This window comes from Rhodococcus sp. IEGM1428 (genome assembly GCF_050321865.1).
Taxonomy (GTDB): Bacteria; Actinomycetota; Actinomycetes; order Mycobacteriales; family Mycobacteriaceae; genus Rhodococcoides.
Genome location: NZ_JBNQFW010000012.1, coordinates 2,266 through 53,228 on the forward strand (window position 1 = coordinate 2,266; position 50,963 = coordinate 53,228).

At 64.8% G+C, this 50,963-nt stretch carries 49 protein-coding genes and 1 pseudogene; 33 read left to right on the top strand and 17 right to left on the bottom strand.

Annotated elements, in window-relative coordinates; all coding sequences use genetic code 11:
- Positions 1 to 295: pseudogene (locus ACQR3T_RS28075) on the bottom strand (ATP-binding protein); the annotation flags it as partial.
- A 174-nt stretch (positions 296 to 469) separates the two neighbouring features.
- Between ACQR3T_RS28075 and ACQR3T_RS28080 the strand changes: the two are divergent.
- From ACQR3T_RS28080 to ACQR3T_RS28100, 5 genes are all read left to right on the top strand, one after another.
- Positions 470 to 1,870 carry a cation:dicarboxylate symporter family transporter gene (locus tag ACQR3T_RS28080; protein WP_094608457.1) on the top strand — a complete coding sequence of 467 codons (1,401 nt, stop codon included), beginning with the start codon at positions 470 to 472 and terminating at the stop codon, positions 1,868 to 1,870.
- A 133-nt stretch (positions 1,871 to 2,003) separates the two neighbouring features.
- Positions 2,004 to 2,510, top strand: a complete 507-nt coding sequence (locus tag ACQR3T_RS28085; RefSeq protein WP_032376363.1) for a glutathione peroxidase — start codon at positions 2,004 to 2,006, stop codon at positions 2,508 to 2,510.
- 55 nt (positions 2,511 to 2,565) lie between these two features.
- Complete coding sequence (locus tag ACQR3T_RS28090; protein ID WP_428695741.1) at positions 2,566 to 3,267, top strand: DUF2334 domain-containing protein; 702 nt, start codon at positions 2,566 to 2,568, stop codon at positions 3,265 to 3,267.
- Positions 3,268 to 3,440: 173 nt separating this feature from the next.
- Positions 3,441 to 4,244 carry a hydroxyethylthiazole kinase gene (gene thiM, locus ACQR3T_RS28095; protein ID WP_428695742.1) on the top strand — a complete coding sequence of 268 codons (804 nt, stop codon included), beginning with the start codon at positions 3,441 to 3,443 and terminating at the stop codon, positions 4,242 to 4,244.
- A 180-nt stretch (positions 4,245 to 4,424) separates the two neighbouring features.
- Complete coding sequence (locus ACQR3T_RS28100) at positions 4,425 to 5,072, top strand: LppP/LprE family lipoprotein (RefSeq protein ID WP_428695743.1); 648 nt, start codon at positions 4,425 to 4,427, stop codon at positions 5,070 to 5,072.
- Here the strand turns inward: ACQR3T_RS28100 and ACQR3T_RS28105 are convergent.
- Entirely contained in the window at positions 5,069 to 5,707 is a 639-nt protein-coding gene (locus ACQR3T_RS28105; RefSeq protein WP_428695744.1) for an MBL fold metallo-hydrolase, read from the bottom strand. The genes ACQR3T_RS28100 and ACQR3T_RS28105 overlap by 4 nt on opposite strands.
- A 100-nt stretch (positions 5,708 to 5,807) precedes the next feature.
- On the opposite strand from ACQR3T_RS28105, the gene purS reads away from it, so the two are divergent.
- The 4 genes from purS (at position 5,808) to ACQR3T_RS28125 (ending at position 7,462) form a co-directional block, all read left to right on the top strand.
- The gene (purS, locus tag ACQR3T_RS28110) at positions 5,808 to 6,059 is read left to right on the top strand and encodes a phosphoribosylformylglycinamidine synthase subunit PurS (protein WP_032376367.1); all 252 of its coding nucleotides are present in this window, start codon (positions 5,808 to 5,810) and stop codon (positions 6,057 to 6,059) included.
- Positions 6,056 to 6,733 carry a phosphoribosylformylglycinamidine synthase subunit PurQ gene (gene purQ / locus ACQR3T_RS28115; RefSeq protein WP_037171119.1) on the top strand — a complete coding sequence of 226 codons (678 nt, stop codon included), beginning with the start codon at positions 6,056 to 6,058 and terminating at the stop codon, positions 6,731 to 6,733. The genes purS and purQ overlap by 4 nt, the downstream gene beginning before the upstream one ends.
- Positions 6,734 to 6,769: 36 nt before the next feature.
- Positions 6,770 to 7,120, top strand: a complete 351-nt coding sequence (locus tag ACQR3T_RS28120; RefSeq protein WP_032376369.1) for a VOC family protein — start codon at positions 6,770 to 6,772, stop codon at positions 7,118 to 7,120.
- Positions 7,121 to 7,240: 120 nt separating this feature from the next.
- Complete coding sequence (locus tag ACQR3T_RS28125) at positions 7,241 to 7,462, top strand: hypothetical protein (protein ID WP_428695745.1); 222 nt, start codon at positions 7,241 to 7,243, stop codon at positions 7,460 to 7,462.
- On the opposite strand, the gene ACQR3T_RS28130 is transcribed toward ACQR3T_RS28125, so the two are convergent.
- Complete coding sequence (locus ACQR3T_RS28130) at positions 7,428 to 8,318, bottom strand: hypothetical protein (RefSeq protein WP_428695746.1); 891 nt, start codon at positions 8,316 to 8,318, stop codon at positions 7,428 to 7,430. The genes ACQR3T_RS28125 and ACQR3T_RS28130 overlap by 35 nt on opposite strands.
- A 66-nt stretch (positions 8,319 to 8,384) precedes the next feature.
- Between ACQR3T_RS28130 and ACQR3T_RS28135 the strand changes: the two genes are divergently transcribed.
- A complete protein-coding gene (locus ACQR3T_RS28135; RefSeq protein ID WP_428695747.1) occupies positions 8,385 to 9,680 on the top strand; it encodes a M18 family aminopeptidase in 1,296 nt (431 codons plus the stop codon).
- A gap of 132 nt (positions 9,681 to 9,812) precedes the next feature.
- Here the strand turns inward: ACQR3T_RS28135 and ACQR3T_RS28140 are convergent, their stop codons facing one another.
- Positions 9,813 to 10,577: a nucleoside phosphorylase gene (locus tag ACQR3T_RS28140; RefSeq protein ID WP_428695748.1), complete on the bottom strand. Its 765-nt coding sequence runs from the start codon at positions 10,575 to 10,577 to the stop codon at positions 9,813 to 9,815.
- 103 nt (positions 10,578 to 10,680) lie between these two features.
- Between ACQR3T_RS28140 and purL the strand changes: the two genes are divergently transcribed.
- From purL to purM, 10 genes are all read left to right on the top strand, one after another.
- A complete protein-coding gene (gene purL, locus ACQR3T_RS28145) occupies positions 10,681 to 12,972 on the top strand; it encodes a phosphoribosylformylglycinamidine synthase subunit PurL (RefSeq protein WP_428695749.1) in 2,292 nt (763 codons plus the stop codon).
- A gap of 101 nt (positions 12,973 to 13,073) precedes the next feature.
- The gene (locus ACQR3T_RS28150) at positions 13,074 to 14,801 is read left to right on the top strand and encodes an alpha/beta hydrolase (protein ID WP_428695764.1); all 1,728 of its coding nucleotides are present in this window, start codon (positions 13,074 to 13,076) and stop codon (positions 14,799 to 14,801) included.
- On the top strand, positions 14,798 to 15,391 hold the full coding sequence (locus ACQR3T_RS28155; protein WP_428695750.1) for a CPBP family intramembrane glutamic endopeptidase: 594 nt from the start codon (positions 14,798 to 14,800) through the stop codon (positions 15,389 to 15,391). The genes ACQR3T_RS28150 and ACQR3T_RS28155 overlap by 4 nt, the downstream gene beginning before the upstream one ends.
- Positions 15,392 to 15,393: 2 nt before the next feature.
- Entirely contained in the window at positions 15,394 to 15,780 is a 387-nt protein-coding gene (locus tag ACQR3T_RS28160) for a sterol carrier family protein (protein WP_032376375.1), read from the top strand.
- Positions 15,781 to 15,918: 138 nt separating this feature from the next.
- Positions 15,919 to 17,481: an amidophosphoribosyltransferase gene (gene purF, locus ACQR3T_RS28165; RefSeq protein WP_032376538.1), complete on the top strand. Its 1,563-nt coding sequence runs from the start codon at positions 15,919 to 15,921 to the stop codon at positions 17,479 to 17,481.
- A gap of 141 nt (positions 17,482 to 17,622) precedes the next feature.
- A complete protein-coding gene (locus tag ACQR3T_RS28170) occupies positions 17,623 to 19,269 on the top strand; it encodes an ABC transporter substrate-binding protein (protein WP_428695765.1) in 1,647 nt (548 codons plus the stop codon).
- A 109-nt stretch (positions 19,270 to 19,378) separates the two neighbouring features.
- Positions 19,379 to 20,365 carry an ABC transporter permease gene (locus ACQR3T_RS28175; RefSeq protein ID WP_165712949.1) on the top strand — a complete coding sequence of 329 codons (987 nt, stop codon included), beginning with the start codon at positions 19,379 to 19,381 and terminating at the stop codon, positions 20,363 to 20,365.
- Entirely contained in the window at positions 20,365 to 21,333 is a 969-nt protein-coding gene (locus tag ACQR3T_RS28180) for an ABC transporter permease (RefSeq protein WP_032376376.1), read from the top strand. Before ACQR3T_RS28175 ends, ACQR3T_RS28180 begins: the two co-directional genes overlap by 1 nt.
- Complete coding sequence (locus ACQR3T_RS28185; RefSeq protein ID WP_428695751.1) at positions 21,330 to 23,000, top strand: ABC transporter ATP-binding protein; 1,671 nt, start codon at positions 21,330 to 21,332, stop codon at positions 22,998 to 23,000. The genes ACQR3T_RS28180 and ACQR3T_RS28185 overlap by 4 nt, the downstream gene beginning before the upstream one ends.
- A 93-nt stretch (positions 23,001 to 23,093) precedes the next feature.
- Positions 23,094 to 24,194, top strand: a complete 1,101-nt coding sequence (gene purM / locus ACQR3T_RS28190; RefSeq protein WP_032376541.1) for a phosphoribosylformylglycinamidine cyclo-ligase — start codon at positions 23,094 to 23,096, stop codon at positions 24,192 to 24,194.
- Between the two features lie 73 nt (positions 24,195 to 24,267).
- Here the strand turns inward: purM and ACQR3T_RS28195 are convergent, their stop codons facing one another.
- The 3 genes from ACQR3T_RS28195 to ACQR3T_RS28205 all read right to left on the bottom strand — a co-directional run bounded on the left by ACQR3T_RS28195 (position 24,268) and on the right by ACQR3T_RS28205 (position 26,466).
- Entirely contained in the window at positions 24,268 to 24,462 is a 195-nt protein-coding gene (locus ACQR3T_RS28195) for a DUF3073 domain-containing protein (protein WP_008719426.1), read from the bottom strand.
- 247 nt (positions 24,463 to 24,709) lie between these two features.
- On the bottom strand, positions 24,710 to 25,348 hold the full coding sequence (locus ACQR3T_RS28200; protein ID WP_428695752.1) for an MOSC domain-containing protein: 639 nt from the start codon (positions 25,346 to 25,348) through the stop codon (positions 24,710 to 24,712).
- On the bottom strand, positions 25,345 to 26,466 hold the full coding sequence (locus tag ACQR3T_RS28205) for a YgfZ/GcvT domain-containing protein (protein WP_032376542.1): 1,122 nt from the start codon (positions 26,464 to 26,466) through the stop codon (positions 25,345 to 25,347). The genes ACQR3T_RS28200 and ACQR3T_RS28205 overlap by 4 nt, the downstream gene beginning before the upstream one ends.
- A 94-nt stretch (positions 26,467 to 26,560) precedes the next feature.
- Between ACQR3T_RS28205 and ACQR3T_RS28210 the strand changes: the two genes are divergently transcribed.
- The 6 genes from ACQR3T_RS28210 to ACQR3T_RS28235 all read left to right on the top strand — a co-directional run bounded on the left by ACQR3T_RS28210 (position 26,561) and on the right by ACQR3T_RS28235 (position 34,742).
- A complete protein-coding gene (locus ACQR3T_RS28210; RefSeq protein ID WP_428695753.1) occupies positions 26,561 to 27,859 on the top strand; it encodes a dicarboxylate/amino acid:cation symporter in 1,299 nt (432 codons plus the stop codon).
- A gap of 23 nt (positions 27,860 to 27,882) precedes the next feature.
- On the top strand, positions 27,883 to 28,749 hold the full coding sequence (locus tag ACQR3T_RS28215; protein ID WP_428695754.1) for an aminodeoxychorismate lyase: 867 nt from the start codon (positions 27,883 to 27,885) through the stop codon (positions 28,747 to 28,749).
- A 131-nt stretch (positions 28,750 to 28,880) separates the two neighbouring features.
- Positions 28,881 to 30,416 carry a cytochrome ubiquinol oxidase subunit I gene (locus ACQR3T_RS28220; RefSeq protein WP_428695755.1) on the top strand — a complete coding sequence of 512 codons (1,536 nt, stop codon included), beginning with the start codon at positions 28,881 to 28,883 and terminating at the stop codon, positions 30,414 to 30,416.
- A 9-nt stretch (positions 30,417 to 30,425) separates the two neighbouring features.
- Positions 30,426 to 31,463 carry a cytochrome d ubiquinol oxidase subunit II gene (cydB, locus tag ACQR3T_RS28225; protein WP_428695756.1) on the top strand — a complete coding sequence of 346 codons (1,038 nt, stop codon included), beginning with the start codon at positions 30,426 to 30,428 and terminating at the stop codon, positions 31,461 to 31,463.
- Positions 31,460 to 33,148 carry a thiol reductant ABC exporter subunit CydD gene (cydD, locus tag ACQR3T_RS28230; RefSeq protein WP_428695757.1) on the top strand — a complete coding sequence of 563 codons (1,689 nt, stop codon included), beginning with the start codon at positions 31,460 to 31,462 and terminating at the stop codon, positions 33,146 to 33,148. The genes cydB and cydD overlap by 4 nt, the downstream gene beginning before the upstream one ends.
- Entirely contained in the window at positions 33,141 to 34,742 is a 1,602-nt protein-coding gene (locus ACQR3T_RS28235; RefSeq protein ID WP_428695758.1) for an ATP-binding cassette domain-containing protein, read from the top strand. Before cydD ends, ACQR3T_RS28235 begins: the two co-directional genes overlap by 8 nt.
- Before the next feature lie 179 nt (positions 34,743 to 34,921).
- On the opposite strand, the gene ACQR3T_RS28240 is transcribed toward ACQR3T_RS28235, so the two are convergent.
- Positions 34,922 to 35,563 (bottom strand): FABP family protein, encoded by a 642-nt coding sequence (locus tag ACQR3T_RS28240; RefSeq protein WP_052064779.1) that lies wholly within the window; start codon positions 35,561 to 35,563, stop codon positions 34,922 to 34,924.
- 384 nt (positions 35,564 to 35,947) lie between these two features.
- On the opposite strand from ACQR3T_RS28240, the gene ACQR3T_RS28245 reads away from it, so the two are divergent.
- Positions 35,948 to 37,465 carry a cutinase family protein gene (locus ACQR3T_RS28245; protein ID WP_428695759.1) on the top strand — a complete coding sequence of 506 codons (1,518 nt, stop codon included), beginning with the start codon at positions 35,948 to 35,950 and terminating at the stop codon, positions 37,463 to 37,465.
- 80 nt (positions 37,466 to 37,545) lie between these two features.
- Here ACQR3T_RS28245 and ACQR3T_RS28250 read toward each other — a convergent pair whose 3' ends face one another.
- From ACQR3T_RS28250 to ACQR3T_RS28270, 5 genes are all read right to left on the bottom strand, one after another.
- Positions 37,546 to 37,851: a DUF1416 domain-containing protein gene (locus tag ACQR3T_RS28250; protein WP_032376387.1), complete on the bottom strand. Its 306-nt coding sequence runs from the start codon at positions 37,849 to 37,851 to the stop codon at positions 37,546 to 37,548.
- Between the two features lies 1 nt (position 37,852).
- Positions 37,853 to 38,689: a sulfurtransferase gene (locus ACQR3T_RS28255; RefSeq protein WP_032405779.1), complete on the bottom strand. Its 837-nt coding sequence runs from the start codon at positions 38,687 to 38,689 to the stop codon at positions 37,853 to 37,855.
- Positions 38,690 to 38,738: 49 nt separating this feature from the next.
- Positions 38,739 to 39,200 carry a DUF4395 domain-containing protein gene (locus ACQR3T_RS28260; RefSeq protein WP_428695760.1) on the bottom strand — a complete coding sequence of 154 codons (462 nt, stop codon included), beginning with the start codon at positions 39,198 to 39,200 and terminating at the stop codon, positions 38,739 to 38,741.
- A 251-nt stretch (positions 39,201 to 39,451) separates the two neighbouring features.
- Entirely contained in the window at positions 39,452 to 39,871 is a 420-nt protein-coding gene (locus ACQR3T_RS28265; RefSeq protein WP_428695761.1) for a thioredoxin family protein, read from the bottom strand.
- Entirely contained in the window at positions 39,868 to 40,647 is a 780-nt protein-coding gene (locus ACQR3T_RS28270) for an LmeA family phospholipid-binding protein (protein WP_032376391.1), read from the bottom strand. The genes ACQR3T_RS28265 and ACQR3T_RS28270 overlap by 4 nt, the downstream gene beginning before the upstream one ends.
- A gap of 130 nt (positions 40,648 to 40,777) precedes the next feature.
- On the opposite strand from ACQR3T_RS28270, the gene ACQR3T_RS28275 reads away from it, so the two are divergent.
- From ACQR3T_RS28275 to pstB, 6 genes are all read left to right on the top strand, one after another.
- Positions 40,778 to 41,539, top strand: a complete 762-nt coding sequence (locus ACQR3T_RS28275; RefSeq protein WP_032376392.1) for a winged helix-turn-helix transcriptional regulator — start codon at positions 40,778 to 40,780, stop codon at positions 41,537 to 41,539.
- Positions 41,540 to 42,445 carry a mycothiol synthase gene (gene mshD / locus ACQR3T_RS28280; RefSeq protein WP_428695762.1) on the top strand — a complete coding sequence of 302 codons (906 nt, stop codon included), beginning with the start codon at positions 41,540 to 41,542 and terminating at the stop codon, positions 42,443 to 42,445.
- Positions 42,446 to 42,645: 200 nt separating this feature from the next.
- Positions 42,646 to 43,746 carry a phosphate ABC transporter substrate-binding protein PstS gene (gene pstS / locus ACQR3T_RS28285; RefSeq protein ID WP_032376394.1) on the top strand — a complete coding sequence of 367 codons (1,101 nt, stop codon included), beginning with the start codon at positions 42,646 to 42,648 and terminating at the stop codon, positions 43,744 to 43,746.
- An 87-nt stretch (positions 43,747 to 43,833) separates the two neighbouring features.
- A complete protein-coding gene (gene pstC / locus ACQR3T_RS28290) occupies positions 43,834 to 44,871 on the top strand; it encodes a phosphate ABC transporter permease subunit PstC (protein ID WP_032376395.1) in 1,038 nt (345 codons plus the stop codon).
- 3 nt (positions 44,872 to 44,874) lie between these two features.
- Entirely contained in the window at positions 44,875 to 45,783 is a 909-nt protein-coding gene (gene pstA / locus ACQR3T_RS28295; RefSeq protein WP_032376396.1) for a phosphate ABC transporter permease PstA, read from the top strand.
- Positions 45,784 to 45,820: 37 nt separating this feature from the next.
- Complete coding sequence (gene pstB / locus ACQR3T_RS28300; protein ID WP_032376397.1) at positions 45,821 to 46,597, top strand: phosphate ABC transporter ATP-binding protein PstB; 777 nt, start codon at positions 45,821 to 45,823, stop codon at positions 46,595 to 46,597.
- A 123-nt stretch (positions 46,598 to 46,720) separates the two neighbouring features.
- Here pstB and phoU read toward each other — a convergent pair whose 3' ends face one another.
- From phoU to ACQR3T_RS28320, 4 genes are all read right to left on the bottom strand, one after another.
- Complete coding sequence (gene phoU / locus ACQR3T_RS28305; RefSeq protein ID WP_032376398.1) at positions 46,721 to 47,395, bottom strand: phosphate signaling complex protein PhoU; 675 nt, start codon at positions 47,393 to 47,395, stop codon at positions 46,721 to 46,723.
- A gap of 66 nt (positions 47,396 to 47,461) precedes the next feature.
- The gene (locus ACQR3T_RS28310; RefSeq protein ID WP_428695763.1) at positions 47,462 to 49,381 is read right to left on the bottom strand and encodes an LCP family protein; all 1,920 of its coding nucleotides are present in this window, start codon (positions 49,379 to 49,381) and stop codon (positions 47,462 to 47,464) included.
- Positions 49,382 to 49,499: 118 nt separating this feature from the next.
- Positions 49,500 to 50,639 (bottom strand): tRNA dihydrouridine synthase DusB, encoded by a 1,140-nt coding sequence (gene dusB / locus ACQR3T_RS28315; RefSeq protein WP_032376400.1) that lies wholly within the window; start codon positions 50,637 to 50,639, stop codon positions 49,500 to 49,502.
- Between the two features lie 92 nt (positions 50,640 to 50,731).
- Positions 50,732 to 50,963 (bottom strand): acyl-ACP desaturase (locus ACQR3T_RS28320; RefSeq protein ID WP_428693934.1); only part of this gene is annotated, 232 nt, incomplete at its 5' end.

The window sequence follows — 50,963 nt, forward strand, 5'->3', positions numbered from 1 at the left end:
GGGTGCGATCGGGAGCCATGACGACGATGAAGTCGACGCCCGTCACCTGCCTGATCTTCTCCGTCTCCGGTTGCAGACGCGAGGTCGGATCGTCGGACTCGATGGCCAGCGGCGTCGACGGTTCGTTGGCGATGCTCACCGCGATCGCCGTGACTTCGCGTCGGGTCGCGTCGTCGCTGTTGGAACGTTCGTTGAGCACCGTCAGGATGCCGCCGGCGAACACGACGACCGCCATGACGACGAGCTGCAGCACCAGCACCTGGCCGGCGACGCTCAGCGGACGTTTGGTGGACAACGGATTCCTTTCGCGCAAGAACAATCGGTGTGAACGAAATGAACGTATAGGTGACTCCTGTCACTGCGTGCAGCAACATCATCTCTCAGCAGGGGTGATGCACCTCACTCCACTCCCAGTAGTTACGAAGTCCGCAGTTCGACTCGCGCTTCACTTGAACCAGAAGGAACACTCATGAGTATCAGCACCGATGCTGAGCGGTTCGACAACCCGCCCACCGAGCCCAAGAAGAAGCGCGACAAGACTCATTGGCTCTACATCGCGGTGATCATCGCCGTGATCGCCGGAGTCGTCGTCGGATTGCTGTGGAAGGACTTCGGTGTCGAGCTGGCAGTGCTCGGCACGCTGTTCGTCAGCCTGATCAAGATGATGATCAGCCCGGTCATCTTCTGCACCATCGTGCTCGGCATCGGTTCGGTCCGTGCCGCAGCCAGCGTCGGCAAGGTCGGCGGCCTTGCTCTGGCGTACTTCCTCAGCATGTCGACCATCGCGCTCGGTATCGGCATGGTCGTCGGCAACCTGATCCAGCCCGGTGACGGTCTGGACATCCCGGCCAGCGGCGGAGCCGATGACCTCGTCAAGACCGCCGAGGCGGCCGGCGGCACGATGGACTTCATCGCCGGAATCATTCCGACATCGCTGCTGTCCTCGCTCACCGCAGGCTCGGTGCTGCAGACGCTGTTCGTCGCCATCCTTGTCGGCTTCGCCTTGCAAGCCATGGGCAAGAGCGGCGAAGGCATCCTCAAGGGCATCGGCGCAGTGCAGAAGCTCGTCTTCCGCATCCTGACCATGATCCTGTGGCTTGCCCCGATCGGTGCTTTCGGCGCCATCGCCGGTGTCGTCGGCAAGACCGGGTTCGACGCAGTCCTGCAGCTCGGCACCCTGATGCTCGCCTTCTACATCACCTGCTTCATCTTCGTCTTCTTCTTCCTCGGACTGATCCTGCGCTTCGTCACCGGCTTCTCGATCTTCAAGCTGGTCAAGTACCTGGCCCGTGAGTACCTGCTCATCGTCGCCACCAGCTCCTCCGAGTCGGCCCTGCCGCGTCTGATCGCCAAGATGGAACACGTCGGTGTCGAGCGCACCACCGTCGGCATCGTCGTCCCCACCGGCTACTCCTTCAACCTCGACGGCACCGCGATCTACCTGACGATGGCCTCGATCTTCATCGCCGACGCCATGAACCTGCCGCTGTCGATCCCCGAGCAGTTCTCGCTGCTGCTGTTCATGATCATCGCTTCCAAGGGTGCAGCCGGAGTGTCCGGAGCCGGCCTGGCCACACTGGCCGGCGGTCTCGAAAGCCATGCTCCGCAGCTGCTCGACGGAGTGCCGATCATCGTCGGAATCGACCGCTTCATGTCCGAGGCTCGTGCAGTCACGAACTTCTCCGGAAACGCTGTCGCCACCCTGCTCATCGGCACCTGGACCAAGACGCTCGACAAGGATCGGGTCAACACGGTCCTCGACGGCAACCTGCCGTTCGACGAGGAGACCATGGTCGACGATCACCTCCCCGAGGACGAGCGACCTGCAGACAAGCAGGTCATCATCGAAAAGCACGCCGCCAAGGCGTAAGGCCTGCCGGGCGCCGCGCATCCCCCCGTCGCCCGGTTCGGAAAAACGCAAGTACGACCCCGCCACCAGCGGGGTCGTACTTGCTTTTGTACGTCGGTTCCATTCTGTCGGTACTCACAGGTAAGTTCGGGTGATGACTGAAGTTCAGAACATCGGCATCAACACGCTGGGTGGTGCGCCCACCTCGCTCGACGAGTACGCCGGAAGGGCCGTTCTCGTGGTCAATGTCGCCTCCAAGTGTGGACTGACCCCGCAGTACGAGAAGCTCGAGAAGCTCGCCAACGAATACTCGGCCCGTGGCCTCTCGGTCGTCGGAGTGCCCTGCAACCAATTCGGTGGCCAAGAGCCCGGCACCGCCGAAGAGATCGAGACGTTCTGCTCCACCACGTACGGCGTCACGTTCGCAATGACCGAGAAGGTCGACGTCAACGGTGACAACCAGCACCCGTTGTATGCCGAACTGACCAAGACCGAGGACGCCGAAGGCAAGGCCGGAGATGTTCAGTGGAACTTCGAGAAGTTCCTGATCTCGCCCGAGGGCGTCGTCACCGATCGCTTCCGTCCGCGCACCGAGCCGGACGCTCCTGAGGTGCTCGCCGCGATCGACAAGATCCTGCCGAAGGAAACGATCGCCGTTTAGCTTCTGTCTGCATCGACTTCGAGCCTCGTTCACGCTGGTGTGCGAGGCTCGAGTCATGTCTGGACGCCTGATCGTGTCGGTGAGCGGAATCAAGAACGACACCTACGAGCATGCCGCCGAGTTCGCGCGAATTCTCGACGGACGAGGCGTCCCGTTGTCGCTGCTCGTCGCGCCGCGATTGAAAGACAAATACCGTCTCGCTGCGGACGTGCCCACCCAGGAGTGGTTGCGGGCCCGACGCGACGGCGGCGACGCGATCGTTCTGCACGGCTACGACCAGGCCGCGACGAAGCGTCGACGCTCCGAGTTCGCCGCACTGCCTCGTCACGAAGCTCGACTGCGCCTGATGGCAGCAGACCGGGTGATGGAACAGACCGGACTGCGCACCCGAATCTTCGCCGCTCCGCGCTGGATCGCGTCGCCCGGAGCCGTCGAAGCGCTACCCGACGCAGGCTTCCGAATGCTCGCCGCGCTGAATGGTATTCACGACCTCGACCGGGACGGCGTCATCCGTGCCCGGGTCTGGGGAATCGGTGAAGGATTCAAAGCCGAACCCTGGTGGTTCAAAGCTCTGGTACTCGGGGCCGGCCGCACCGCCCGCCGCGAGGGAGTGGTGCGCCTGGCGATCAGTGCCAAACAACTCGGTCGACCGGGGCCGCGACAGGCAATCCTCGATGCCATCGACCTCTCCCTCCACCACGGAGCCGAAGCCGGCATCTACGAGTGGATCCCGCGCACCAAAGCCCGCGTGGCGTAGCTCCTCGCTGCACCCCACCCCAACCCCCGCCCCGCCCCCGGCTTGCTCTGTACCTCCAATTGGGATCAATGTGGCTTTCAGTCACTCAGATTGCAAGAAAGGCGCATTGATCCGAAGGGGGTGGGGTGGTCCATTGACGCGAACGGGGTGGGTGCGGTCGTAGACTCGCAACAATGAGTGCCTCGACTGTGACCCTGGACGACATCGTTGCCGCACATCGACAAATGCGTGAACGCAATCCGCTGGTGCAGTGCCTGACCAACACCGTCTCGGTTCAGTTCGTGGCGAATGCACTGTTGGCCGCGGGTGCCGCTCCGGCGATGGTCGACAACCCCGAGGAAGCGGCCGGTTTTGCGGGTATCGCCGACGCGGTTCTCGTGAACCTGGGGACCCCGACGGCAGCGCAGGTGGAGAGTTCTCGGCTGGCGTCGGCCGCTGCGAGGGACGCGGGTAAGCCATGGGTACTCGATCCGGTGGGGGCTGGCGGCCTGCCGTGGCGTACCCAGGTGGCCGTCGAGCTACTTGCCAACCACCCCAGCGTCATTCGCGCGAATGCGTCCGAGGTCATGGGTCTGGCGGGTGCTGGCGGTGGATCGAGAGGGGTGGATTCGTCTGCGCGCGTTGCGGATTCCGTCGATGCGGCGCGATCGCTATTGGACAGGGCCGAGATCGTGGCGGCCTCGGGGGAAGTCGACCACATCGTCGGGCAAGGATCTCTGGTGAAGCTCGGCGGCGGAAGTGCACTGCTGCAACGGGTTACGGCTACCGGGTGTGCGTTGGGTGCGCTGACGGCGGCGTACTGTTCCGTGTCACCGAATGCGCTGATCGGTGCTGTCGCCGCGCATGCGCATGTTGCGGTGGCGTCGGAGACAGCGGCGCAGTCGACCTCGCGGCCGGGATCTTTCGCTGCCGCGTTCCTCGATGGCCTGGACACGGTGGACGAGTCGGCACTGCGGGAACTGGTTCGGCTCGACTGACGGGTGCAACAGTTGCTCCGCTGTGAGGCGACATCCGCGGAAACACTGCGGAGCGTACGACGAGTGGAGCAAAAACTGCCTGCGCCGCGAAGGTAACGGCCCTTGATCGAAATGTGATGTAACAGAACACGTTTGCGAGCAGACATACCTGGCGTCCCATAAATCGAACCAGGTGGTCTTATGAAGCGACTTGTTCTCGTCACCATCACTGCGCTCAGCCTCGTCGCGTGCGGCAACTCGGACGAACCGGTCGCAGCGACGGCCACCGGTGCGCCCACCTCGAACGCCCAGTCCCAGCCCGTGCAGCCACAGGATCTGCCCGAGGCCACCCAGCCGGTAGTCGCGGGCGAGGATACGCAGCCCAACGGTCCGGTCGACTCGAACACCGAAGAGCTTCCCGAGAACAACTCCATTCCCGACGCGACCGCGCCTGTGACCTGCCTCGACGTGTCGTCGAGCTCGGTGACCGAAGCCGTGAACTCGCTGCCGCTGGTCTTCGCCGATTCACCGTGGGTCGCGACGCGGATGGGCGACCCGTGTGCGTCGTTCACCTGGGTCGAAGCGCTCCCGTCCGGGGCAACGGTGAGCTCGCCGACACATCTGCTCTTCTTTCACAACACCGAGTACCTCGGCACCGCGACGCTGGAGCCGTACGGTTTCACGTCGGTGGCGGCCCAGTCCGCCGACACGATCACAGTGAACTACCGCTGGCCACTCGCCGGTGACGCGAACGCGAATCCGACCGGCGGCCCGGTGACGGTCGACTATCGGTGGGACGGGACGCAGGTGACCATGATCGGCACCCTTCCGCCCGAGGTCACCGGCTAGACCGAGACGGACGATTCTTCGGGAAGCTCGCGGAATTCGGCGTCGGACATGTCCTTGAAGCGGCCGTAGTACGCGGCGGTCGCCTGGTCGGCAATCACTGCCTGATGAATGGGGAACGCCATCTTCGGAGCCACCGCACGCAGGAACTCGACCGTCTCGGACAGCTTCGACCACGGTGCGGCCGCGGGGAGCGCGAGCACGTCGACCTGCTGCTCGGGGACGAAGAGCGAGTCGCCGGGATGGAACAGCTGGCCCGGGTTCTCCGGGGTGCCGAGCAGATAGCCGGTGTTGTCGATCTCGGGCAGTTCGGGATGGATGACGGCGTGGGTTCCGCCGACGCCGGTGACCGTGATGCCGCCGACCGCGAAGGCCTTGCCTGCGGGAGCCGCCGCCCACTGGCCGCCCAATTGGCCTGCCGTCATCGGATCGGCATGCAATGCCGCCCGCGGATTTGCCTCGACCAGAGCCGGAAGTCGTTGCAGATCGACGTGATCCGGGTGCTGATGGGTGACGAGGATGGCATCGAGTCCGGTGATGCCCTCGAACCCGTGGGAGAACGTGCCAGGATCGAACAGCACGGTGGTGCCGTTGAGTTCGACGAGAACGCAGGAATGTCCGAAGTGTGTCAGCCGCATGGACTCCACAGTAAGCGCGGTTTCGCGCGTCCCGCCAGGGCTGCGTAGACTCCCACCTGCCGGTAACAGTCTTGCTGTACGTATTTCAAGGAGCGCTTTCGTGGCCCGAGTCGTTGTCGATGTCATGCCCAAGGCCGAGATTCTCGATCCGCAGGGTCAAGCGATCGCGGGCGCGCTGGGCCGTCTGGGTATCTCCGGTGTATCCGACGTGCGACAGGGCAAGCGTTTCGAGCTCGAGGTCGACGACTCCGTCGACGACGCCGAGCTGGAGAAGATCGCAGAATCGCTGCTGGCCAACACGGTCATCGAAGACTGGACGGTCACTCGCGTGTCGGTAGAGCCCGCCGCATGAGCGCCCGTATCGGAGTCATCACCTTCCCCGGGACCCTCGACGACGTCGACGCCTCCCGCGCTGTCACCCTGGCCGGCGGAGAAGCCGTCAGCCTGTGGCACGCCGATGCCGATCTGAAGAACGTCGACGCCATCGTCGTCCCCGGCGGATTCTCCTACGGCGACTACCTGCGGGCCGGCGCAATTGCCAGATTCGCCCCCGTGATGGAGTCCGTCGTCAAAGCAGCCGAGGGCGGTATGCCGGTTCTCGGCATCTGCAACGGCTTTCAGGTGCTCTGCGAAGTGGGACTGCTTCCCGGTGCGTTGACCCGCAACGAAGGGCTGCACTTCGTCTGCCGCGATCAGTGGCTGGCAGTGGAGAACACCGACACCGCGTGGTCGTCGCGCTACGAGCCCGGTGCCGAGATTCTGATTCCGGTCAAGAACGCCGAGGGTCGATTCCAGGCACCTCAGAACGTGCTCGACGAGCTCGAGGGCGACGGTCGCGTCGTGTTCCGCTACAGCGGCACCAACCCGAACGGATCGCAGCGGGGGATCGCCGGAATCTCGTCGGCCAACGGTCGAGTCGTCGGCTTGATGCCCCACCCAGAGCATGCGACCGAGCCGCTCACCGGTCCGAGCGACGACGGCTTGGGCATCTTCTATTCGGCACTGGACACGATCGTCAACGCCTGACTCCAACGTGTCGGTGATCGCGGTTACTGTGCTGCCATGACACTGACGTTGGGCATGATCACGTTCGACACCACCGATCCTGGGCCGCTCGCGCACTGGTGGGCGACGCAGGTCGACGGCACGATCGTGGAGGAGAACGACGGCTGGTTCTATGTCGTCGAGCTCGCCGCGGCCCCGCACCGGATGGCCTTTCAGAAGATCGACGATCCGACGCCCGGCAAGAACCGCATCCACCTCGACATGACGACGGAAAACCTCGACGCGGAGGTTGCGCGTCTGGTCGAGGCCGGTGCGAGCGAAGTTGCGCAACACACCATGGGCGACTTTCGCTGGGTGACGCTGAGCGACCCCGACGGCAACGTGTTCTGCGTGTCCGGGTCGCACTGAACATCGAATGCCGGCCCAGGCATGGGTGACTCTCGTTGCGGGCAGATCTGCACATCGCGCACTAACGCAACCGCACAAAACCGAGGACCTTGACGGCGAGAGCGGGCAGGAGGGCCAGCGATGACCAATACCGACGAACGCAACATCGAAGCACCACGGCCAACGGTCGCCGCTGCCGCTGCCCGCGCGTACATCACCATGGCCGAACGCGATCATCTACCCGTACCCGACTGGATTCGCGACGCTTCAGCGGGACGACCGACCACTCCGCCTCCCGAATACTGGGTCTACCGGCGCGTGATCGCGATCAGGCCGCGCACGCTCTCAACTCCGTCAAGGTAGAGGCGAAAATGCCCGTTGGGCCGTGGGATACGTCGCAATACTTGCCGTCTCGCCAGAAGAACACCGAGCGCGACAATGGGCTCGGTGTGTCACGACTGAACATGTCGGCCAGCTCGGCGAGTGCGGCCACTGCCCCGAGTGCACTATCGGCATCGCTCGGCCGGTGAACGGCCAGTTCGTAGGCGCTGGGGACGGCGAACAAAAGGCCGTACAGGCACTCGCCGAGGTGCGTCGATATCAACGTGGGCATGTCTGCGACCTTCGACGCGAGGTAGATCGAATCGCCGCTCAGCACATGGACGTCGATGCCGTCCCTGCTGAGGATCTGGGCGTCGTCGAACTGCACCGCAGCCGTGTTGTGTCGGCCGGCAGCCCAGGCGGCCTGCAGGCCCCGGCCGACGAGATGCCGATCGGCCAGTGTCAGCGCTCGATTGGGAGACGACAGATTCAGCACACGCACCGGGGATCCGGGTGCGTCGAACAGGGGAACCGCGTAATCGTATTCGGCCAGTGTCTCGAGGGCGGTCGGTGCGACGACGCGCTCGCGCAACCTCGCATGGAACTCGTTGTCCGACAACGAGGTGATGAACGTCGGGTCGGCTTCGCGCATCATCTCGATCATGACGTCGACATGGCTGTCGATGATGCTGTCCCACGCCGATCTGCCTGCCTTCGAGCAGCGGGCGAAAAGGTTCTCCAGCGGAAGGTGCGCGCCTGATCCCGTCGCCAGTGTTGTCGAATCCACGCGGTGAACCACTACCCCGCGCCTGCGGAACACCTCGATGGTCTTCATCCGCACGATTGCGAATGTGGTTGCGTGAACTGCACCGTAGTTCGGCAAAGACTGAAATTTCATGAAGATCCCCCCGGGTCTGTGTGTGCTCTCGATGCGTTCGACGCAGGGGCTGCCACAATGGTTCCCATGCCGTCCAACGCCTCCGCAACCGGTCTCTGCAACTTCGTCGACGTCTCGCCGTCCCCGTTTCACGTGTGTCGGACGGTGTCGGTGCAGCTCGAGGAGGCCGGTTTCGTTCGGCTCGAAGAGATCGACGCGTGGCCGACCGAACCGGGCCGCTACTACCTCATCCGCGGCGGTTCACTCGTCGCATGGAGTACCGAGCGTGATTCGGGTCGTTCCGCAGGCTCCACTCCCGATGGCCCCTTCCGTGTCGTCGGCGGGCACACCGACAGCCCCAACCTTCGCGTGAAGCAAAATCCGGATCTGCAATCCGCGGGCTGGCAGATGGTAGGCCTCGAGCCGTACGGCGGCGCCTGGCTCAACTCCTGGCTCGACCGCGATCTGGGTATCTCCGGCCGGTTGAGTGTGCGCGACGGCAGCACGGTACGCGAGGTCCTGGTGAAGGTCGACGAGCCCATCCTGCGGGTGCCGCAGCTCGCGATTCACCTCTCCGAGGATCGCAAGGGCGTCACCCTGGATCCGCAGCGACACGTCAATGCCATTTGGGGCGTGGGTAATTCGCCACAGTCGTTCATCGCATACGTCGCCGAGAGAGAAGGCGTCGACCCGCATTCGGTACTGGGTTGGGAACTGATGACACACGATCTCGCGCCCAGTGCCGTCGTGGGCGTCGAGTCCGAACTGGTCAGTGCGCCGCGTCTGGACAACCAAGGAACCTGCTACGCCGGAACTCAGGCTTTGCTTGCCGCAGTGGAGAATCCGACCGCTGTCACTCCGGTGCTGGCACTGTTCGACCACGAGGAAGTCGGCAGCATGTCCGACCGCGGCGCGTTCTCGGATCTGTTGAACACCGTGCTCGAGCGCATCGTGCTCGGACGCGGCGGTGGCCGTGAGGACTTCCTCCGCACGATGGCCGGATCCATCTGTGCCTCAGGCGATATGGCGCACGCTACGCACCCGAACTACCCGGATCGGCATGAGCCCGCACATCGCATCGAGCTCGGCGGGGGACCGGTGCTGAAGGTCAACCAGAACCTGCGCTACGCAACGGACTCCGCCGGAGCAGGTGCCTTCGCGCTCGCCTGCGATCAGGCCGGAGTTCCCTTGCAGCGCTATGTGCATCGCGCCGATCTACCCTGCGGATCGACTATCGGGCCGATCACCGCGTCGCGCACCGGGCTGTCGACGGTGGACGTCGGGGCAGCGCAGCTGGCCATGCATTCGTCGCGAGAGTTGATGGGTGCTAACGACGTGAAGTCCTACGCCGACGCGCTGGCGGCATTCCTCGCCCCTGCCTGAGCCTGAGCGGCGATCGCAAACGCGCGCGCATTCGTCAGGTGCGCGTGGATTCGTGCCCGATTCCGCTCGCGTTCGGCAAACGCGCGCGCGTTTGCGAGATCGGGGGGTGAGCCCCGAACCCCGACGACTCGGCTAGACCGGATCGAGTTGCAGGCACGCATCCGCCGCGAGCCAGAACAACTGTTCGCGCACTGTTGTTGCCTTGGTCCAGCCGCGGTGATCCCAGTCGGCGGCCAGGGAGTCGCCCGCGTACAGCAGTTGCGCGAATCGCACTCCGCGGAATCTGGCCACCGCGCAGAATGCCGATGCCTCCATGTCGACCGTTCGGCAACCTTCCTCGACGCGGCGCGAGACCCGGCCACGAGTTTCGCGGTAGAGCGCATCGGTGGTCCAGGAACGGCCGGTGACGAAGTCGATTCCGGCATCGGTGAGCACCGACTGGAGTACGGCCACACCTGCCGGGTCGGCGTCGACCACTCGGCCCGGCGGTAGGTAGTGGAACGAGGTGCCCTCGTCGCGGACGGCGCTGTCGATCACCATCACGTGTCCCATGCCCAGGTCGTCGGACAGTGCCCCCGCGCCGCCCACGGCCACGAACTGCGTGCATCCCATCGCGATGGCCTCTTCGAGGAACAGGGCGGCCAGCGGAGCGCCGACGCCGGGATGGAAGACGGCAAGTTTCTCCCCGTTCCGCTCGATCTCGTACACGGGGTGTTCGCCGTGCTCGGAGCGCATGACCGACACCACTCGGGCGTCGCCTTTCGCGCAGATGCTCTCGATCACCTCGGCGAAGAAGCAGACGACGGCCTTCGGCGGTACGTCGACTCCCTTGGCCACCATCGACGGGTCGATGACGCCCGTTTCGTCCAGATCGTCCTCGGTCAGTGCGATGTCCATCAGGTGATGTTCGCACGAGGCCGATACGTCCGATGCCGTAGATGTCGGTGGCACCTTATAGACTCGCCCTGGCATTTCGCTCCATCGAAGGGACCTATTCCTCGTGTCCGCTAGCTCTGTACCCACAGACACTGTCTCCAACGCCGTCGCCACCCCCGACGTTGCGCAGCCGTACAAGGAACTCGGACTCAAGGACGACGAATACGTCCGCATCAAGGAAATTCTCGGCCGTCGGCCCACCGACGCCGAATTGGCGATGTACTCCGTCATGTGGAGCGAGCACTGCTCGTACAAGTCCTCCAAGGTGCACCTGAAGTACTTCGGCGAGACCACCACCGACGAGATGCGCAAGCCGATGCTCGCCGGCATCGGTGAGAACGCGGGCGTCGTCGACGTCGGCGACGGCTGGGCCGTCACGTTCAAGGTCGAGAGCCACAATCACCCGTCGTACGTCGAGCCCTACCAGGGTGCGGCCACCGGCGTGGGCGGCATCGTCCGCGACATCATGGCCATGGGTGCGCGCCCGATCGCCGTCATGGACCAGCTGCGATTCGGTGCTGCCGATGCACCCGATACGCGGCGCGTCCTGAGTGGCATCGTCGCAGGCGTCGGCGGTTACGGAAACTCCCTCGGCCTGCCGAACATCGGCGGCGAGACCGTGTTCGACGCCTCCTACGCCGGAAACCCTCTGCTCAACGCCCTGTGTGCCGGCGTCATGCGCGTCGAGGACATGCACCTGGCGTTCGCGTCGGGGCTGGGTAACAAGATCATTCTGTTCGGTGCTCGAACCGGTCTCGATGGGATCGGCGGCGTGTCCGTCCTCGCGTCGGAGACGTTCGACGGGGACGAGACCGGTGGGGGCCGGAAGAAGCTTCCTGCAGTGCAGGTGGGCGACCCGTTCACCGAGAAGGTGCTCATCGAAGCCTGCCTCGAGCTGTACTCGAACAAGCTGGTCGTCGGTATCCAGGACCTCGGCGGTGCCGGATTGTCTTGTGCCACTTCGGAACTCGCATCGGCTGGTAGTGGTGGCATGCATATCGAGCTGGAGAAGGTGCCGATGCGCGCCACCGGCATGACGCCCGCCGAGGTGCTTTCGAGCGAATCCCAGGAGCGCATGTGCGCCGTGGTGACGCCCGACAACGTCGATGCGTTCATGGCTGTCTGCAAGAAGTGGGACGTACTGGCCACCGTCATCGGTGAGGTCACCGACGGTGAGCATCTGCAGATCACGTGGCACGGCGACACCGTCGTCGACGTTCCGCCGAAGACCGTTGCGCACGAGGGACCGGTGTACAACCGCCCGGTTCAGCGCCCGGACACCCAGGACGATCTGGTCGCGAACACCACAGCCTCGCTGCAGCGCCCGGAAACCGGGGACGAACTGAGGGCGACGCTGCTGAAGATGATCGGCTCACCGCAGTTGTGCAGCCGTCGATTCATCACCGAGCAGTACGACCGCTATGTGCGTGGCAACACCGTTCTCGCCGAGAACGCCGATGCCGGCGTGATCCGAATCGACGAGAAGACCGGGCGCGGAATCGCTTTGGCCACCGACGCGTCGGGCCGATACACCGCACTCGATCCCTACCAGGGTGCCCAGCTCGCACTCGCCGAGGCGTTCCGCAACGTCGCGGTCACCGGCGCGACACCCAAGGCCGTCACCAACTGCCTGAACTTCGGCTCGCCCGAGGATCCCGGTGTCATGTGGCAGTTCCAGCAGGCCGTGCGCGGACTGGCGGACGGCTGTGTGACCCTTGGCATCCCAGTCACCGGCGGCAACGTCAGCTTCTACAACCAGACCGGTGCCGAGCCGATCCTGCCGACCCCCGTCGTCGGTGTGCTCGGCGTGATCGACGACGTGCATCGCCGCATTCCCACCGGCCTGGGACTCGAGCCCGGCGAGACGCTGATCCTGCTGGGCGAGACCTACGACGAGTTCGACGGATCCATCTGGTCGCAGGTCGAGCACGATCACCTCGGCGGCGTTCCACCCAAGGTCGATCTGGCTCGCGAACAGCTGTTGGCCGACATTCTGCTGTCGTCCTCGCGCGACGGACTGGTTTCGGCGGCACACGACCTGTCCGAGGGTGGCCTTGCGCAGGCAGTGGTGGAAGCGGCCCTGGCCGGTGAAACCGGTTGCCGCATCATCGTTCCCGACGGTGCCGATCCGTTCGTCACGCTGTTCTCGGAGTCCTCGGGTCGCGTACTGGTCGCGGTGCCGCGCACGGAAGAGACCCGTTTCACCGGTATGTGCACTGCCCGCGGTCTGCCGTGGACGCGCATCGGTGTCGTCGACGAGGGTTCGGATTCCATCGAGGTGCAGGGGCAGTTCTCCGTCCCGATGGCGGAGCTGCGTGAGACGTTCGAGAGCACTCTCCCCAGACTTTTCGGCTGACCGAGGTGGGGGGACAGATATCGGTCGGGAAACAGGCATCGGAGCAGCACGACAGAGAACTCGACGCTGCACTCGAACCGGATCAGCATCATCGGTACCACCTGCCGACCCTGGAATTCTCGGTCCCCTCGCCCGACAAGCATCCGTTCGTCATGTGGGCGTGGGGTCTGCTGCGCCTCGACTTCACCGGGATCGCGTTCAGCGCGTTGTTCTTCTGCTGGTCGCTGACTCCGTCGCTGCTTCCTCGCGGCTGGCTGTTCCAGGGCATCATCGGCGGTATCAATGCGGCCATCGGCTACGCCTTCGGTGTGGCGGTCGGCTGGGCGGTGACGCGGTGGTGGTTGTCGTCCCGATCGTGGTGGCCGTTGCCGCGCGCGGTCGATCGCGCCGTCAAGATCGCTGTGCCGGTCGTGGCTGTCGCGGTGTCGATGATCATGCTGGCCATCTCGGCGGAATGGCAGCGTGAGCTCGCCGCACTGATGGACGCGGAGGGCACCACCACAACGGGTTACCTCCGAACCGGGGCACTCAGCCTCGCCATTGCGGCACTGCTGATTTCGCTGTGGCGGGTGTTGCGCGACGTCGTTCGACTGCTGGCCCGCCAGATCAACCGGTTGGTGAAGATGCCACGGGAAGTGGCCAATGCGCTCGGGGTCGTCCTCCTCGTCGTGCTCTCCGTCGCACTGGTTCAGGGCGTGCTGCTCCGTGCGGTCTCGGCGGTCACCAACTCGGCATTCAGTCTGCAGAACGACGAAACTCGGGACGGGGCAGAACAACCCGTCGCCGACGAGCGATCCGGCAGCCCGAACTCGTTGGCTCCCTGGGACACCCTTGGTTTCGAGGGTCGTAACTTCGTCTCCAGCGGTCTGCGCGCCGACGAGATGGAACGGGCCACGGGCCGCCCGAGTCTCGAGCCGATTCGGGCATACGCAGGATTGGAAACCGCAGAGACCCAGGACGAACGACTCGACATCGTGGTCGCCGAACTCGAACGCACCGGGGCCTTCCAGCGGCAGGCCCTGATCGTCGTTCCGACGACGGGCACCGGGTGGGTGAATCCCACCGCCATCGAAGCGGAAGAGCTCATGTTCGACGGCGATGTCGCCACCGTCGCATCTCAGTATTCGTATCTGCCCAGCTGGATCTCGTTCATCGCCGAGGGCGACAAGGCGGCTCAGGCCGGCAAGGCGCTCATCGACAAGGTTCACGATCGCTGGCTGCAGGAGCCGGAGGCCACCCGCCCCAAGTTCTACGTGTACGGCGAGAGCCTCGGTACCCAGGCCGGGGAGGGTGCCTTCGACGGTTTGGCGGACATCAGGGCCGTCACCGACGGAGTCCTGTGGGTGGGACCGCCGAACAACAACCGCATCTGGAGTCAGTTCGTCAGCCGACGCGACCCGGGAAGTCCCGAGGTTCGGCCGGTCTACTCCGAGGGGCTGACGGTTCGCTTCGCCGACAACTCGTCGGGCATCCCGCCGGAGGACCAACCGTGGTACGAGCCGCGGATCCTGTACGTCCAGCACGCCTCGGACCCGGTGGTCTGGTGGTCGCCCGATCTGCTGTTCGAGCGTCCCGACTGGCTTTCCGAACCACCGGGGCCCGACCGGCTGCCGAGTATGCGATGGTTCCCAGTCGTCACGTTCTGGCAGGTGGCCGCCGACCTGACCAACGCCGCGGGCGTCCCCGACGGACACGGCCACAACTACGGCACCCTGGTGCTCGACGGCTGGGTCGCCGTCGCCGCACCCGAGGGCTGGACCGACCGCGACACCGAACGAGTCCGCGGAGTCATGGAGCAGTTCGCCGGCCGAGACGGTCCCGAGAAGTGAGTACCGAAGCGCTGATGATCGGCACCGTGACGACGGCGTGGAGCACGGTCGCGCTGCCGTCGACAGGTCTCGATGCCCGTGGACGGGCGGTGGCCAATGCCTCGTTCGCCGTGGCCGTTGCGTCGGTCACGGGCCGCAGCGCCGCGCAACTGGGATTGCGCAACACTGCTGCCGGCCTGAAGTGGGGCGCTGCGGCGTCGGCGATTCCTGTCCTCGGATCTGCCGTCGTCGCCGCAATTCCAGCGCTGCGACGTCGGGTCCGGCCGTCCGAGGACGAGCTGGCCGAGTGGGTGCTGTTTCGCATTCCCGTGGGAACGGTGCTCACCGAGGAGTTGCTGTTCCGTGGTGTGCTCGACGCCGCGTCGCCGGCACTGTCGCCGGTTTTCTTCGGCCTGTGGCACATTCACCCGGCCCGCGCTGCCGGAGACACAGTGATCGGAACGGTGCTGGCGACGACTGTGGCCGGTGTTGTCTTCTCATGGCTCAGGGCCCGCAGTGGGAGCGTGCTCGCCCCGGCGCTGTTGCACTACTTCCTCAACACGAGTGGCGCTGTGCTGGCGCATCTCGCAGCGAACGACAGGAGTCAGTAGCAGTGCCACCGCACAAGGAAGTCAGCCCCGCCGAGGTGCGCGACGCAGTACTGGCGGTGGGGGACTGGATCAAGGGTGAGGCGGACAAACCGGCTCGCGCACAGATTGCCGCGGCAGTGCGCACCACCGCCAGAACTCTCGGCCAGAATGCGCCCGGATCCTCGGTGGAGGTACGCGTACCGCCGTTCGTCGCGGTGCAGTGCATCGTCGGGCCTCGTCATACTCGTGGAACTCCGCCGAACGTCGTCGAAACCGATGCTCTGACGTGGCTGCAGGTGGTGACCGGAACCCGGGATTTCGCCGAGGCCCTCGCCGACGGTTCCATCGATGCGTCCGGTAGCCGGGCGGCCGAAGTGGGCCGCTGGTTACCGCTGCTGTCCATCAAGTGAGCCTGCCTGATCCGAGGCGAATCGGACACTCGTTCACCTGTTGGGAATCTCCCGTCCACACGATGCGTTGACTCCGGCCGTGTGCCCGTAGACTTGGGCACGGCCCCCCGCCCCGTACCCCCAAAGGGAGCAATGCCCGTGACCAACGCCGATTTGTCGGTCGACAGTCCGAATCTTCTGCTAGGCAAACCCCTCGACGAACCGGAGAACGAGCCGCGCGAAGAGTGCGGAGTGTTCGGAGTATGGGCACCGGGCGAGGATGTGGCCAAGCTCTCCTATTACGGCCTCTATGCGCTGCAGCACCGTGGTCAGGAGGCTGCCGGCATCGCGGTGTCCGACGGTTCCCAGGTGCTGGTGTTCAAGGATCTCGGCCTCGTCAGCCAGGTGTTCGACGAGCAGACCCTGGGAGCTATGCCCGGGCATGTCGCCATCGGCCACTGCCGGTATTCCACCAGCGGGTCGGTGACGTGGGAGAACGCTCAGCCGATCTTCCGCACCACCACCGCGGGCACCGGGATTGCGCTCGGCCACAACGGAAATCTCGTGAATTTCGCCGAGCTCGCCTCCAAGGCTCGCGATGCGGGCCTGATCAACGATCGGTTGCAGGGCAACGGCACCTCGGATTCCGACGTGGTGACGGCGCTGCTGGCACACAAGGCCGCCGATTGCACCATCGAGCAGGCCGCGATGGAACTGCTGCCGCAGTTGAAAGGCGCGTTCTGCCTGACGTTCATGGACGAGCACACGCTCTACGCCGCCCGTGACCCGCACGGTGTTCGCCCGCTGTGTCTCGGCCGTCTCGATCGCGGCTGGGTGGTTGCCAGTGAGACGGCCGCGCTCGACATCGTCGGTGCCGCGTTCGTTCGCGACATCGAGCCCGGCGAGCTGCTCGCGATCGATGCCGACGGCGTCCGGTCGTCGCGTTTTGCCGCCCCCGAGCCCAAGGGCTGCGTGTTCGAGTACGTCTACCTCGCGCGACCCGACAGCGTGATCGGCGGCCGTTCGGTGCACTCGACCCGCGTCGAGATCGGACGACGGCTCGCCAAGGAGCATCCGGCCGAGGGCGATCTGGTGATTCCGGTGCCCGAGAGCGGAACTCCCGCTGCGGTCGGTTTCGCTCAGGGCTCCGGCATTCCCTACGGCCAGGGCCTGATGAAGAACGCCTACGTGGGCCGCACGTTCATTCAACCGTCGCAGACCATTCGTCAGCTCGGCATCCGGCTCAAACTCAATCCACTCAAAGAGGTCATTCGGGGCAAAAGGCTGGTGGTGGTGGACGATTCGATCGTCCGCGGCAATACCCAGCGTGCGCTGATCAGGATGCTGCGAGAAGCCGGTGCGCTCGAGATTCACGTCCGCATCGCGTCCCCACCGGTGCGGTGGCCCTGCTTCTACGGCATCGACTTCGCTTCTCCCGCAGAGCTGATCGCCAACGGCGTCGACTCCGAGGACGGGATTCTCGAAGGCGTCCGCCAGGCCATCGGTGCCGACTCGCTGGGGTACATCTCCATCGACGGCATGATCGCGGCGTCGGAGCAGCCCGAATCGCGGTTGTGCGCAGCATGTTTCACCGGTAAATACCCGATCGACCTGCCGGCCGACAATGCGCTCGGCAAGCACGTTCTCGAGGGTCTACTGGCGTCCGCGGCCGGGCAGCCCGTGGCCAACGACGCAAATGTGAGCGCTCTCAGTCGCCCTTGACCTGGTCTTTTCCTCCAGGGAACAGCAGGGTTTTCTCAATGCCACATATTGGAAACAGTCCATCGGTACTGTCCCGAGTTACATAGGACACACCGATTTGGATAGAGGCATCAGATGACCCTGTCGCCCGACGACGGACGCATGCTGCGCTACAGCGCCGCATCCAGGACAGCTGTGCGCAAGCACGGTAAGAAGACCGCTGCAGTGGCAGCACTGTCGGTACTTGCATTGACGGCCGCTGCGTGCGGCTCGGGACGCACCGACGCCGGCGGATCCGGTGACGGCGCCGGCGGCGGAGACACCATCACCGTCGGCACCACCGACCAGGTGACCTCGCTCGACCCGGCCGGCTCGTACGACAACGGCTCGTTCATGGTGATGAACCAGACGTACCCCTTCCTGATGAACTTCGCGCCCGGCAGCTCCGAGCTCGAGCCCGATGTCGCCGAAAGCTGCGATTTCGCCGAGCCGACCGTCTACAAGTGCACGCTCAAGGACGACCTGACGTTCGCGAACGGCAACCCGCTGACGAGCGAGAGCGTGAAGTACTCGTTCGACCGGATCGTCGCGATCAACGATCCCAACGGGCCTGCGTCGCTGCTGACCAACCTCGACAGCATCGCGACTCCGGACGAGAAGACCGTCGAGTTCACGCTGAAAGCAGCGAACGATCAGACGTTCCCACAGATCCTGGCGACCCCGGCAGGTCCGATCGTCGACCAGACGGTGTTCCCGGCGGACAAGATCCTCGACGACGACGCCATCGTGGCCGGTACCCCGTTCGCCGGTCCGTACTCGATCTCGAGCTACGCCAAGAACTCCCTCGTCAGCTTCACCGCGAACGGTGACTACAAGGGCATCCTCGGCACGCCGAAGACGTCGTCGATCAACACGAAGTACTACACCAGCTCCGACAACCTCAAGCTCGACGTGCAGAACAAGGCCATCGACGTCGCGTGGCGCTCGTTGACGCCGACGGACGTCGAATCTCTCGGCGGGGTGGACGGTCTCACCGTGCACGAGGGACCCGGCGGCGAATCGCGTTACATGGTCTTCAACATGAACACGATGCCCGGCGACACCCCCGATCAGAAGCTGGCCGTGCGCAAGGCAATTGCGGCCTCGGTCGATCGTCAGGCGCTGTCCGACGGCGTCTACAAGGGCACATACACTCCGCTGTACTCCGTCGTCCCCACCGGCTTGGCCGGCTCGAACACCGCGTACGGCGACGTCTACGGCACCACGCCCAACCGCGACGAGGCAGCCGGATTCCTTTCGGCCGCAGGCGTTGCCACCCCGGTGCAGCTCAACCTGCAGTACAACCCGGACCACTACGGTTCGTCCTCGAGCGAGGAATACGCCGCGATCAAGAGTCAGCTCGACGCGACGGGCCTGTTCAACGTGAACCTGCAGTCCACCGAGTGGAGCACGTACACCAAGGAACGCGTCGCCGACGCGTACCCGGTGTACCAGCTGGGTTGGTTCCCGGACTACCCCGACGCAGACAACTATCTGACGCCGTTCTTCGCGCCGGACAACTTCCTGCAGTCGCACTTCGAGAGCCCGGCCATCACGTCACTGCTCGATCTCGAGCGCACGACGGCCGACGAGAATGCTCGGATGCAGATCATCGGCCAGATTCAGACCGAGCTCGCGACGAACTACCTGCCGACGCTTCCGTTGTTGGAGGGCAAGCAGATTGCCGTCGCGACCAACGAGATCAGCGGCGTGGACGAGACGCTCGACGCCTCGTTCAAGTTCCGGTTCGTCACGCTCGCCAAGAGCTGACGGCGTGCCCACTACCGACAGCACGACGGTAGAGGGCGAGAAGCAAGCACAGCAGGCGAGCGCGCCGTCACGGTACGGCGCGCTCGCCCGTTATCTCGGGGTCAGATTTCTGCTGATCATTCCGACTGCCTGGATTCTCGTCACCGTCGTCTTCTTTCTGATGCGAGTGATCGGTGATCCGATCACGGCGGCCCTCGGTGGCCGCCTTCCTGCCGAACAGATCGCTCAGCGCAAGGCCGAGGCCGGCTACGACCGGCCCATTCTGACGCAGTACTGGGAGTACCTGACCGGCTTGCTGCGTGGCGATTTCGGCCGTTCCGCGACCGACAACCGCGCGATCAGCGACGTCCTGCTCGTCAACGGTGCAGCCACTCTGGAACTGGCCTTCTGGGCTCTGCTGGTGGCCTTCGCCGTCGGTATCCCGCTCGGGTTCTTCGCCGCTACCCATCGCGACCGGTTCGGGGACGCCTCGTTGCGGATCTTCGCCATCCTCGCGTACGCGGCACCGGTGTTCTTCGTCGGAATGCTGCTCAAGCTGCTGTTCGCAGTCAAGCTCGGTTGGCTCCCGGTGGCCGGACGAGCCAGCACCAATGTGGAACTGGCACTGCAGAACGTCTCGCCCAAGACCAACATTCTGATCGTCGATTCGTTCCTGTACGGCGAATCGAGTTACACCATCGACGTGCTCGAGCACGCTGTGCTGCCTGCTCTCGCTCTCGGCTTGTTGACGGCCGGCGTATTTCTGCGGCTGGTGCGCGTCAACCTGATTCAGACGCTGCAGGCACCGTTCGTCGATGCCGCTCGAGCTCGCGGGTTGAGCGAGGGGACGGTGACGAGACGGCATGCGTTTCGCAACGCGATGATCCCCATCGTCACCGTCATCGGCCTGCAGATCGCGGTGCTGCTCGGCGGCGCTGTGCTCACCGAAACCACCTTCGAGTGGCAGGGCCTGGGATACGAACTCGCCCGGTACCTGCAGGCCCGCGATTTTGTTGCGGTGCAGGGCATCGTGACGTTCCTGGCCGTGGTGGTCGCCGTCGTCAGCTTCGTCACCGACGCGATCGTTGCACTCATCGACCCGAGAGTGAGGTTCTGATGAGCACCGAAGTCGTGCTGTCCGACGTACCTCCCACCCGTCCACACCGCCGAGGATTTCCCGGCGTCGCGTTCGTCAAGTCCACCTCGGGATTGCAACGCGTCACGTTGATCGTCGGCTTGGCCCTGATGGTGGGGTTCGTCATCGCGGCGGTGTTCGCGCCGCTTCTCGCGCCGTACGGCTTCTCGCAGACCAGCGATGCCGGGCAGGATTTTGCTCGCCAAGCGGCTCCGTCCGCCGAGCACTGGTTCGGTACCTCGGTCCGCGGAGAGGATGTGTTCTCGCGGGTGATCTACGGTGCCAGAACAGCATTGATGGTGATTGCCTCGTCGTTGATCCTCTCGCTGATCATCGGCGTTCCTCTCGGGCTCGCCTCGGGATACATCGGTCGCTGGTTCGACCGCGTGCTCGTGCTGTTCATGGATGCGATGTACGCGTTCCCGTCCCTGCTTCTCGCGGTGGTCATCTCGATCGTCGTCGCAGGTGGCCAATCGTCGAGCTTCGGCGGTATCGCATCCGCGGCCATTGCCATCACGGCCATCTTCGTCCCGCAGTACTTCCGTGTGGTCCGCAACGCCACGGTGGCGGTCAAGACCGAACCGTACGTCGATGCCGCACGGGTCACCGGCGCAGGCACACCGCGAATCCTGTTCCGCCACATCCTCGCCAACGTGGTGCAGACGCTGCCGGTCATCATCACTCTCAACGGGGCCGAGGCCATTCTGACCCTGGCCGGGCTCGGGTTCCTCGGGTTCGGCATCGAACCCACCTCCGCCTCGGAGTGGGGATACGACATCAACAAGGCCCTGCCGGACATCTCCAACGGCATCTGGTGGACGTCGGTGTTCCCGGGCCTCGGCATCGTGCTGGTGGTTCTCGGTCTGACCATGGTGGGCGAAAGTGCAAGCGAGACACTCAATCCGCTGCTACGCACCCGCAAGAAATTCAAGAAGGCGGTGAAGGTATGACATCGAGCGTTGCGACTCCACGCGAGTCCGCACTGTCGGTGAAGTCGTTGTCCGTCACGTTCCTCACCGATGCCGGCGAAGTCGATGCCGTCACCGAGGTCTCCTTCGAGGTGTATCCCGGTGAGGTACTGGCCGTGGTGGGGGAGTCCGGCTCGGGCAAGTCCGTCAGCGTCCGTTCCGCCATCGGACTGTTGCCGGACACCGCACGCGTCGAGGGACACGTGGTGCTCGGTGGTCAGGACGTGACGAGGCTGAGCAACAAGGCGTGGGCGCAGTTGCGCGGCAACAAGATTTCGATGGTGTTCCAGGAACCGGGCAGTGCTCTGGATCCGCTGTTCACCATCGGATATCAGATCGTCGAGGCACTGCGTGCGCACACCCGCGCCAGGAGTGGAGCCGGCGGAACGACCCGAAGTGCGGACGCTAAGCGGATGTCGGCGAAGGACGCCAAGACACGGGCCATCGAATTGTTGACGATGGTGGGCTTGCCCAACCCCGAGCAGCGCTTCTCGTACTACCCGCACGAGCTCTCCGGTGGGCAGAAGCAACGTGTGATGATCGCGATCGCCATCTCGTGTGAGGCGAAGGTCATCATCGCCGACGAGCCGACCACCGCCCTCGACGTCACGGTGCAGGCCGAAATCCTCGAACTGCTACGTGATCTCAAGGATCGGTTCGGCTGCGCCATCGTGCTCATCACCCACAGCATGGGCGTCGTGTCCGATCTGGCGGACCGCGTCGTCGTCATGCAGAACGGTCGCGTCGTCGAGGAAGCGCCGGTGGCGCAGTTGTTCGACGCCCCCGCGGACGATTACACCAAGAAGCTGCTGGCCGCGGTGCCGACTCTCGCTGCGGTGGAGTCGGACAAGACCGTCGACACCTCGGGTGAACCGGTACTCGAGGTGTCGCGGCTGGTGGTGCAGTTCTCCGGTGGCGTCGGCTCCCCGGCGTTCCGGGCGGTCGACGACGTCTCACTCACCATTCACCGAGGCGAGACCCTCGGCCTGGTGGGTGAATCCGGCTCGGGTAAATCGACCATCGGCAGATGTGTTGCGGCACTACAGAAGCCGACCAGCGGCACCGTGACGGTGATGGGACAGAACATTGCCGGTGTCAGTGAACGCAAGCTCAAGCCCCTGCGCAAACGCTTCGGCTTCGTCTTCCAGGACCCGTCGGCGTCACTGAATCCTCGACTGACCGTCGGACAATGTATCGCCGAGCCGATGATCGTGCACAAGTACGGCTCCAAGGACGCGATCGCGGCGAGGACGACCGAGTTGCTCGACGCCGTGCAACTGCCGTCGGGCACCGACAAGCGGTACCCGCACGAGCTGTCCGGTGGACAGCGGCAGCGCGTCAGCCTGGCGCGCGCACTGGTGCTGGGTCCGGATCTGGTGGTGGCGGACGAGCCGACCAGTGCACTCGACGTCTCGGTGCAGGCAGCAGTACTTGACTTGTTCGAGGCGCTACAGCAGGAATTCGGTTTCGCGTGCCTGTTCATCAGCCACGACCTCGCCGTGGTGGACCGCGTCGCGCATCGTGTGGTGGTGCTGCGCAACGGGGGAATCGTCGAAGAGGGAACGCCGTGGAAGATTCTGCGATCCCCGGAGGCGGACTACACCAAGAAGCTGTTGGCCGCGATTCCCGGCAAGCGCCTGCACACGTGAGTTCTTCTCCTGACCGGGCACTCCGGTACCGTTAGGGCGCTATCTGCGCTTTGAACGGGCGCTGACATGAACGAGTACACAGGCTGGAGCCGAATGACCGAGGAATCCCAACCCACGAGCGCAACTCACTCGGGCGGTGCCTCCTACGCGGCGGCCGGGGTCGACATCGCCGCAGGAGACCGAGCAGTGCAGCTGTTCGCGCCGCTCGCCAAGAAGGCCAGCAGGCCCGAGGTCATGGGCGGTCTCGGCGGTTTCGCCGGTCTCTTCGCACTCAAGGGCGACTACCGTGAGCCGGTCCTGGCGGCCTCGACCGACGGCGTCGGCACCAAGGTGGCCGTGGCGCAGGCCCTCGGCAAGCACGACACACTCGGCCTCGACCTGGTGGCCATGGTCGTCGACGATCTTGTCGTCTGCGGAGCCGAGCCGCTGTTCCTGCAGGACTACATCGCCGTGGGCCGCGTCGTTCCCGAGCAGGTCGCAGAGCTGGTCAAGGGCATCGCAGAGGGCTGCATCATCGCCGGCTGTGCACTGCTCGGCGGCGAGACGGCCGAACACCCGGGGCTGATGGCCGACGGCGATTACGACCTCTCGGCTACCGGCATCGGCGTCGTGGAAGCAGATTCGATCCTCGGCCCCGAGCGGGTGCGCCCCGGCGACGTCGTCATCGGCATGGGATCGTCGGGCCTGCACTCCAACGGATACTCGTTGGCTCGCAAGGTGCTGCTCGAGATCAACCACATGGACCTCGGCGGTCACGTCGAGGAGTTCGGCCGCACCCTCGGTGAGGAGCTGCTCGAGCCCACCAAGATCTACGCCAAGGACTGCCTCGCGCTCGCCGCCGAGACCGACGTGCGTACGTTCTGCCACGTCACCGGCGGCGGACTCGCCAACAACCTCTCACGGGTGATGCCCGAGGGCCTGGTGGCCGAACTGGACCGCACCACGTGGAGCCCGGCTCCGATCTTCTCGCTGATCGCTCAGCGCGGACGTGTCGAGCGGGCCGAGATGGAGCAGACGTTCAACATGGGTGTCGGCATGGTCGCCATCGTCGCTCCCGAGGACGTCGACCGCGCCCTCGCAGTGCTCACCGCACGTCACATCGATTGCTGGACACTGGGCACGGTGAAGAAAGCAACCGGCAAGGACGTAGCCGACGAGCGCGCGCTGTTGCTGGGTAACCACCCGAGGTTCTGATCGGGGCGTTACCGCACAAACAAATGAGGGGGAGCCGCCAAGCGGCTCCCCCTCAGTCGTTCAGTGCACAGTACTAGCGTCGCCAGTCCTCGTACTCGTCTTCCTCGACTCGGGAATGCACATCCGAGTCAGAGTGGATGCCACGATGGGAGTTGGACGAACCACCGGAGAGTTCTTTCTGCAGACTCTCCAAGTCCGTTGTCGGCGAGCTGTACTTGAGCTCACGAGCGACCTTTGTCTGCTTTGCCTTAGCCCTGCCTCGGCCCATGGCGGTGCCCCCTCGCGGACTTGCGGGGCGGCCTGGGGAAATTTGGCGGCCCCGTTAGAGTTGGTATTTCTTCCTGGCACACACTCTAGCGCGCGAATCGCCTCGATGCGCATACGGCACCACGTGTCGGTGGCGGGCGCACTGGCGCGACACGCCCGGGGCAAGGGCCCGCGCTGCCTGTACCTGCGCATATCCGTGCACAGGCAAACTATCTTCGTGATGCGACACGAGAACTACGTGCTGCGCGTCATGGTTTGCGCGAGGATTTCAGTGCAGCTGCTGCATCGCGATACACCTTCGGTGCCAGTCCCGGCTCATCGAGCAGTGTCTGCAGTGCGGCTGCATCCTTCCCCTCGAAGAGCATTCGTACCGTCACCCCGTGGTCGGGGATCGACTCCACGGTGACCGCGTCACCGGCGGCGAAGACACCCGGTTCGAGAACTCGGAAGTACGCACCCACATCGCCGCGTGCAGTGAACCGGCGAACCCATCCCGACTCGCCCATCCACCGCGCGAACGTGCCGCAGGGCCTGCGAGCGATGGTCGCTTCCAGCGTCACCGTGCCGACTCGCCACCGTGAACCGATCACCACGTCGGTCACCGGCACCCCGCTGGTGCGCAGGTTCTCTCCGAATCGTCCTGGAGGAACTGGCGTCCCCAGCTCGTCGGCCCAGTAGCGCGCCTCGTCCTCGTCGTAGACGTACACAGCCTGATCGAGGCCGCCGTGGAACTTCGTGTCCCGACAGTGATCACCGCCGATGCCCAGCTCGTGAACGTCCACCTGCCCGTCGACGGGTCTCTTGTCGATGCCGCTGTCGACCACCGCTCGGCGTCCGAACGGAACGTCGGCGTGCACGACGCAGACCGCGAGAACGGTCCCGGTCACCGGCCGCGCAGGCGGTCGACGGCAGCGCGACCAGCTTGGACGTCGTCATAGGACGGGATCGAATCAGGATCGATCGACGCGGCACACGGACCCGCTTCGAGGGCGGTGTCCACCGGAATCGTTCTCTTGAGAAGAGCGAGAGCGATCGGGCCGAGCTCGAAGTGATCGATGACGGTACCCAGACGCCCCACCGACCGTCCGCCTGCGGTGACCGCATCGCCCGTGCTGGGCCGACCGTCGGCGGAGCCGTCGAGATGCAGCAACACCAGGTGCCGCGGTGGTCGACCGAGGTTGTGGACGCGCGAGACGGTCTCCTGGCCGCGGTAGCAGCCCTTCTCCAGGTGCACGGCACCGAACTCGGCGGCACTGCCGATCCAGCGCACCTCGTGCGGGATGGTCTTCTCGTCGGTGTCGACGCCCACGCGCGGTCGCAACGATTCCACCCGCAACGCGTCGAACGCCCAGGTTCCGGCCGGGGCGGCACCGGCATCGCGCAGGCGGAGGAACCACTCGGTGAGGTGTGCGCGGGGGATCACCACGTCGTACGAGTTCTGACCGGGCCACGGCATCCGCCGAACGAATCCGCCGCCGTCGATCGCCGACGCACCGTAGATCTCGCTCGGAGCAGGCACACCGGCCTTGTCGAGGACCGACGCCGCGTCGGATCCCAGGACGGTGAGAACGGCCACATCGTCGGCCTCGCGGGGTTCGGCTTTCGCCCAGAACACCATCTTCTTCAGAAATGACAGCAGATCGGGGCCTGCAGCCCGTTCGGTATCGATGTAGGTGACGCCGTCCAGGTCGGTCTGGACGAAGTGGTGCTCTATTCGGCCGTTGATGTCCAGGCTCAGGTTCTCGGCCGAGCTGCCGTCGGGCAGGTTCGAGACGAGTTGGCTCGAGATCGTGTTCAACCAGCTCAGGCGTTCGTCTCCGCTGATGGCGAGGACGAAGCGGTGGGATCGATCGATGACGGCGGCCCCGCTGACGGCGTCGCGTTGCTCACCGAACGGATTGCCGTAGTGCCAGGCCACCCCGGCGTCGACGCTGTCGTCCGGGGATGGAACGGCACCGGGAAGAGTGAGAAGAGGACTTGGGCTGATCGTCACGGAATCGGACACCACCCCATACTAGGAGCCTGGGGAGTCCGACGTTTTACCTACGTGCAACGTGTGAGATATCAGGGGGCGATTTCCCCTGTCTAGGTTTCGAGCCGTGAAAGCTCTGAGACACCCGGCAGCACAAATAGGTTTGGCAGCGATCGGCGGAATCGTGTTCGGTCTGATCGTGGGTGACTGGGCCGCGAACCTGAAGTTCGTCGGCGATCTGTTCATCCGTCTGATCCAGATGTCGATCGTGCCGCTGGTCATGGCGTCGGTGATCGTGGCGACGGGATCCATGTCCGGAACAGGAACCGGCAAGATCGCGGTGCGAACGTTCAAGTGGATGATCGGCTTCTCGTTCGTGGCAGCTGTGCTGGCGTGGCTACTGAGCGTTCTCATCCGGCCCGGTGCAGGCATGGAATTCACTGCGCAACTCGACCCGAGCCTGGAAGAGAGCGCGAGCGAGGCGCTCGGCTGGCAGGACACTCTGCTCAACTTCGTCTCGACCAATGTGTTCAGCGCGATGTCCACCGCGACGATGGTGCCGATCATCGTGTTCTCGTTGCTCTTCGGAATTGCGCTGCGCAGCCACATCACCAAGACGGGCGACACCGGCGTACTGACGTTCATGGATCAGATTCAGCAGATCGTCCTGACGATGATTCGCCTCGTCATGACCATCGCTCCGGTCGGTGTCTTCTGCCTCCTCGCCGCTCTCGCCGGAGACGTCGGATTCTCTGTCGTCTCGACCGCGTTGAGCTACTTGGGGACCACCCTGCTCGGAGTACTGATTCTCTTCGCACTGTTCGTGGTCGTGGTAACGGTACGAACCCGGTTGGATCCGAGAAGCTTGCCGAGCAAGCTCACCGAGCAGACGGCCATTGCTGTCACGACCACGAGTTCTGCGGTCACCTTCCCGACCGTTCTGAAGAACACCGTTGAGAAGGTGGGCGTCAGCCAGAAAGTTGCGAACTTCACGCTGTCGATCGGACTCACCATGGGTTCGTACGGCGCGGTCCTCAACTACATGATCGTCGTGATGTTTCTTGCGCAGGCGGGCGACGTCGATCTGAGTGTCGGTCAGATTGCCCTCGGTATGGGTCTGGCGATCCTGCTGAACATGGGCACGATCACGGTGCCGGGTGGATTCCCGGTGATCGCGATGTTCCTGGCAACGTCGTTGGACCTGCCGTTCGAAGCGGTCGGCCTGTTGATCGCCGTGGACTGGTTCGCCGGAATCTTCCGCACCTTCCTCAACGTCAACGGCGACACGTTCGTCGCGATGTTGGTGGCCAATGCCGACGACGAGATCGACCGTGACGTCTACAACGGAACCAAGACGGTCGTCGCCGAGGACATCGACCTCGACGAGTACCGCGACGTGATGGCACAGGCAGATCGAGCCGACTGACCCTCTGCTCTACAGTGACGGCCATGTCCGATTCGGTAGTGGTGACGTTGGACGGCCGAGTGCACGACGCCGGGCAGCCGTTGTTGTTCGCCGACGATCTGGCTGCCGTACGCGGCGATGGGGTTTTCGAGACACTGCTCGTGCGGGGCGGCGCTGCCTGCGCCGTGGAGTTGCACCTGGCCCGTCTGGTGGCGTCGGCGACGGCACTGGAACTGCCTGCTCCCGATCTCGACGAGTGGCGAACGGTGATCGACAAGTCCGTCGGTCTCTGGACCGCGGACTCGGCGGACGAGGCCGTGCTTCGGTTGGTACTCAGTCGGGGACGCGAGGGCGGTGGAGCGCCGACGGCGTTCGTGACGGTGGGGCCCCTTCCCGAGCGGGTGCGGACAGCGCGTGCGAACGGGGTGTCGGTGATCACGCTCGATCGAGGCTATTCGGTCGAGTTCTCGTCGACTGCGCCGTGGCAGCTCGCCGGCGCGAAAACACTGTCGTACGCCACGAACATGGCTGCGCTGCGGCACGCGTCCGCCCAGGGGGTCGACGACGTCATCTACCTGAGCAGCGAGGGGCGGGTACTGGAAGGTCCACGGTCCACGGTGGTGCTCGCGCGCGGTAAGACACTCGTCACACCGTCGGTGGAGCAGGGCATCCTGGCCGGAACCACCGTCGCCGGGTTGTTCCAGGTTGCCCGAGCTGCCGGCTGGATCTGCGAGCACGGGCACCTCTATCCAGCGGATCTCGTTGCGGCAGATAGCGTTTGGTTGGTCTCGAGTGTCACCCTCGCGGCGCGGGTGACGGCGATGAACGGCGTTGTTCTCGGTCGTCCCGGGAGCGGCGAACAGGTGGCCGAGATGGTCGATCGAGCCGTGGAAGTCGCCGCCACGCACTAGGTGCCCAACGACCCTGCCGAAAGACTCTTCCCTACTACTACTCGTAGTAGTACATTCGAATCAGTCGCGGGCCAATGCCCTGACCTGCGGTGTTGCCCGTCACAGCTCGGGTGGAAGAGTTCGGAGTATCGATGGACGCGTTGGATGTCTCGCGGTGGCAGTTCGGTATCACCACCGTTTACCACTTCATTCTCGTACCTCTCACGATCGGCCTCGCGCCGATGGTGGCCGCCATGCAGACCATGTGGGTGATCACCGGCAAGGACTCCTGGTATCGGCTGACCAAGTTCTTCGGCAAGCTGTTCCTCATCAACTTCGCCCTCGGCGTCGCGACCGGAATCGTCCAGGAATTCCAATTCGGGATGAACTGGAGCGAATACTCACGCTTCGTCGGTGACGTGTTCGGCGCGCCCCTCGCACTCGAGGGGCTGGTGGCATTCTTCCTCGAGTCCACGTTCCTCGGGCTGTGGATCTTCGGTTGGAGCAGACTCCCCAAACTTGTTCACCTGGCGACGATCTGGCTCGTTGCCATCGGCGTGAACGCGTCTGCCTACTTCATCATCGCAGCCAACTCCTGGATGCAGCATCCCGTCGGCGCGATCTACAACGAGGAGACCGGCCGCGCCGAGCTCACCGATATCTGGGCGCTGCTCACCAACAACACTGCGCTGGCGGCCTTTCCACACGCCGTCGCAGGTGCATTTCTCACCGCCGCAACCTTCGTCGCCGGCATCTCCGGTTGGTGGATGGTGCGCGAGGCGCGCAAGAAGAAGCTGGACAGCCCGGCCACTGGGGTCACTCCGCCGGCTCCGCTCTCCGATAATGGGGTCACTCCGCAGGCTCCGCTCCCGGCAACCGACTCGCGCACGATGTTCCGATCGGCAGCGCGCATGTCCTTCATCGTCATGATCGTCGCAGGCGGCGCGCTCGCCATCACCGGAGACATTCAGGGCAAGCTGATGTTCGAGCAGCAGCCGATGAAGATGGCATCTGCAGAATCCTTGTGCGACACGGAAACCGGAGCCAGCTTCTCGCTGCTGACCGTGGGTACCCACAACAACTGCGAATCCGTGGTGCACCTCATCTCGATTCCCGGCCTCACCTCGTTCCTGGCGGAGAACGACTTCGGTGCCACCGTGCAAGGCGTCAACCAACTACAGGACAAGTACGAGCAGCAGTTCGGCCCGGGCAACTACAAGCCCAACCTGTTCGTCACGTACTGGGCATTCCGGATGATGATCGGACTGGCCGCAGGCTCGGCCCTGCTCGCCGTCGCGGGATTGTGGGTCACCAGAGGTGGTCGGATACCCGACCAGAAGTGGTTCTCGTGGTTGTCGCTGCTGGCCATTCCGACTCCGTTCCTGGCCAACAGTGCCGGCTGGATCTTCACCGAAATGGGCCGTCAGCCATGGGTTGTCGCGCCGAACCTCTCGGGAGTCGACCAGATCCGGCTCACCGTCGATCAAGGTGTCTCCGACCATCCCGTCGGCCTCGTCGTCGCATCGCTGGTGACGTTCACACTGCTCTACGCCGCTCTCGGGGGCGTCTGGTTCTACCTGCTTCGGCGCTACGTCGTCGAAGGACCTCTCGACCACGACGCGCACCCGCACGTCGACCCACCGGATTCGGAAGACGAAGAGCCCAAACAGCTCTCGTTCGCGTACTAGGGGATAGTCATGTCACTGCCCGAATTCTGGTTCCTCATCATCGCCTTCTTCTTCGTCGGCTACTTCGTGCTCGAAGGCTTCGACTTCGGCGTCGGCATGCTCATGCCCATTTTGGGCAGGCACCCGGACGCCGCGACGGGTGAGAAGCGCAGGCGTGCCGTCCTGAACACGATCGGTCCGGTCTGGGACGGCAACGAAGTCTGGCTCATCACCGCAGGCGGTGCCCTTTTCGCAGCGTTTCCCGAGTGGTACGCCACGTTGTTCTCGGGCTTCTACCTGCCGCTGTTGTTGATCCTGGTGGCGCTGATTCTGCGCATCTGCGCCATCGAATGGCGCGGAAAGATCGACGACCCGGTGTGGCGTCGACGCTGCGACATCGGAATCGGCATCGGCTCGTGGGTTCCAGCGGTGTTGTGGGGCGTCGCGTTCGCCAACATCGTCCGCGGAGTCGCGATCGACGAGAACAAGAAGGTCACCGCAGGGTTCTTCGACCTGCTCAACCCGTACGCATTGCTCGGCGGAGTAACGATGGCCGTGGTGTTCGCACTGCACGGTGCCGTGTTCATCGCGCTCAAGACCTCCGGGGATGTGCACGAGGACTCGGTGAAAATGGCAGCGTGGCTTTCGGTTCCGGCAGTGCTCGTCGGTGGAGCCTTCGCGCTGTGGACACAACTCGCGTACGGGAAGACCTGGACCTGGGCACTCGTCGCGGTGGCAGCCGTGGCGCTGTTGCTCGTCGTCGTGCTGACGGCGAAAGTACGCGAAGGCTGGGCCTTCGTCTTCACCAGCATCGCCATCGTCGCCGTCGTCGTGCTGCTGTTCGCCTCCCTGTTCCCCAACGTCATGCCGTCCAGCACGGACGCCGCCTTCGATCTCACCATCGCGAACGCATCGTCCAGCCCGTACACGCTGAAGGTGATGACGTGGGCCGCGGCCTTCGCCGCCCCCGTCGTCATCGGTTACCAGGCCTGGACGTACTGGGTCTTCCGGCAACGCATTTCGAGCGCTCAGATACCGGACTCGATCGGACTGACGGTGAAACCGTGAGCGCACCCGCTCGCTCACGGGCACCGGTCGATCCCAGGCTGTGGAAGTATTCGCGCTCCGCGCGGGGTTACCTCGTCGCGACGGTCGGACTGTCGACCGTCATCACCCTGTGCATCATCGTGAGCGCGCTTGCCATCGGCCGCGTTCTGGCCGGAGTCATCACCGACCCGATGGCCAGATCGTGGTCCGACTGGACCACGGAACTGGTGGTGCTGGGATGTGCGATGGCAGTTCGCGTGCTCGCGACCGGAGCCCAGTCTCGATACGCACACCGGTCGGCATCGCGAGTGGTGGCCGAGCTGGAGCTCGAAGTGCTCACGACTGCAACCCGTTTCGAGCCTCGGGAGCTCGACTCCGAACGTGAAGAGCTGGCGGTCGTCGTGACTCGCGCCATCGGCGGATTGCGGGCATACCTGATCGGCTACCTACCGGCGCTGGTGCTGGCCGTCATCGTCACCCCGTTGGTCCTGGTCGTCATCCTGACTCAGGACGTGACGTCGGCGGTGATCATCGCGGTGACCCTGCCGCTCATCCCGATCTTCATGATTCTGATCGGACTGTTGACCAAGGGGCGAGCCGCTGCGACGCTCACCACGATGACCCGGCTGTCGGCGCAGTTGCTCGATCTGTTGGCCGGTCTGCCGACATTGCGCGCACTGGGGCGCGAACACGGGCCCGCCGCCCGCATCCGGGCACTGGGCGATGCGCATCGGCGAACGACCATGCGCGCGTTGAAGGTTGCCTTCCTGTCGTCGATGGTTCTCGAACTGCTCGCGACCCTGTGTGTCGCGCTGGTGGCCGTCGGCATCGGACTGCGGCTGGTATTCGGGGAGGTGACACTCGAAGCAGGCATCGTCGCGTTGATCCTCGCGCCCGAGGTGTACTTTCCACTCCGGTCCGTGGGCACCCAGTTCCACGCGGCCGAGGACGGCGTAGAGGCCGCCAGCCGAGCATTCCGCGTGTTGGATCGCCGGACGGTTCGGCCGAGTGGTGGTCGAACGGTCGACGCCTCGGCCGCGAACATCGAACTCGACGGGCTCACCGTCACGAGTCGAGACGGCGAGGCTCCGGCAGAGCTCAGTGCAGTGTGCCGAGCGGGCACCGTCACGGTACTGACCGGACCGAACGGCGCAGGCAAATCGACTGCACTACAAGCGATCCTGGGTCTGACAATGCCTTCGAGCGGCGCGGTGAGAATAGGGGGAGTGCCGGTGGCCGAACTCGACCTCGACCAGTGGTGGGCGCAGGTTGCCTGGCTCCCGCAGCGGCCGGTGTTGTTGCCCGGCACGCTGTACGAGAACGTCACCCTGCACGGAGTGCCCGACTCGGATGCCTTGGACGCGGCGTGCCGTTCGGCCGGCTTCGACGAGGTTCTCCGAGATCATCCGGCCGGCTGGGACACCCGCGTCGGTCAGGGCGGAGTGGGACTGTCGCTCGGCGAACTGCAGCGCCTCGCCCTCACCCGGACCTTCGTCTCGAATGCTTCGGTGATGGTGCTGGACGAGCCGACCGCACACCTCGACTCGGCGCGTGAAAAGACTGTGCTGCAGGCTGTTCGGGCCGCGGCCGACCGAGGCGTCACCGTGGTGATGGTGGGTCACCGGCGGTCGGTGTTGCATTCCGCCGACCGAGTCGTCGAGGTACGCAGTGACGCGACCCTGCACCCGAAGGTCGATCATGTCTGATCTGCGTCGGGCGTTGGCGTTGTTGGAGCTCTCCCCGCGGCGGGTGGCGGTGGCCGTGGCCGCCGGAGTGGCGACCCTCGGGAGTGCGCTGGCTCTGGCCGCGCTCTCGGCATGGTTGATCACCCGAGCCTGGCAGATGCCACCCGTGCTCGATCTGTCGGTGGCAGTGGTAGCCGTTCGGGCGCTCGGCATTTCGCGGGGAGTGTTCAGATATCTGGAACGACTGTCCACACACGACGCGGCACTGCGCGGTACGACGGCAGCTCGCACCGGAATCTACGAGAGGTTGGCGAACGGAAACGGAGCTATCCACCTACGGCGCGGTGACGTTCTCGCGCGCACCGGAGCGGACGTGGATGTGCTCGGCGACGTCGTCGTGCGGGCCCTCGTGCCCATCTGTGTCAGCGTCGTGGTGATGTTCGCTGCGGTGGGCCTGCTCGCCGGCATCGCGCCTGCTGCCGCGTCGATCCTGGCGGTGGCGTTGCTGATCGCCGGAGTGGGCGCACCGATGCTGGCGGCGCGGTCGGCGAGGATCGCCGAAGAGGCCGGTGCCGACGCCGACGCACGGTTCGCGGAGACAGCCGTCCGTGCCCTCGACCATGCTGCGGAACTACGGGTCGCCGGGCGACTCGACGCAACCCTGGCCGAAGCTCGAAGCGCAGCACAGGATTCGGTGGTCGCCCGGGACCGCGCCGCCCATCCGTCGGCCATGGCCGATGCCGCTGGGCCGCTGTCGATCGGAGCGTCGGTGATCGGGTCCTTGCTCGTCGGAATCGGGCTGTACGGACCGGACGGCGGCACCGCCGGCGGTATGACGCCGATGGCACTGGCGATCATCGTGTTGGTTCCGCTGGCTGCGTTCGAGGCGACTGCCGCGCTCCCCGGGGCTGCTGTCGCGCTGATGCGTGGACGAATCGCAGCCAGCCGAATCATGTCCATGCTCGATGCGGCTCCGCCGCATGTGCACAGAACTTCGACCCCTGCTACGAACTTCCGCGCACATGCGCGAAGCGCACTCATCGGCCCCAGTGGATCGGGTAAAACGACGATGTTGCGCGCACTTGCCGAGGAATACGGCTCGGACGCAGCGCTGTTCGCCGAGGATGCGCATCTGTTCGACACCTCGGTTCTGGAGAATCTGCGGGTGGTACGCGGCGACGTGAACGAGCGGGAAGCAGTGGAGGCGCTGCGGAAAGTGGGCCTCGGCTCGTGGCTCGACGCGATGCCCCTCGGGGTCCACACGACTCTGGTGGGCGGCGCACAGGCAGTGTCCGGGGGAGAGCGACGCAGGCTGCTGCTCGCGCGCGCTCTGCTCGGTACCGCACCGATCGTGCTGCTGGACGAGCCGACGGAACACCTCGACGGAGTCTCCGGCGAGCGGATACTGCGCGAGCTGCTCACCACCGAGGGCGGCCTGTTCGGTGCCGACCGAACCGTAGTGGTCGTCACCCATCAATTGCCGGAGAACACCGACGCCGACCAGGTGATCGACCTCGGTGCAGACCCGAAGAAAAAACACTTTGCCGACTCGGAATCTCCGGCGTACGTTGGGAGTACACGAGAGAGGAGGTGGTCTGAAGTTGATGAACTCTAGGACGCGTGAGGTGGCTGTCAGCTAGCCGCTATCGCTGACGGATTCACTGCGAATACCGCGCGAGCGGCAAGCGAATCCCAGGCAGCTACCCGGCCCCCGAGCCCCCGACCTGTCCGGTCGGGACCTGAAAGCAGGTATGGCTCGGGGGCCGTTCGCGTGCATCGAGCAGGAAGAAAAATTCAGCCGATGTAGCGAGAGAGCCGTGCGGACAACCGCGGCGCGAGTGGGCCGTCGGCGACGACACGTTCCTCGACGTACGCCAGATCTCCACCCTCGACGATGCCGTAGAGCCGCTTCGCCCCGCCGACCAGCGCACCCGAGGTGCTGCGGATGACGACGTCGGTGGCGAGTTCCCAGGACGACTTGGTGAGTGCGTGTCCGTAATACAGTTCGACCACACCGGTGCTGTGGGTCAGCAGGAGCTCGATGACCTCTTCGTTCTCGGAACCCTTGACGCCGTGGCCGCCGCTGACGCGCCAGAATCCGGTCTCGCGGAGGTCGGGGTGAGCGTAGTTGCCGTCGGAGTCCAGCCGCCAGGAGCGCGATTCCCAGCTCAGGTAGCTGCCGCCGTCGTGGGTGATGACGATCTGCTGTCCGAAGAGGTAGTCGGTTCCCAGTTCGGGGTCGTGCCCCTCGCCCTCACCGCGCCAGACACCGACGAGTGGCAACAGGGCCAGCATCGACGGGTTCAGGTCGGGACCGAGCCGCAGGTTGGCGGTGTCGTCGGGATGGGGGATATCGGGCAGTACCGGGACGTTGCGCAACGATGCCTCGGCGAACTTCTGTTCGGCCGCCGCTATCGCTTCGTCACCACTGGTGATGGGGGCGTTTCGTCCCTCGTCAGCACTGCCGGGTTGCCCCGCAACCGGATCCGTCACGACTCGTCGTTGACCAGTCGGTAGACGACGTAGAGCGAGAACGCGATGATGGCAATTGCCGCGAGCGCAAGCAATACCTCGAAGAAGATGACCACGGGATCGAGTTTAACCCGCGTAGTTTCCCACCGAGAACAGCGGCCCGAATCCGACGTGTGTCCTTGGTGACATCTACCCAACTCCGAGGTCGTCAGTGCGCTGGATCACTCGTACTGGTGGAGAAATCCCGGCAAGCAGGTACCTTCTTCGGGGGACGTCGGGCGCTCGCGGGCGAATTTCCGACGTTTCTCACTGTGTTCTGTCACGAAGGCTGGGGAGGTCTCCGCAACAATGTTGCGTCGTAAACGCGCTCTGACATCGTCGTTCGGATCCGTGTTGTTCAGGTCTGCTGTGGTGACCCTGGCGCTGGCGCTCGCAGCACCCGCTGCTGCGCTCGCCGCTCCGGACTCAGGATCGGCTGACTCAGGATCGGCGGACTCAGGTTCCGCAGACTTCGGGTCCTCGCAAGGCCCGAACATCGATCCCAACAACTACGCGCAGGACTGCCCGGATGTGCTGCTGTTGGCGGTGTCCGGTGCCACGGACTCGGCCGCAGATCGCAATCCGCTCAACGAAGAAGCACAGACCATCGCGTCGAACTGGGTCGGCAACGTCACCGTTCCGGTCGGTGAGGCGAGCGCGGACAGCCCCGGTACCGTCGGCTGGCTCTACGTCCCGTACTCCTCCACGTACGGCTTCGACGTCATCGACAACGTGCCGACCTACCAGGAATCGATCGCCGACGGCATCGCGTCGACCAATCGGTTGATGGACGAGTACAAGACCAAGTGCGGCGAGAAGACCAAGTTCGTCCTGCTCGGGTACAGCGTCGGCGGTGAGGTTCTCGATCGACTCGCGATCGAGCTCGGACACCGCGATCCGAATGCCCTCGTCACAGCCGACGACGTCGTCGGCGTCATGATGGTCGGGTCGCCCTACCGCCCGGCCGGTGTGCCGAACTTCGGTGACGAGGTAGGCGAGTCACGCGGCGGATTCATGGACCAGTCGCCCCGGGACTACGGATCGATGACCGACAAGGTCACGTGGTCGTGCCGACCCTACGACCTCGCCTGCGACTCGCCGGACAAGATCGAACTGCTGCAGCTGGCGCTCGGCGTGCTCGGTCAGATGCGGTTGACCCTGCTGAATCCGGTGCAGACGGTCTCCGATTTCGCTCGGACGGTAGCGAGCATCGCCACCCGCGCGATCGTCGACATCGCCACGAACAAGTCCTGGCTCGAGTCGGACGAGACGCTTCTGCAGGTGCTGGTCAAGGTCTCCGACCGGCAGTATCAGGTGGACGACGCGCAGGCTGCAGCAGCGCTGTCTCCCGACCAGCTTCTCGCCGATCTCAACTGGGCTCTCGGGCCCGGTGCCGAGACCGTGAAGGCGAAATTGCGCGCTGAAGGCGAGGGCCTGGTGGAGAACAACAAGGGCATCGTCGACGTGGTGCTCGGCCCCTATTTGGCAATCGGCTTTCTGCAGCACCTGTCCTACTGGTACAACGACCCCAACGACGGTTACGAGTGGGAGAGCGAGAAGATGGTCGCCTGGGTGACCGATCTCGCTCGCACCGAACGCGAGAAGAACAACGCACCCCCTGCCGTCGATCCGGCCGCGCCGTCCGTGCCCGAGACTCCCCAGCCTGCGCCGGAGCCTCGCCTGCTGCCGGAGCCGGGAACACAGACTCGCGTCAGTGGCCTCGGGGCCTTCCTAGAGTCCCAGGGCATCCCCGTCCCGGAAGGGATGTTCCCGCCGCAGTTCTCCACGGTTCCGGAGCGCACCACCGCAGCGCCCGTGCCCAACTGAACGATCATCGGCCTGGACAGAAAAGAACCCCGCACCTGCTCGTAGGTGCGGGGTTCTTCGTTTCGATCGGTGCTGCGAAATCAGACCCCGACGGTGACGTCGGCAGAGTGCACGCCTGCGCCCTCGGGAGCGATGACGGTGTCGCCGTTGCCCGATGCCGACAGTGCGCGCAGCGTCCACTGGCCGGGAGCGGCGAAGAAGCGGAAGTCTCCGGTGCCCGACGCGACGACCTCGGCGGTGAACTCGCCGGTGCCGTCGAGCAGACGCACGAACGCTCCTGCTACCGGCTCACCGTCGCCGGCGAGGACGCGGCCGGTGATGACCGTTTCCTTCTCGACGTCGACGCCTGCCGGGATGGTCTGGCCCTGTACGGGTGCTCCACACATATCAGTGAACCTCCAACTCGATGGGTGCTCCGACGAGGGAGCCGTACTCGACCCAGCTACCGTCGTAGTTCTTGACGTCTTCCTTGCCCAGCAGCTCCTTGAGGACGAACCAGGTGTGGCTCGAACGCTCACCGATGCGGCAGTAGGCGATGGTGGCCTTGTCGTCGTCGTAGCCCTTGGTCTTGTACAGCTCTTCGAGCGCGTCGTCGGACTTGAACGTGCCGTCCTCGTTGGCGGTGGTGCTCCACGGGATGTTGATCGCCGACGGCACGTGGCCGCGCTGCTGAGCCTGTTCCTGCGGCAGGTGAGCCGGGGCGAGGATCTTGCCCGAGAACTCGTCGGGCGAGCGCACGTCGATCAGGTTCTTGTTGCCGATCGCGTCGATGACCTCGTCGCGGAATGCGCGGATCGACAGGTCGGGAGCCTCGGCACGGTACTGGGTGGTCTCCCGGCTGACGACGTCCTTCGACAGTGCGCGTCCGTCGAGTTCCCACTTCTTGCGTCCACCGTCGATGAGCTTGACGTCCTTGTGGCCGTAGAGCTTGAAGTACCAGTAGGCGTAGGCGGCGAACCAGTTGTTGTTTCCGCCGTACAGAACGACGGTGTCGTCGTTGCTGATGCCCTTCGCCGACAGCAGGTCCGAGAACTGCTCCTGGCCCAGGAAGTCGCGGCGAACCGGGTCCTGCAGGTCCTTGCGCCAGTCGAGCTTGACTGCACCTTCGATGTGTCCGCCGTCGTAGGCGCTGGCGTCTTCGTCGACCTCGACGAAGACGGTCTTCGGTGCGTTCAGGTTCTGCTCGGCCCAGTCGGCAGAGACCAGGACGTCGGAGCGAGCCATGGTGTTCCTTTCGGTCTTTCTTGTACGGATCGGAAGAAGGGTGTGAGTGCTAGGTGCTGCGCAGTCGCGCCGCGAGGGGGTAGAGCATGCACCCGAGGCAGACCGCGAACGCGGCGTTGAGAAACGCCGCGAACAAGGCGAAGCCTGCTGCCACGGTGCCGACGACGGGAGCGCCGAGCGCGAAGCCGAGAACTCCGACGGCGGCGAACGCGAATCCCACCAGCTGAGCGAACTTCAGCGGAGCCACCGGCTCGCGTTCGCTGGTCGGGGAGAGTCGCGGAGCGACGAACGTCGCGTAGATCGTGCCGTACGGACTGTGCTTGGGTCCGCGTACGGCTCCGATTCCGAACACGATCGCCTGTAGCCCGAGCAGGATTGCCGCTGCGGGGACCGAGATCGTGGTCAGGAGAAGTACGACGACCAGGACGGCGGTGGTGATCCACGCTGCGAAGCGCGGGCCGCGGACGTCGACCTGGTCGATCGTGGGGGTGTGGGTGTCGTGGTTCGACATCGAGAAGTACTCCTGTACGAGGCCGGGGCACGCCGCAAAGGCAGTGCTCGGACGTGGATTCCTGTCTTGGGCCGACATCACGCGTGGGCGTGGCGGCAGAAGGAAATCAGCAGCAGCGACAGCAACATCCGCCCAGTCGGCACAGATCAACCGTGCGTCGACTGGTGAGCATCAGCTCGTGGCGGGAGAACACGAAGAGCATCCTACCTGCTACCAGCGGCGCGTCGAACCGCCGGCCCGAGCGGGTGCGGTCACAGGGCGTCGAGCGCGGACCGCAGAGCCGCCGCGGAGGGAACTCCCGCGATTCTGGAGCGCCGACGCAACTCGGTGTCGAGCACGAACGTGGTGGGCAACGACAGCACTCCCAGCTCACGAGCGAGGACCGGATGGGCATCGATGTCGAGCTCTACTTCGCGGGCCCCGCTGCGGTCGTTCAGCACTTGGCCTACGACGCGACGGACGGCCGCGCACGGTCCGCACCAGTCCGCCGAGAAGTGCAGCACCGTCGCGGTGTCGGTCGTGATGCCCGCCTCGAGCAGGAGTGGGCGTAGAGCGTCGGTGTCGGAGCCGGTGTCTCGTACGACGCGCACGGTGCCGGACCGGCTCCGGAGGTAGAGCCCGGTGGCTACGGCGAGGACCGCCACGACCAACAGGACTGTGATCCCTGTCACGGCTTTTCGATCTCGTTGAGGTCGATCGTCACGTTGTCGCCCGAACCCTCGATGACGATCTGCGACCCTTCCGCGTACACGTCGGTAGGCAGAAGTCCGAAGGGCAGGTTCTGGCGCTCGATGGTCTTGGTGAACAACCCGAGCACGGTCGGCTTGGCGAAGTCGGGAATCGTGAAGTCCGCCCGACCTTCGGGGCCGAAGTAGAAGTCGGATGCCACGATGGCGACACTGTCTCCCTCGAGCAGAAGGTCGGCTTCCACGCTCACTGTGGTCTGCAGTGGGCCGACCGGCACCGTTCCGGTCAGCACGACGCCTCCGGTCGTCGTCTTGCCCGAGCCACCCGAGCCGCCCGTGCCGTCGGACTTGTCGGCCGGGGGCGCAGAAACCTGCAGGTCGACGATGCCGAGGAACCGGCCGAGGTCGGTCGCTTCGATGCGGACGCGGCCGTCGAGCTCGTCGACCGGAATGGCGCGGACGTTGTTGTCGATCAAGTCCGACAGGGCGATGTGGACGCCGCGAAGATTGGCCTCGATGGTCGTCGAGCCGACGTATTCGGTGGGAACGTCCTGAGCCCTGATCTCGATGTTCTGGTAGCGGCCGTCCGCTGCCTGGGTCAGGAACGGGAATCCGTGCACGATCACCTGGGGGTCCGAATTGAGTTCGCCACCGGCGCGAATCGCGCGTGAGACTCGGTATTCGGAGTACGCCGCGGCGCCGAAATCCACGACGAGCGCGAGGGCCAGCAGGCTGACGAGTCCGATGAGAAGTGTGCGCACGCGTCCATTGTGACCGACGGGTCGCGTACTGCCCGCTTCGGCCAGTTGTACGGACAAGCTAGTCTGTGTCCTTGACGAATACTCCAATCCAGCTCGGGCTGGACCGGCCAGCAGTAAGAATGGAGACGCAGTGGAGCTCCTACTACTGACCTCCGACCCCAATCCGGAGGGCGTTCTTCCGTCCCTTGCTCTTCTGGCGCATCACGTGCGACCGGTGCCCACCGAGGTCTCCTCGCTACTCGAAGCGGGTTCGGCCGATATCGCGCTCGTGGACGCCCGCACCGATTTGGCCGCTGCACGTGGGTTGTGTCGCCTGCTGGGCAGTACCGGGTCGGCCATCCCCGTCGTCGCGGTTCTCACCGAGGGCGGGCTCGTGGCGGTCAACTCCGATTGGGGCCTGGACGACATCCTGCTTCCGGGTACCGGCCCGGCGGAGCTGGACGCGCGCTTGCGGCTACTGGTGGGGCGTAGCGGAGGCGTCGCGAGCCCGGAGACCTCGGGCAAGATCACGCTCGGCGAGTTGATCATCGACGAGGGCACCTACACCGCGCGACTGCGCGGTCGTCCGCTCGATCTGACCTACAAGGAATTCGAGCTGCTGAAGTATCTGGCTCAGCACGCGGGCCGCGTGTTCACTCGCGCCCAACTGCTGCAGGAGGTGTGGGGTTACGACTTCTTCGGTGGCACGCGCACCGTCGACGTCCATGTTCGACGCCTGCGCGCCAAGCTCGGCACCGAGTACGAATCGCTGATCGGCACCGTGCGCAACGTGGGATACAAGGCGGTCCGGCCTGCGCGCAACACCAAGGGCGGCCCAGTTGCATCGGACGGCGCGGGCGGGGATACCGGAGATGCGGATTTCGAGTTCGAGCAGGAGAGTACTCTCTCCTAGATGAGTTCGGATACTGCGTTCGGCGTCCATCCCATCGACGGCGACGCACCGTCTTCTCGAATTTCCGACGAGGTTCATCGGATCCTTTCTCGCGCAACGGAAGTCGACGGCACTGCGCCGCTCTCGGAGCAGGCGGTGAAGGCGGTCGACGCCGGCGAGAACGTCGTTCGTCTCGTCGCCACCGAAGGTGATCGCGTCGTCGGCTACGCCGGAATCGCCGACGGGATGGCCGAGGCGGTGGTCGATCCTTCTTCTCGCGGTCGCGGCATCGGTCGCGAATTGGTTTCTCGCGCACTCGGTATCGGCTCGGATGCGCGAATCTGGGCGCATGGCAACATCGCCGCGGCGCAGTCCGTTGCAGCTCGTCTGGAGCTGAAGGTGGTTCGGGAATTGCTGCAGATGCGTCGGGCATCGGCCAGTCCTGATCTCCCCGATGTTGTTGTGCCGGACGGTATTACGCTGCGAACCTATCGTGGTCATCAGGACGACGCAGAGCTGCTGCGGGTGAACAATGCGGCATTCTCGTGGCACCCCGAGCAGGGTGGCTGGACCGACCGCGACATTGCCTCGCGACGAGACGAGCCCTGGTTCGATCCGGCCGGCCTGTTCCTGGCGTTCGAGGAAGGCAGCGACCACCTGCTGGGATTTCACTGGACAAAAGTGCACTCGGCCGAGGGCACCGAGCCGGCCATCGGTGAGGTGTACGTCGTCGGTATCGATCCGCAGTCCCAGGGCCGTGGTCTCGGTCGCGTGTTGACGCTGGCGGGCCTGCACTACCTGCGTAGCCGCGAACTGGGTCAGATCATGCTGTACGTCGAGGCCGACAACACTGCCGCGGTACACACTTACACCAAGCTCGGGTTCACGAATTACCACGTGGACGCCGCGTACGCGCGTACCGTCTAAACGGACATTTCCAGCGCGGTGTTCATCTTCCGTTCACCCACGCGGGGGTAAACGTCTACCACCTGCCCTTACCTTTCTCTCTGGGCGGCAACCAACGCCGCCTGGTGCGAGGTTTCTTTCGAGCCGGCACCCACACAGTCACTGCTCGGCCGATCAGGCCCGAGGCGTGAACACGGCCCAAGATTCCTCGGAGGAAACAGGTGAACCTCAAGCGCAACGGTGCTCTCATGAGTGCAGTGGCAGTCAGTGCCATGTTGCTGGCCGCATGCGGTAGCGACGCGAACGTCGCCACCACGGACGGCGCATCACAGTCCTCGGCTACCTGCGAAGGCAAGTCCCCGCTGACCGGTGAAGGCTCGTCCGCTCAGCAGAACGCCATGTCCAACTTCACCTCGATCTACTCCGGCGTCTGCGCCGGCAAGGCCGTCGAGTACACCACCAGCGGCTCGGGTAACGGCCGCACACAGTTCGTCGCCGGTCTCGTCGACTTCGCCGGATCCGACTCGTCGATCAAGGACGATCAGGCCGCCCAGGCTGCCGTTCGTTGCGCAAACAACCCGGCCTGGAACCTGCCCCTGGTCTTCGGCCCGGTTGCAGTGGCCTACAACGTCGACGGTGTCGACAATCTGGTGCTGAACCCCGATGTCATCGCCCAGATCTTCACCGGCAAGATCACCACCTGGAACGACCCGGCCATCGCCGCACTCAACGAGGGCGCAACGCTCCCGTCGACCGCGATCACCCCGGTCTACCGCTCCGACTCCTCGGGCACCAGCGACAACTTCCAGCGCTTCCTGGCCGCATCCGCTCCCGAGGCCTGGACCCTGAACCACAGCTCCGACTGGGCCGGCGGAGTCGGTGAAGGTGCCAACGGATCCTCGGGCGTCGCCCAGGCCGTGGCCGCAACCCCCGGTGCGATCACCTACGTCGAGAAGGGCTTCGCCGACCAGGAGAGCCTGGGCAAGGCAGCCGTCGACTTCGGCAACGGACCGGTCGAGCTGAGCAGCGAGACCGCAGGCAAGGCCATCGACGCCGCGAAGTTCAAGGGTGAGGGCAACGACCTCGTCATCGACATCGACGGCCTGTACGCCAGCAACGCAGCCGACACGTACCCGCTGGTCCTCGCGACCTACGAAATCGTGTGCTCGAAGGGCTACGACGCCGACACCACGGCAGCCGTCAAGTCCTTCCTGCTCAGTGCAGCCAACGAGGGCCAGGAGGGCCTCGAGGCAGCCGGCTACGTCCCGCTGCCCGACGCATTCAAGGAACGCCTGGTCACCGCTATCGAAGCGATCGCCTGATTCAATGAGACGTAATCTTGCTTCGGCTCGCGACATCGCGAGCCGAAGCAAGACCGTCCTCGACCCCCACACGAGACAGTGAGCGGTATGAGCGACACCCACTCGATGACCGGCGTCCCCTCCGCGGCTACCGTGCCCTCCACGGGTGCCGCGCACAAACCGGAAGAACCACAATTGTCAGACAAGAAAACGTCGGGAACCGTCACACGTCCCGGTGACCGGATCTTCCGAGGCCTGGCCACGGGCTCGGGCATCTTCATCATCGCCCTGATCGCCGCCGTGGGAATCTTCCTGCTCTGGCGCGCGATCCCCTCACTGTCGAACAACACGGTCAACTTCCTGACCTACAACGGCGCCTGGGACACATCCGACACCTCCGCAATGGTGTTCGGTGTACTCGACCTCTTCCTGGTCACCGTCACCGTGTCTCTGTTCGCGCTGATTCTCGCGATGCCGGTCGCTCTCGGCATCGCCATCTACCTGACGAACTACGCACCCAAGCGAGTCGCAGGACCGCTCGGCTACATCATCGATCTGCTGGCCGCGGTCCCGTCGATCGTCTTCGGTCTCTGGGGTCTCTACGTCCTCGCGCCCGCCATCAGTCCGTTCGCCGAATGGCTGAACTCGTCGCTGAGCTGGTTCCCACTCTTCAGCACCGGATCGGTGTCGATCGCCGGCGGCGGCACCATCTTCACCGGTGGCATCGTGCTCGCCGTGATGATCCTGCCGATCATCGCGGCCGTCACCCGTGAGGTGTTCATCCAGACGCCGAAGGGCCAGGTCGAAGCCGCCCTCGCGCTCGGAGCCACTCGCTGGGAGGTCGTGCGCACCACGGTCATTCCGTTCGGTAAGTCCGGATTCGTCTCGGGCTCGATGCTCGGCCTCGGCCGCGCGCTCGGTGAGACCATCGCGCTGTACATCATCATCCGCAGCACCCAGGCGACCTTCGGCGGAACGTTGTTCGACGGCGGTTCCACATTCGCGACCAAGATCGCGCTGGCCGCAGGCGAGTTCAACAACCCGCTGCAGGCAGGTGCCTACATCGCCGCCGGTCTGGTGCTCTTCGTCCTGACCTTCGTCGTCAACGCCGGTGCTCGCGCCGCCATCGCCGGAAAGAAGGACTGACCCATGACTGCAACCATGGACAAGCCCGTCAAGGAACCCACGTTCCAGGGCGTCAGCGCCAGGCGCAAGGCGTCCAACCTGGCGGCGACGATTCTCGTCAGCCTCTCGGTGCTGGTCGCTCTCGTACCCCTGATCTGGGTGCTCTACACGGTGATCTCCCGCGGTCTCTCTGCCGTGGTCTCACCCACCTGGTGGCAGAACTCGCAGGCCGGCGTCACCCAGTTCATCGCAGGCGGCGGCGCGTATCACGCCATCGTCGGAACTCTCCTGCAAGGACTGTTCTGCGCCGTCATCTCCATCCCGATCGGCATCTTCGTCGCCATCTACCTCGTCGAATACGGCGTCGGTACTCGGCTGGCCCGAGTGACGACGTTCATGGTCGACATCCTCACCGGTGTGCCGTCCATCGTCGCGGCCCTGTTCATCTACGCGCTCTGGATCGCCACCTTCGGCTTCCAGCGCTCCGGTGTGGCCGTCGCATTCGCTCTGGTGCTGCTGATGATCCCGGTGATCGTGCGCTCGGCGGAGGAAATGCTGCGCATCGTTCCGCAGGACCTGCGCGAGGCGTCCTACGCACTCGGTGTGCCGAAGTGGAAGACCATCGCGAAGATCGTCATCCCCACCGCGCTGTCCGGAATCGTCACCGGAATCATGTTGGCCCTGGCCCGCGTGATGGGCGAGACGGCACCGGTGCTGATCCTGGTGGGATCTGCCACCGCCATCAACTTCAACATCTTCGAAGGGCCGCAGACGTCTCTGCCGCTCATGATGGTCGACCTGCAGAAGGCAGGAACCGGCGTGCTCACCGCTGAGCGCATGTGGGGAGCAGCCCTGACGCTGATCCTGATCGTCGCAATACTCAACATCGGCGCGAAGTTGGTCTCGAAGTTCTTCTCCCCCAAGAACTTCTGACCCACCCGACTCCAGCGAACCGTAAGGAACGAAGAACATGGCAAAGCGTCTCGATCTCAAAGACGTCAACATCTATTACGGCAAGTTCCACGCCGTCTCCGACGTCACCCTGGCCGTACCGCCGCGCAGCGTCACCGCGTTCATCGGACCGTCGGGCTGCGGTAAGTCGACCGTCCTGCGTTCGCTCAACCGCATGCACGAGGTAACCCCCGGTGCCCGCGTCGAGGGCTCGGTGCTGCTCGACGGCGAGGACATCTACGGCAACGGCGTCGATCCCGTGGGTGTGCGCCGCACCATCGGCATGGTCTTCCAGCGCCCCAACCCGTTCCCGACGATGTCCATCAAGGACAACGTCGTGGCCGGCCTCAAGCTGCAGGGCGGCCGCGGCAAGAAGGAACTCGACGAGATCGCCGAGCGCTCACTCAAGGGTGCCAACCTCTGGAACGAGGTCAAGGACCGCCTCGACAAGCCCGGTGGCGGCCTCTCCGGTGGTCAGCAGCAGCGTCTGTGCATCGCTCGTGCCATCGCCGTTTCGCCCGACGTGCTGCTGATGGACGAGCCGTGCTCGGCTCTGGACCCCATCTCCACTCTCGCCATCGAGGACCTGATCCAGGAACTCAAGCAGGACTTCACGATTGTCATCGTCACGCACAACATGCAGCAGGCTGCGCGCGTGAGCGATCAGACCGGCTTCTTCAACCTCGAGGCGACCGGTAAGCCGGGCAAGCTCATCGAGATCGACGACACCGAGAAGATCTTCTCGAACCCGACGCAGAAGGCCACCGAGGACTACATCTCCGGCCGCTTCGGATAGCCACATACCGCGAAGAGAACCCCCGGCGAGCGAAAGCTCGACGGGGGTTCTTCTCGTTCTGCGCCTGCCCTGATACGGACATCGAGTAGCGCTGCCGGGCAGCGCTACTCGACGTGAGCGGTACTACGAGGTGGGAATGTTGTTCTGGTGCAGGTCGACCGGAAGCTGGCCGGTGACGAGGAAGATCACTCGGCGGCCGACCTCGACAGCATGATCGGCGAAGCGTTCGTAGAAGCGACCCAGCAGGGTCACGTCCACCGCAGCGGCGACGCCATGGCTCCACTCACGGTCCATCAGAACGGTGAAGAGGTGACGGTGCAGATCGTCCATCGCCTCGTCTTCCTCCTGCAACTTCGCAGCGCGCTCGGGGTCGCGTGTCTCGAGGACCTCGCGTGCGGACGCGCCGATCTGAACGGCGAGGCGTCCCATCTCGGCGAAGTACCCGTTGACGACCTCGGGGAGGGCATGGTTCGGGTGCCTGCGGCGGGTGATCTTCGCGACGTGCAGGGCGAGTGCGCCCATCCGGTCGATGTCGGCGACGATCTGAATGCCGGCCACCACCGAACGAAGATCGCCTGCGACCGGCGCTTGCAGGGCGAGGAGCGTGAAAGCCTTCTCCTCGCACACCGCGCTGAGCTCGGTGATCTTGTCGTGCTCGGAAATGACCTGCTCGGCGAGCACCAGGTCTGCTTGGAGGAGTGACTGAGTGGCCTTCTCCATGGCCGTACCAGCCAGGCTCGCCATCTCTCCGAGGAGATCGGCAAGCTCGTTCATCTGTTCGTTGTAGGCGACGCGCATGAGCGAAGTTTAGTAGGTCACACTGACCTGTTCCCTGTCCCGAGGGTTAACGGAGCATGAATGAACTCAGGCACACGTGTCGTCGGCGGCATTGGTGAACGAAAGATCTTCCGGGAGCGGCGCACTCTCGGTTGTGCCCTCCACCTGTGTGGCATCGATTGCGGTGCCGAACGCCGTCGGGGATTGCGTGTATCCGGGGTAATTGGAGCCGAGCACCACCTCGACGACGTTGTTCAGGCTCGGAGCCAGCTCGATGGCTGCGCCGGGGATCGCCGATGCGACGGTCGCTGCGGCCGCTTCCTGGTCCTGGGAGTAGCGCACCACGGTCTGAGCGGCGGAGCCCGAGAAGTTGCCGACCGTCAGGATCTGGAATCCGTAGGTCGCGAGCTCGTCGGATGCTGTTTGGGCCATCCCGGCGATATCGGACGCGTTGGATACCTGGATCGACACCGTGCCCGGTTCGACGGCCAGTAGCGGGGCGTCGGGGGCGGCGGGGGGAGCCGAGGATTCGGGGGTCACCGGCTCTGCGCGTTCCTCGCCGGGCAGCGGATCGTCGTCGATGATCGCCTGGAAGATTGCGCCGATCGCCTCGTCGTTGGGGATCTCGTTGCCGTAGTCGTTGGTGCCGGTGGTGGGGATGGTGAGGAAGGTGACCGCGCCGGCGTCCACGTTCTGCAGCGACCGGCCCAGCGTCACGAGGTCCTGGGTCTTGACGTTCTCCACGAACGTGTCCGAGGTGAACGCGTTGACGAATCCGTTCAGCTTGCCCGGGTCGAGCAGCACCTTGTTCGAGAGCGCGGACCTGAGCAAGGACGACAGGAAGCGTTGTTGCCGCTTGATGCGGCCGTAGTCGCCGTTGCCCTCGGACTCGACGTTGCGGGCCCGAACGTAGTTCAGCGCGGTGCGCCCGTCGATGCGTTGCGTACCGGGGTTGGGCAGCACGTCTCCGAGCTCGTAGTCGATCAACGGTTGCGCGGTGCAGACCTCGACGCCGCCGACCTCGTCGACCATGGACTCGAACCCGGCGAAATCCATTCCCACGAAGTGCCCGATGCGGAGACCGGAAATCTTCTGGATCGTCTTGACCAGGCATTTGGGGCCGCCGAGGGCGTAGGTGGCGTTGAGCTTGTCGCCGTACGCCTCGGGGAACATCTCACCGGTGTAGGTATTGGTGTCGTTGTCGAACTGCTCGCACTCGGGGCGCGTCACATCGAGATCTCGCGGGAAAGACACGGCGACGACGCGACTGCGATCGGCCGGAATGTTGACGAGCATGACCGTGTCCGAACGAGCTCCCTCGGCGTCGGCGACGGTTCCGGCACCCACCTCGCCGCTGGCCCCGGTGCGGGTGTCGGTACCGACGATCAGGTAGGTCTCGTCGCCGTACTGGCCTGCGGCGTCGACGACGTCCGTCGAGTCGGGATCGAGCGCAGCGACCTGAAGAAATCCTTGGTCGGTGTTGCGGAGATATCCCCACACCACTCCGGTCAGTGCCACCGAGAGAATCGCGATGAGAGACACCAGACTCCGGCCGACCATCCGCAGTCGCCTGCGTCGTCGCACCCGGCTCATCGCCAACCGCGTCAGTGCCGGGCGGTCCGAGGCGGGCGCGCCCACCGGTTCCGGTACCGCATGCGGCGGCGTCGGTGGTACTGCCCGGGAGGGTGGGGGTGTGGAATCGGTGATCGGGGCGATGATCTCGGTGGGTTCTTCGGTCTCGGGCCGTTCGGTGGGTACCCGACGACTCGATCCCGACCGCGACATCTTGTCCACCAACTCGGCCACCGAGACGGTGTCGGCATTACGCGGCGATCGTTTACCGAGCCTGCCGCTGTCGCCCGGCTGCGGTGGTGAATCCTGGTCCGGTGTGGACGGGCGTTCGGAGCGGGGCCGATGCTCTCCGTTTTGTCTGATTGAGGAAAGCGGGCGCTCCCATGGGGCGCGACCCTCGGGCACAGACGGGCCCGACTCTCGATCGTCTCCCACGAATTCGAACCTGGCCTTCCATCACACGCACGCGTTGCCTACTCGGCAATCCAAGCCATAGTACTGACTCGAGCGGCATGGTCCACTTCGTGCGAGGTGAGGGCCGGTCAGCTGGGGATCAGCCGCCCGAGTGCATCAGGTCGGCACCGGCCGGGACGCAGATGTCCTCCGGATCGTCGAGCCAGCCGTCGGGCAGAGAAACCGCGCCCGGAGAGCCCTGTCGTCCGCGGGGCCCCTCTGCGTCCTTGGGAAACGGAACGGTCGGATCGAGTTGCGCCAGAAGATCGTCCAGCTCGCCGAGTGTGGACACCAGCGCCATCGAGACTCGGAGGTCCGATCCCGCCGGGAAGCCGCGGAGGTACCAGGAGACGTGCTTGCGCAGCTCGCGCAGGCCCTTCTTCTCGCCGTGGTGCTCGGCGAGCAACTCGGCATGCCGGGCGATGATCGTGGCCACCTCGCCGAGCGTGGGTGGAACGGGCTCGGGTCGACCGTTCAGGCGGGCGCTGAGTTCGGCGAACAGCCACGGCCTGCCCAAGCAACCTCGCCCGACGACGACGCCGTCGCAGCCGGTCTCGGTCATCATCCGGACCGCGTCGGAGGCGGAGAAGATGTCGCCGTTGCCCAGCACCGGGATACCTGTGACGTGTTCCTTGAGTCGAGCGATCTCGTTCCAGTCCGCGGTACCGGAGTAGCGCTGCGACGCGGTTCGCGCGTGCAACGCCACCGCGGCGGCACCCTCGTCGGCGGCGATTCGGCCTGCGTCGAGGTGCGTGTGGTGGTTCTCGTCGATGCCGACGCGGAACTTGACGGTGACCGGAATGTCGGTGCCCTCGGTCGCCTTGACGGCCGCGGCGACGATGCGACCGAACAGGTTGCGTTTGTACGGCAGAGCGGCGCCGCCGCCCTTGCGAGTGACCTTCGGAACCGGGCAGCCGAAGTTCATGTCGATGTGGTCGGCCAGATTGTCGTCGACGATCATTTTCGCCGCGGCGTACGTGGTGTCCGGATCGACGGTGTAGAGCTGCAGCGACCGCGGAGTTTCGGTGGGGCCGAAGGTCGTCATGTGCATCGTGGCGGGCTGTCTTTCGACCAGCGCGCGGGCGGTCACCATCTCGCAGACGTACAGGCCCGACGTGCTACCTGCCCGCTCGAGTTCCTGTTCCCGGCACAGCGTCCGGAAAGCCACGTTGGTGACGCCTGCCATCGGTGCCAGGACGACGGGGCTGCGCAACTCCAGTGAGCCGATCTGCAATGTCATGGAAGAGCCTTTGGAACGGAGGGAGAACTTTCAGGAGAAAAAAGGGGTGCCCGGCACCGAAATCGGTACCGGGCACACCAGTCGAGCGAAACTTACGATGCGCGTGCTTCGGCCTTGGCGCGTTCGCGGGCGAGGGAGCGGTCTCGCATTTCCTCGAACTTGGTGGCCTGGCGTTCGAGGTCTTCGAGGAACGCGGCGAGTTCTTCGCGCTTGTTCTCTCCGCGGGCGGTGAAGTCGTTGCGCTCGAAGACGTTCCACTTGCGCAGCACCGGCCAGACGACGTCTTCGAGGTGCTGACGCAGGTCGTAGATGCCGTGCTTGGCC

Bases quoted from the DNA above. Each gene is read 5' to 3' on its own strand.
- ACQR3T_RS28195 (WP_008719426.1), bottom strand. From the start codon at position 24,462: ATGGGCCGAGGCAGGGCTAAGGCAAAGCAGACAAAGGTCGCTCGTGAG.
- ACQR3T_RS28105 (WP_428695744.1), bottom strand. From the start codon at position 5,707: ATGCGGCTGACACACTTCGGACATTCCTGCGTTCTCGTCGAACTCAAC.
- ACQR3T_RS28080 (WP_094608457.1), top strand. From the start codon at position 470: ATGAGTATCAGCACCGATGCTGAGCGGTTCGACAACCCGCCCACCGAG.
- pstC (WP_032376395.1), top strand. From the start codon at position 43,834: ATGAGCGACACCCACTCGATGACCGGCGTCCCCTCCGCGGCTACCGTG.
- pstA (WP_032376396.1), top strand. From the start codon at position 44,875: ATGACTGCAACCATGGACAAGCCCGTCAAGGAACCCACGTTCCAGGGC.
- ACQR3T_RS28170 (WP_428695765.1), top strand. From the start codon at position 17,623: ATGCTGCGCTACAGCGCCGCATCCAGGACAGCTGTGCGCAAGCACGGT.
- ACQR3T_RS28130 (WP_428695746.1), bottom strand. From the start codon at position 8,318: ATGAAATTTCAGTCTTTGCCGAACTACGGTGCAGTTCACGCAACCACA.
- ACQR3T_RS28135 (WP_428695747.1), top strand. From the start codon at position 8,385: ATGCCGTCCAACGCCTCCGCAACCGGTCTCTGCAACTTCGTCGACGTC.
- ACQR3T_RS28235 (WP_428695758.1), top strand. From the start codon at position 33,141: ATGTCTGATCTGCGTCGGGCGTTGGCGTTGTTGGAGCTCTCCCCGCGG.
- ACQR3T_RS28245 (WP_428695759.1), top strand. From the start codon at position 35,948: ATGTTGCGTCGTAAACGCGCTCTGACATCGTCGTTCGGATCCGTGTTG.
- ACQR3T_RS28090 (WP_428695741.1), top strand. From the start codon at position 2,566: ATGTCTGGACGCCTGATCGTGTCGGTGAGCGGAATCAAGAACGACACC.
- purM (WP_032376541.1), top strand. From the start codon at position 23,094: ATGACCGAGGAATCCCAACCCACGAGCGCAACTCACTCGGGCGGTGCC.
- ACQR3T_RS28255 (WP_032405779.1), bottom strand. From the start codon at position 38,689: ATGGCTCGCTCCGACGTCCTGGTCTCTGCCGACTGGGCCGAGCAGAAC.
- ACQR3T_RS28125 (WP_428695745.1), top strand. From the start codon at position 7,241: ATGACCAATACCGACGAACGCAACATCGAAGCACCACGGCCAACGGTC.
- ACQR3T_RS28180 (WP_032376376.1), top strand. From the start codon at position 20,365: ATGAGCACCGAAGTCGTGCTGTCCGACGTACCTCCCACCCGTCCACAC.
- ACQR3T_RS28260 (WP_428695760.1), bottom strand. From the start codon at position 39,200: ATGTCGAACCACGACACCCACACCCCCACGATCGACCAGGTCGACGTC.
- mshD (WP_428695762.1), top strand. From the start codon at position 41,540: ATGAGTTCGGATACTGCGTTCGGCGTCCATCCCATCGACGGCGACGCA.
- thiM (WP_428695742.1), top strand. From the start codon at position 3,441: ATGAGTGCCTCGACTGTGACCCTGGACGACATCGTTGCCGCACATCGA.
- ACQR3T_RS28220 (WP_428695755.1), top strand. From the start codon at position 28,881: ATGGACGCGTTGGATGTCTCGCGGTGGCAGTTCGGTATCACCACCGTT.
- ACQR3T_RS28185 (WP_428695751.1), top strand. From the start codon at position 21,330: ATGACATCGAGCGTTGCGACTCCACGCGAGTCCGCACTGTCGGTGAAG.
- cydB (WP_428695756.1), top strand. From the start codon at position 30,426: ATGTCACTGCCCGAATTCTGGTTCCTCATCATCGCCTTCTTCTTCGTC.
- ACQR3T_RS28100 (WP_428695743.1), top strand. From the start codon at position 4,425: ATGAAGCGACTTGTTCTCGTCACCATCACTGCGCTCAGCCTCGTCGCG.
- ACQR3T_RS28215 (WP_428695754.1), top strand. From the start codon at position 27,883: ATGTCCGATTCGGTAGTGGTGACGTTGGACGGCCGAGTGCACGACGCC.
- pstB (WP_032376397.1), top strand. From the start codon at position 45,821: ATGGCAAAGCGTCTCGATCTCAAAGACGTCAACATCTATTACGGCAAG.
- ACQR3T_RS28250 (WP_032376387.1), bottom strand. From the start codon at position 37,851: ATGTGTGGAGCACCCGTACAGGGCCAGACCATCCCGGCAGGCGTCGAC.
- ACQR3T_RS28085 (WP_032376363.1), top strand. From the start codon at position 2,004: ATGACTGAAGTTCAGAACATCGGCATCAACACGCTGGGTGGTGCGCCC.
- phoU (WP_032376398.1), bottom strand. From the start codon at position 47,395: ATGCGCGTCGCCTACAACGAACAGATGAACGAGCTTGCCGATCTCCTC.
- purQ (WP_037171119.1), top strand. From the start codon at position 6,056: ATGAGCGCCCGTATCGGAGTCATCACCTTCCCCGGGACCCTCGACGAC.
- dusB (WP_032376400.1), bottom strand. From the start codon at position 50,639: ATGACATTGCAGATCGGCTCACTGGAGTTGCGCAGCCCCGTCGTCCTG.
- ACQR3T_RS28140 (WP_428695748.1), bottom strand. From the start codon at position 10,577: ATGGACATCGCACTGACCGAGGACGATCTGGACGAAACGGGCGTCATC.
- ACQR3T_RS28120 (WP_032376369.1), top strand. From the start codon at position 6,770: ATGACACTGACGTTGGGCATGATCACGTTCGACACCACCGATCCTGGG.